The organism is Mesorhizobium escarrei, from assembly GCF_935825525.1.
Lineage (GTDB): Bacteria > Pseudomonadota > Alphaproteobacteria > Rhizobiales > Rhizobiaceae > Mesorhizobium > Mesorhizobium escarrei.
This window is the reverse complement of the sequence record NZ_CAKXZT010000144.1, coordinates 1-46,786: the sequence shown is the minus strand read 5'-3', so window position 1 is coordinate 46,786 and position 46,786 is coordinate 1. Positions and strand designations below refer to the sequence as shown.

Sequence of the window (46,786 nt, the reverse complement as noted above, 5' to 3'; positions counted from 1 at the left end):
GAAGATCGAGACGAAGCGTTGCAGACCGCCCGGCGATCGAAAACATTGAGGTGGGTGGCCTACCTTCTACTGACTGATTTTCGGCGGTATCGGCTGACCAGTGACACGGAGAGGCAGTACCGGATCGAGCTATCTTTAGCCTCTAGTACTTGATGACGGCCGTTTGGTTATCGTCCTCAGAATTGGGCGCGTTGCTGTTGCCACGACTCCGGCCACCACGCGTGCAACGCTGTGCTTGCCGCCGTCGGCTACAACTTGTATGGGGCGATGATTGTCAAGCTTGGTTCGTGGTTCGTTTCCTCATCTCCTGGTTCGGCCAACTGGCGACCCATCTCCTCGTCCCGACCTGCTTCGAACGGGCCGCCGCGCGCAGGGACGGTCAAGGGTGGGCCGCAGGCCCATCGCGCAGCGACTTGTCCTTGACGGTCACGAGCACCGGCGGCAGGCTTTGTCGGGGTCGGGTGAGCCCCCTTTCTTGCAGGGGGCCAAAAAGCCGACGATGGATTCCGAGGCGAGCTCGCCGAGCCAGGCGCGGAGGTCGCGCGGCAGACTTGTATGCGGTAGATCCCCCGTGGATCTGAACCATGATGCAGCATGCGCATCGGTGGCGAAGCTCCGGGGCGGCGGGCCCATTCTTCAGCACGGCCTGTCAAACACCATGTTGTAGCGCGGGTCACCGCCACCTCGGATCGTCATCGGCAGACCTTGCTAGATGCCCGCCAATAGGATTGTGCCTTGTTCTCCTCTTCCCATGTGGCTGTCACGCCGTACGCAGACTGACGCCCTGCGGCACCTCGCCGGTGGTGACGAGACACCACAGCGCGATCAAGAGCTTGCGCGCCAGCGCCACGATCATCGTCTTGCGCGTGGTCTTGCGGCCGTCGGCCGTGCGCGCCTGGAACCATCGGGTGAGGTCGCTGTCCTTCTGGAAGCTCAGAAACCGCCACGCCAGTTGGATCATGCCGCGCCGCACGCGGGCATTGCCGGAGCGTGCCAGCCCCTTCTCGCGCCGGCGTTGGCCGCTCTCGTCCGGCGACCCCGTCAGCCCGGCATAGCGCGCCACGGCGCGGCGATCGCGCAAGCCGCGCGACAGGATCTCGTGGACCAGCATGTCCGCCGTCTCGACGCCGATGCCGATGATCCGCGCGATGAGGCGAACCATCGCATACGGGCCGTTTTCCGCCGCCGGGACGGCCGAGAGCTTGCGCTCCCTTTCCTGTTCGATCGCGCGGATCTGCTGGCGCACCAGGTTGAGCCGCTCGAGGAAGCGGTGGACCTCGGCGCGGGTGTTGTGCGGCAGCGCCGTCCCTTCAGCCGTGCGGATATTCTCGAGCCTATCCGCCGCGCAGCGCAGGCTCAGCCGGAAGCTGTGGATGCCGAAGCGGGCGAGCACCGCCTTGATGCGGTTGATAAGCCGCGTCTGCTCGCCGACCAGGCTCTCCCGCTCGCGGCTCGGCCGTCGCGCGTCCTCCTCTTCGATGGTCGGGATCGCAGCCATGGAGCAATGACGTTTCTCGCCGCGCAGCCAGCCAAGAAAGGCACGCATCAACAGCTCGGTGTCGAGGCGATCGGTCTTGGCGCGGCGGTGCTCGCGCGACACCGCAACGCTGGCGGGATGGATGGCGTAGGCCTCGATGCCGTGCGCCCGCAAAAAGCGCGCCAACCAGAAGCCGTCGCCGGCCGCCTCATAGGCGACGGCGATCCGCTTGATCGCGTGCCCGGCCTGGCCGGCTTCGTCGCGCCAGCGCTGCAGCAGCTTCAACAGTGCTGGCGCGTCGGCATCGAGCTTCTTGAGCGGCTGGCGCTTGAGGCCCGGAACAAGCGCGGCAACCAGCCACTTCGCCTTGCTCATTTCGATGATGGTGATGATCGTGTTATTCTGCTCAAGAGCGGTAAGGGACCGGCTCGCGTCAAAAGATTGCGACATGGGGACGCTCCTTCTGCTGGATGTTCTTGGAGCGCCGAAGGATGCCACACCCTCGCCGCTCGCCCCATATCATCTTCAGCCTTCAGCCTCCTGCTCAACTGGCTGAGGCTTTTGTGTGCCTTCTTCCTGGCGCTGTTCGCCATCCCCGCAGCGACGATCCAGCCACGAACAGCCTAATCACCGCTCGGGACGATCCGACGGGCGGAGGCCTTTTTGCCAGCCCCGTCTTTCCGGCCCTGATCGCGACCGCCGTCAGCGAAATCGACGTTCTTCACAGCCGACTAATGAGAGAAGGAACTCAAGCACGCCATAAAAAGTACCAACGAGCGAGGGCGTACCCTGCCAAGCCCAACATTGAGAGCACATACAGAACCAGGGAAAACGGAACTACGGACGGTTGGCTGTCGAGGGCGGCGTCAGCTTTTTCCCATTCCTCAACCAGATTGCGATCCCGCCTGGCCTCCGTGACCGCCAAACTGTCCGCCCTAATTTTACCGTCGGTCTCTCTCGAAATTCTTTTCGCGATATCGGCTCGGATCACTGGATCGTCGGGCAGGTTGCCCGGAAACCCCTCAGGAAGATTGTCGCCATCGTTCTTGTCCATGGCGCCAACAATGGTTTCTGCCTCACTTATGTTCCAAGTTTCTAATGGAAAATTTGATCAAGACCCCGATCCCAAAGGCGCGGGAAGGGAAAGCGCGGCTGCCGGGGAACAACACAATCAACCTTCAACCAGCCACCCAGACCAGCAGTGCGACGCCGGTGGGCTTAAGGAACCAGAACAACCGCCACCGCGACCCAAAAGCCTGGATCTGCCAAAGCATTTCGCTGAGAAGTTGCTTCATGCCGGCGAAACGCGCACTTGCGCCCCTGGTGTTCCGTGCGAGTAATAAAGCCCGCGCCTCTGGCGGAGAGCGCGGGCCCGATCGGTGCATCTCCGATCTGCAGCCCATCGTTGGGAGGGAAACAAGATTGCTGCACTTCCCGAACTTTCATCTCAAGCACGTGTTCCAGAGAAAGCGAAAAATGCCTGGATACTTTTGAGCCATTGATCGCAACAAAAACCTTCCGCCGGCGTTCCGGTTCATTCCAAGGGCTGAAAAGGCTCACCATGGGCGAGGAAGAAAAGTCCGACCGCGACCGAATGACGGATTTCCAGGCGCAGTTCCTCGCCAAGGAAGCCGGAATAACTGAAGCTCAAGCGCGCGAGCTGATCGAGTTGATCGGGACCGATCGGGCATCACTACTTCGGGAAGCTCGGCTACTGAAAAGCCGGCTGAAGCCGCCTGACGCCTAGGAGCATTCCCATGCAATCCACATGGGTCAGTTTTGATTTAGAAGCCGCTCGATTGAATGAGAGTCGCGCGCGAGCAGATATCGATGATCTTCGCCAGACGATAAACGATACCCGCCGCCTAATACTGGCATCCCGTAAGCTGTTGGATCGCATTGCCGCAGACGATACGCTGAGCAAGTAATCAAGCGCCTAAAATCCCGCACCATATTCCACGCTCGACCTTTGCACATCGGCCGTCGAAATTGAACCCGGCGCGGCCTGCGGAGAGGACCGCATTTGATTGGAGGGGTGCTAGGAGCTACGACTTCTTGGTCTTCCAATTCCTGTTCGGTTTCGGTGCCGATGCAGTAGGAAGAGCAGTTTCGCCCTTCAGTCGTTGCTCCCGCAGCCGAGCTGTCTTTGCTTCTCGTGCCGCGCGCTCAATGTCTGTTAATGCCCGTGCAGCATCCGACGTGCGCTCCTGTCTGTCGTGCTTTTCTTTATCAGTTAAACCTTGCCTTTCCTGCATTGTTTATCCTCGATCTGACGGTACGGCGACTTTTGTTGGCGCCCGAACGATTGTCGCCAGATCGTGTTCCCCCCAGACAACAAAAAAGCCCGCCGCACCTTTCGGCACGGCGGGCGATCAGTCGTTTGCACAGGGTGGGCGGGGATCGTAAGAAAATCCTACGCGCGCCGGCTGCGCTGCGTCCACCAACCGGCAGTTGGAATGTTTCAACAGCTTGCCGTCATCCCGCATCGTTGCCGGCCGCAACCTGACGGTACTGGAAGTGATTGCGGATGTGCTCGCGGCAGCGGGCACGGTCTTCCGGGTCTCTCTTTTCTACGCCGGCAACGAACTTCAACCTTCCAATCACTTCGACCGCTTGGGCTAGGCGCTGTTGAATAGCCAATCGACCCTCATACATAGGCGATCAGAGCTATCCGAGTTCAGCAGGAAGCGCCGCGATGCTGATGATCGCGAGTTTGGCCTTGGTGGATTGGCCTTTTGCAGCCGGAGCGGGAATGTTCTTGTTCGCCCCACGTTTCGGCGCGGTCGAGATCTGGTGCAGGCGTTGATCACGAACCGCCAGTTCTTTGCCCGGGACGCCTGGGTTGTCGCTCGCGATATGATTGGCGCAACGCTTCTTGTGCACGGCGTGGGCGGGATCGTCGTCGAAACGGAAGCCTATCGCGCCGATGACCCAGCCTCACACAGTTTTGGTGGTCGGACTTCGCGAAACAGCGCAATGTTCGGCGCCCCAGGGAGCGCATACGTCTATCGCTGCTATGGTCTGCATTGGTGCCTGAATGCCGTCTGCCTTCCCGGTAGTGCTGTCCTTGTGCGCGCGATCGAACCGCAATCAAAGCTCGACGTGATGCGGGCCAATCGCGGCGTTGATGACCTTCGATTTCTTTGTTCGGGACCCGGTCGCCTTTGCCAGGCGCTTGCTGTCGATGCATCTTATGACGGGCTGCCATTGGACGAGATTCCGTTCCAGTTCAAGCTGCCGTCAGGAGCCCGAACCAGCTCCATCTTAACGGGACACCGGGTCGGCATCTCCAAGGCTGTCGATCTCGAGTGGCGGTTCGGACTGGCAGGCTCGTCGTACTTGAGCCGCAAGTTTTGAGTTGCCTCTGCACGAGTAATCGCCTGGGGGTGAGTTCGGTAATTAGCGATGTGCCGGCACCCCTACGCGATACCAGGTTGGCCCGCGATTTCGCCCAGCTTCGTGTGAATACCTTCATGCGCAGTCTCCGTCCTGCTCAGGTTCGGCGGATGGCAAGCGCGACATCGGCGGAGAACGGTGGCAAATCAAGGCTTCAGCCAGCCGTCCGAATTCGCTTGCCATTCCACCGTTTGCCTGCCGGCCGCCGTATCCTGGGCGATGACCGGTGCGGGGCGCAACACAAGCCGAGCGGGAGGAACCGACGACCATCCTAATTGAAACGGGGGCGTGACCGCACGGCGCCTCGATCAAGCGGAACGATACTAGCGACCGCGAGCGCGGCTAATTATGTTACTCAGCTGACTGGAGAAGGTTGGATATCAGGTCCTCTCCCTCTACCACTCAAATCTCCCACAATATTCTCCGCGGAGAGTTGGCAGCCTAGAAACCCCGCAGAACCGTGGGCTTTTGGCCGAAAGCTGTGGACCGCCAATGGTCGTGAATTGGCCTTGTTTGCTATCTGTCGGCCGGTATTCTCCAAAGCTAGGGAGTGCGCCTTTTTACTCCCCAGCTTCCTAGTATTGAAAAGACGACGTTTTTTCGACTCGAAGCTGGGGGCCGTTTGCAGCGAGGCAGCTAGGCGGAGAATACACAAAAACGCACCTGTGGCACCCGGCTCACAAGCGCGGTTAGTTAGTTCCGGTTCGCGCTAAGAGAGAACGCTACGCACCGATGTGCCGAACGTCTTGATTGCCCGGGTCGGGCGGGAACAGCCGGTCGAGTTGCTGCTCGCACCAGGCTCATGCCGGCCGACCCGCGGCAGGCCGCGCGCAGTGTTCGAACGTCGCGACCTGGTCGGGCTTGGTCAGTTGTCGGCTAGCCTCAGCCTCAGGTGTGAGCAAGCAAGTCTTCGATGTGTACCGGCAACTCGCGTACGCGAACGCCGGTAGCATGGTAAACGGCCGAGGTGATGGCCGAAGCGATACCAGCGTGGCCAATCTCACCAATACCCCGTGCCCCAAATTCGTTGAGCACCAGATCAGGGTAGTCAAGAAAGGTTACGTCAATCTCCGGAGAATCGGCGTGGGTCGCAACAATGTAATCCGCCAGGTTACTGTTGATCGGGGCCCCTTGCCGCGGGTCGTATGTCGTTTTTTCGAACAAGGCCATACCGACGCCCATGACTACGGATCCCTCGATCTGGTTGCGGGCGGGACGGCTATTCATAATACGTCCAGCGTCGATCACGGTCACGACGCGATTCACCCGCAACCTTGCAATCTCCGGCTGCCATGTCACCTCGGCGAACTGCGCGCCAAAGGAGTGCGTGGAGTATTTTCGGGGTGCCGTGCTGCCGAAAGTGCCTTCCGATTTGCCGCTGCCTGAAGCCGCATTGATATTGCTCTGCTTCAGAATGTCATGAAAGGCAACGCCCGTCTCCCCTCCCTTTTCTTTCAGGTAGACCTGTCCATTTTCAAAGTTAAGGGCATCGGTCTCCTGGCCGGAGAAGGGTGAGTTTTTCCCTTTTGTGGCAGCCGTCAAAACGACCTGCATTGCATTCTGCGCAGCCTGAGAGACCGCGGGAATCACCGAGGCGGTCGCCCAGGAACCACCCGATATGGGCCCGGGCGGCAAAGCCGTATCGCCGAGCACAACCTCTATTTTGTCGAGGGGAAGCCCGGTTTTCTCACTAACGATCTGCGCGAGAATGGTATAAGTGCCGGTGCCAATGTCCTGCGTTGCACAAGAAACGCGGGCCGTTCCATCGTTCCTGAGGTCCACGGTTGCTTCGGTGGAGACCCGTTCCGCTATCCAGGAGCAAGATGCCATGCCCCATCCGAGAGTAAGACCGTCCTTTTTCATGGATCCGACCTCAGGTGTTCTTTGCGACCACCCGAATTTTCGGGCGCCTATCGTGAGGCACTCGGACAAGTGACGTGAAGAGAACGGTAGATCGTTGCCTTCATCCTTCTCAGGTTCGTTGAGCAATCGCAATTCCACGGGATCCATTTTGAGCTTGATCGCCAACTCGTCCATCGCGGATTCGGTTGCGAATAAGCCTGGAACCGCGCCTGGGCCGCGCATGGAGGTGGGAGTGCCGATGTTGCGGCGGACGAGACCTGACGTGACCCTCAGGTTCGGGGTGCCGTACAGGTACGTCGTCGCTTCTCCGCAATTTTCCTTGTAGTCGTCAAGGATCGACGTGTGATTCAGATAGTCATGCTGGAGAGATGTGAGTCTGCCCTCGGCTGTCGCGCTCAAGCGCACACGCTGTTGCGTACGGGGCCGGTGGCCGACGTTTTGAAACATCATCTGACGGCTGACGACAAGCTTCACCGGCCGGTTGAGGTTGCGAGAAGCGGCTGCCGCTAATGCGGAATGCGGCCAGGGAAACAACTTGCCCCCAAAGCCGGAACCCAGAAAGCGCGAGATGACCCGAACATTTTCCTGGGGAACTCCGAGCATCTGCGCCAGCACTTCACGGTGATTGACGACGCCTTGGGACGTTTCATAGAGCGTGAAGGACTGGCCATCCCAAACCGCGACGCTTGCATGCAGCTCGATAGGATTGTGGGTTTCAACGGGCGTCCCGTAGGTTTCATCGTGCTTGATGGAGGCGCTGGCGAAGACCTCGTCCGGGGTCCCGCGGGAACTATCGACGCTCGGCTTCCCATCCGGATCGAGATGCGTTCTGGCGTCCGGCTTCTCCTCGGTGTAGACGACCTTGACGGCGGACGCAGCTGCCACTGCCTGCTCAAAGGTCTGGGCAATTACGACGGCGACATACTGACCGTAGTAACGAATGACATCATCTTCGAGAGGAGGCCTTCTTTCGTCCAGATAGGCCGAAAGCCCCGAGGCTGGAGCGCTTCGGAATAGCGGCCCGATATTTCCCTGATGATAGACCGCCTGGATACCCGGCATTTCCACGGCGACCGAGCTATCGAGACTGGCGATTCTGCCCTTCGCAATAGTGCTGCAGACGGGCACGGCATACAGCATGCCAGGAAAGTGGTGGTCTGAAGTATACATCGCGGCGCCGCTGACTTTGAGCGGTCCGTCGATGCGCGGCAGTGATCCTCCGACGGTTGCAGGAACGGTATTCCGGATGGTCGCCATCAATGTACTCCAAAGCTCCTACGCGGTTTCAGTCGCAAGCGTCAGCGCGTGGGCAAGACAGCGCTGGGCGAGCTCGATCTTGAACCCGTTTTCGCTTTGAGGACGGGCTTCACTTAGCGCCGCGACAGCAGCCTCGCGGAAGACCGATTGGTCTACTGTTCGACCTTCAAGCGCCTGCTCGGCTTCGCGTGAGCGCCAGGGCTTCGTGCCGACTCCACCCAGCGCAATGCGCACGCGGTTGAACTTGTTGTCGACGACATCCGCCACCACGGCTGCTGACGCCAGCGCAAACTCATAGGACGCGCGATCCCGCAGCTTGAGGTAGGCGTATTTCGTTCCATGCCTGGATGGGGGAAGCGTTACGTGCGTGATCAAGTCGCCTGGCTCGAGCACATTCTCACGTTGTGGCGTGCTGCCGGGGACAACGAAAAAGTCGTCGATCGGGATGTCGCGCTGGCCGTTTTTGTCCTGAACATGGATCGTAGCCTCAAGAGCGGTCAACGCGACATTCATGTCGGAAGGGTTTGTCGCAATGCAGTTCGAGCTCGTGCCCAGTATCGCAAGCGTACGGTTGTCTCCTTCGATAGCCGAGCAGCCGGAGCCCGGCTCACGCTTGTTGCAGGCCATCGCGGTATTGCGGAAGTAAACGCAACGAGTGCGTTGCAGCAGATTGCCGGCCGTCGTCGCCATATTGCGCAGCTGCGCCGAGGCTCCAGCAAGCAACGCCTGGGAGAGCACAGAATACTCGTTCTGGACTATTTCATGATGAGCCAGGTCGAAGTTGCGAACGAGCGCCCCGATCTTCAGCCGTCCGTCCGGCAGCTTTTCGACGTTATCAAGAGGCAGATGATTGATGTCGATCACCTGACTAGGGCGCTCGACGCTGAGCTTCATGAGATCGATCAAGGTCGTGCCGCCGGCAACAAATCGAACCTCGGCTCCTTGTTGCGCCGTGTTTGATTGTGATGCTGCTTGAATGGCATGCGATACGTCGCGTGCCTTGATAAATGCAAACGTGTCCATGACATGAACTCCGATCCAGAGCATGATCCGAAAAGTTGCAGACTTTTCGGACGAGATCATGCTTAAAATCAATAAGTTAGAGCCCCATTCCGATTCCAACGGAATGGAACGGGCTCTAGGCTCTCGGACGTATTTGTTGGATAGCCGCGACAATGTTTGGATAGGCTCCGCAACGGCAAATATTGCCACTCATCAGCTCTTTGACGTCGTCGTTGGTGGGACCGCAAGGTTCCTTCAACAGGGCCACTGCCGACATGATTTGCCCAGACGTGCAGTAACCGCATTGATAGCCATCGTGCTCCACGAATGAAGCTTGCATCGGATGAAGATTTCCGGGCTGTCCCAGCCCCTCTATGGTGGTAATTTCATCGTTCTCATGCATGGCGGCAAAGCTCAGGCAGGAGTTCACGCGCCGACCGTTGACGTGGACCGTACACGCTCCGCACTGGCCGTGGTCACAACCCTTCTTTGTGCCTGTCAGCAGCGCCGTTTCGCGCAGGCAATCCAGCAAGGTCGTGCGGGGATCGACCTGCAAGCTGAGCAACTTGCCGTTCACGCGCAATCTGACAGGAATGGTATCCGCAACCATCGCTTCATCCGTGTCCGAACTCTTCTCTGCGGACAAAGTCTCTGCCGAGGATATGAGGGGATACGTAGTTGCAGCGACCCCGCCCGCGCCTAACTGCAACAGGGCAGTACGGCGGCTCACGCGACCTGTGAAATGAGATTCTTTTTCATCTGCATCCAACTTCTTCTCATCAGCCATGGGATACCTCTAGCGATCTCTCCGTCTCTGGCGTTTGGCGACCGGCAGCCTCGTATTCAAATGCCGTTCGCCTCGTCTCGAGACTGTTGTTTTCCGGTTGTTCATGCCATGCGGGGGCTCATCAACGCAGCGAGGCTACTTGTAGAAGTGAGGCAGACGCTTTGCCGATCTTGCGGTGATTGGTGCTAATTTGCGCTAGTCGATGGCACTGGAGCGACTCAGTTCAGCCGCTCGAGCCAGCTGCCACATCTCAATCATGCGGGGGCGTGTTCGGAGATGGGCTCAGGGACGCTCCCGCGGTCCTCGCGATCTCGGTGTCGTTTTCACTGTTCGAGCCGGCGACGCCAACCGCGCCCACGACCTCGCCATCCACGACCACTGGCGTGCCGCCGCGCAGTGCCATGATCTTGGCGGTGACGCGAGGATAGAAGTGTCATCCTCGACGATGAAGACGATCGGCTCGTCGTCGCCGGCGACCCCCTCCTGTGTCGGCTCGCGCAGAGTCACGACCGGGCCTCTTGGTGCGACTGCAAGGCGAACTGAAACGTCGCACCCAGCCAGTGACGTAGCGTTTGCAGCCCGGCCATACGCCATTCGGCGATGGCGCTTCGGGCGTGATCTAGGCCGAAGAATAGGCTCTCGTTCAACAGCGCATCGTGCATCCGGCCGTTGAAGGATTCGACATAGCCGTTCTGCATCGGCTTGCCCGGCGCGATGTAGTGCCATTCGACGCGATGATCCTTCGACCAGGCGAGGATCGCGTTCGAGGTGAACTCCGTGCCGTGGTCGGAAGCGCCAGGAGCGGTCTTTCATGGTCCAGCCAATGAGTGTCCGCATCACCCTCGCAGGTGGCGCGGCGGCTTCCCGGTCTAGCGGCACACCGCGCGGTAAATCACTGGAAATCGAAGGGAGGCTTTGCGTTTCGCCGCCTATACGGCCTGATCGCGAAATTGGCATAGCTGGAGCAAGCTTTTACGTGTAGAATTTGTAGGGCGTTGAAGGGACTAGACGCTGCAATCTTCCCCAGCGCCTCTCGCGCGCTGCCTGGCAAAGGGAGGAAGTCGCCATGAGATCAATCGCCAAGGAGTTTTTGCTTGCAGCGGCGGTAGTGATTGGTGTCACGCTCGCGGCGGGCGCGCAGCAGAAGAGCCTTTATGAGCGCCTAGGCGGACAGCCGGCGATTACCGCAGTCGTGGACAGGTTCGTCGCTAATCTCGCCGCTGACAAGCGCATCAACACCTTTTTCGCCAACTCCGATATTCCGGCCTTCAAGAGCAAGCTGGTCGATCAAGTCTGTCAGGCCTCGGGCGGACCCTGCACTTACACCGGCAAGGACATGAAAGCCGCTCACCAAGGCTTGGGGATTACGGAGGCGGACTTTAACGCCCTGGTTGAAGACCTCACCGCGGCGCTCGATCACTTCAAGGTGCCAAAGCAGGAAAAAGACGAGTTGCTCGGTCTTTTGGCTCCGATGAAAAGCGACATTGTCGAGGGGTAGGACTTATCCGCTACACGCTGCCGGATGGGTCAGGTCTTCCCGTACGACGCCTTCGATGGAAGGGTCCGCAAGGGGTCGACTCCGGTGGTTACGCGAAAGTCTGCTTTGGTGAAGGTTTTTCGATGCGGGCCGCGGCACGAGGGTTGGGGCTGGATCGACATCGGCCCGCGTTGAAAAACCTTCACCTTCTCGGACCTTCTGCCGAAGAAATCAAAGGCCAAGTCCTGACCCGCAAACCAGAACTTTATGCCCCGCGGTATTGCTGCGCGTGAAGGCGTCGACGTGCCCCGGGGGCGTCAGGCCGCTGGGCGGATGTTCTGGTTCACCCGGAACAGGTTGCTCGGGTCGTATTTCTTCTTCAGCTTGCCGAGGCGTTTGTAATTGCCGCCGTAGGTCGCCTTGAGGCGTGTCTCACCTTCGTCGTCCATCATGAAGTTCGGGTAAGCGCCGCCGAGATCGAACGGGTGAACCGCCTCCCAATAGTTCTTTGCCCATTTCTTCAGAGCCGGCGCCTGGCTCGGATCGGAGCCGACTCCAGCGATCACCATCGACCAGGTGGCATCGCGGCAGTTCCATGCCGTTTCGTCTCCCGCCCTGCGATGAACGGCGCCATCGATCGGATAGAGATGCATGCAGGAAGCTTCGCTGGGCACCATCGCAGCCTGCTGGATGTGGGTCTCGATCGCGGCGTCGGGCAGCGTCTTCACGAAGTCGCCCTTCCAGTACCACTGCAAGCCTTTCGGATACAGCCCGTCGAACATGCCCTGCAGCGCCATGTAAGGGATCGGGCCCGCAAAATCGATGATCGGCTTGGGAAGTGCCGCGCGGACTGTGTTGACAGCCTTCTCGCCCTCCGCCCCCGCTCCGTTGTGCGACACGACGAGGACGCAGATCTTCTTGCCCCAATGGCCCTTCGGGAACGGATCGCCGGACGGAACCGTTTGCAGCCCGAGGAAGACGTAGAACTCATCCGGCGCGGTTGCCTGAAAGTCACGGTACCACCGCATGATCCTGGCCGCGTCTTCCAGCTCCCAGAAGATCGGCCCGCCATAGACCGTGCTTGCGGGGTGCGCCTCAAAAAGGAAACTGGTGACGACGCCAAAATTTCCACCGCCGCCGCGCAGTCCCCATAGGAGATCCGGGCTGTTCGTCTTGTTCGCGATAACAAACGTGCCGTCCGGCAGAACCACATCAGCCTCGATCAGATTATCGATGGCGAGCCCGTATTGGCGGCTAAGATAGCCATGGCCGCCGCTGAGAGTGAGGCCGGCAACCCCCGTTGTCGAGACAATGCCGAAAGGGATTGCAAGACCGAAGGCATGGGTGGCGTGGTCAACTTCACCCGTCACGCAGCCGGCCCCTACACGCACGGTCCGGTTTGCCGGATCGACGCGCACGCCCTTCATCATCGACAGATCGATGACGAGGCCGTCGTCGACGCTGCCGAATCCGGGTCCGTTATGGCCGCCGCCGCGGATGGCGATGGCAAGATTGCTGTCGCGGCCGAAGTTAACGGCTGCAATCACATCGCCGACATCTACACAGCGTGCGATCAACAGCGGCCGCTTGTCGATCATACCATTGTAAAGCTTGCGGACTTCATCGTAGTCGACATGATCGCGAGCAATTAGGGTACCACGGAGACTCTGCGCGAACTTCCCGATTTCCTCGTCATTCATCGCACCCTCCCGAGAAGCACGGCCTGAGGAAATCCGAGTTTCGGACCAATCAGGCGTGTTCCAGCTTCGTCTCCCAATCCGCTATCAGCCAAAATCTTGGCCGCACTGGTGGCCTTCGAATTGCTCTCATCTTGCTCCGAAAATGCGCCCGGTCCAAGTGCAATTTGATTGTGCAGCACCTGCGTTGACGCGGACCCTCCCAGGCTGATGCTACCTTGATGAGTTGAGAAATGGGCCCGACTCGGATCGCACCGCGCTTCCGATCTGCAACATGGTGCGGCGACGATGTTGGCGCTATTATCAGAATTGCAATGCGGGTCACCACGCGCCATGCAGACGATTGAGGATTGGCTGAGCCAGCTCGGCCTTGGCAAATACACGGAGACGTTCGTCCGGAACGACGTCGACTTTCGAGCGCTTCCGCATATCACGCAAGCCGACCTGCAGGAACTTGGTGTCTCGCTTGGGCACCGGAAAATCATGTTGGCCGCAATCAACGGACTTGCGCAGCCTAATCTCCATGGACCCCCTCAGGTTTCGCCTCCACTCGAGGAGTCCGAGACTCAGACCACCGAAGCCCCGCAGGAACCGACTGCTGACCGCCGGCTTCTCAGTGTGCTCTTCTGTGACTTAGTCGGCTCGACGGCACTATCGGCGCGGCTCGATCCGGAAGACATGCACGAACTGACGCGCCGTTATCAGGATAGCGTCGCGGGCGCGATCACGCGCTTTGGCGGCTATGTCGCCAAGTACCTCGGAGACGGCGTGCTTGCGTATTTCGGATGGCCCATGGCCTACGAGGATCATGCCGAGCGTTCCATTCGGGCAGGCCTCCAGGCGCTCGCTGCAGTCGAGGCCTTTCAGTCGCCGGACGGCGAGCAACTAAAGGCGCGTATCGGCATCGCATCGGGGCACGTGGTCGTCGGCGATATTGCCGGCAGCAGCGCGAACGAACGCGCCTCGATCGCAGGGGACACTCCCAATCTCGCAGCTCGCCTGCAGGGCACTGCCGAACCTGGCCAGATCGTGGTGGCTGACAGCACCCGCCGGCTCGCCGGGCAGTCCTTCGAAATTGAGAGCCTCGGTACGCAGGAGTTGAAAGGCTTCAAATCACCCGTTGCCCTGTTCGCGGTCCGAGGCGAACGAGAGGTGGAAAGCCGTTTCGATGCCGCGCACGCCAGCGCGCTGTCGAAATTCGTCGGCCGAACCAGCGAAATCGGCATACTGCTCGAGCGCTGGGAACTGGCAAAGAGCGGCCAGGGCCAAGCGGTCTTCGTGTCGGGAGAGGCGGGGATCGGAAAATCGCGCCTCGTCGATACGCTCGAGGAACGGCTGCATGAGAACCAGTATGAACTTATCCGGTTGCAGTGTTCGCCCTATCACACCACCTCGGCCTTCTATCCTATCATCCAGCGCCTAAGCCGGCTCGCGGGCTTTTCCCCGGCCGACGATCAAGCCATGCGCGCCGAGAAATTCCGCACGATTCTTCAGCGCTACGGGGAAAATCCCTCGGATGTCGGATCGATCTATGCCGAGCTCCTCTCGCTCGACGTCGGCGACGAATACCAGTCGCTCGACCTCTCCGCCCCGCAGCGCAAGGAACTCATCGTCCGCACGTTGGCGAACCGGTTGCTGCTCGCGGCGAAGATCGCGCCGGTGCTCTTTGTCGTTGAGGATGCGCACTGGATCGATCCGTCGACCAGTGAAGTGCTGCAAGAGGTTGTGAGCCGCGTGCATGGCGCGGCCATACTTGTCGTTGTGACGCACCGGCCGGAATGGACCGCGAGCTGGGCAACTGGACTGGCGCAAGTGACGACGCTCGCTATCGGGCGTCTGACGAAGCAGCAGATGCGCGAGCTGATCGAATCGATGCTCGCCGATGTGCCGGATCAGCTTGCCGATAAGATCGCGGATCGAACGGACGGCGTGCCGCTGTTCGTGGAAGAGCTCACGCGCTCGATCCTGGAGAGCGGAAAGGTGGCTTCGCTCAACGTCGAGATCCCGGATAGTCTGCAGGGCTCCCTCATGGCCCGGCTCGATCGTTTGACAGCCGCAGCCAAGGAGGTGGCGCAAATTGCCTCTGTGATCGGCAGGGAATTCGATCGTGGCCTTCTTTCGAAGGTCACCGGTCTCGACGACCGGGCTCTCGACGACGCGCTGCACCAACTCATGTCCACCCAGCTCGTCGTGGTCGGCGGCGTGGTACGGGACGCGCTCGTTTTTCGCCATGCGCTCATCCAGGATACGGCGTATCAGTCGCTCCTCAGCCGGCGCCGCCGGCATTATCACGAAGCCATAGCCAAGACCCTCGTCGACGCATACCCCGATCTCGCCGTTACACAGCCCGAGCTCATCGCCCAGCACTACGTCATGGCACAGCAAAACGAGCTTGCATTCCCCTACTGGATGAAGGCCGGCGAACGCGCGCTTGGACGATCAGCCAACTACGAGGCGGTCGATCATTTTGAGAACGCTCTCGCTTTCGCGGAGCACCTGCCGGAAGGTCCAGCCCGGCAAAAGGAACTGCTCGAGGCGACTCTAAAGCTTGGCGAGGCACTGAGCGCTGCAGGCCGCTTGTCGGAGGCAGTAGCAAAATACAAGCTGACCGCGCAATTGGCCCGCGAAGCCGGCGATACAAAAGCCTTCATCCGCTGTGCGCTCGGTTTTGACGGCGCCCAGTTCCTTTCCGCGAAGCCGCTAGGCGAATCGCTCCAGCTTCTCACGGAAGCAATGGGCAAGATCGATCCCAACGATCAGAGGACGCGGTGCCAGCTTCTCTGCCGGCTTGCCCGCGCATATTTGTTCCTCGGCGACAGTAAGCACAGCGCCAAATGCCATAAGGAAGGTGTCAATCTGGCCCGGCGGCTTGGTGACAAGGCTTCACTTTTCGATCTTTTTGTCCTGCCATTCGTGACTCCCACGACAGTTAGGTCTGCTGCGGAGGTGAACGATCGGACTACTCGCTTGGATGAACTAACGCGCCTCTCAGGCGGCATCAACGACGACGACCTGCGAGGCCGAGCCCTTGCAATCGACGTCTACGTCTCCACCGAGCTGGGCAATCGCGCGCGTGCCGATCGAGCGGTTGACGGGTTGGAGGAACTTGGGATGCTACGCCAGCGTCTCAACATCTCGTGGCTCGCCAGGCATGCCCAGGCTATGATGGCCATTCTCGATGGACGATTCACTACCGCGGAGACACTTGCTAGAGAGGCGCTTAACTTGGGCAGACAGACGCATGGCGCTGAAGTCGATGGCGTCTATGGCATGCAGATGTTCGCAATCCGGCGCGAGCAGAGCCGCCTCTCGGAAGTCGCACCGGTCATGAAGCATCTCATCGAAGAGAATCCCGACGAAACCACCTGGTTGCCAGGTTTTGCTTTGATCGCGGCCGATTTGGGCTATCGGGATGCAGCGCAGCGCAGATTAAATGAGCTGGCGCGCAATGGTTTCGAAATGCCTCTGGATGCGAAACGCAGCGCATCCCTCTCGTTCCTATCGGAAGTCGCAATCAGTCTTGGCGATACAAAGGCGGCACAAAGGATCTACGACCTAATGCTCGCCTACAAGGACATGACCATCACGGCAGGTGTCGCAACCGTCTGCTTTGGCGCGGCGAGCCGCTATCTGGGAATGTTGTCTGGCGAGCTGGGCGACTTTGAAAGGGCCGCGGAGCATTTTGAGCACGCGCTTGAGATGAACGCAGCAAGCGGGGCACGACCTTGGCTCGCGCATACACAAGCTGTATATGCAGATATGCTCCTGAAAGTTGGTAGCAAAAAAGCCATCGAGAGAGCAATGTCGCTGTCGGAGCAAGCCTCGGCAATTGCGGCCGAACTCGATATGGTCCGCTTGAAGAAAAAAATGCAGCAGACCCTGCATTAGGCCTAGCTCATGCTTTGCGGCGTCAAAATAATTGGGAGGAGCCTCTCATGCCACGCTACGTTATCGAACGAACTTTTGCAGAACGGCTCGACCTCACGAAGGAGGGAATTGAAAACGTCAATCTGATCAATGATCAGGAAGGCGTCCAGTGGATCTTCTCCTTTCTCAGCGCCGATAAGAAAAAGACCTATTGCCTTTACGAGGCGCCTAATCCGGAAGCTATTCGGGCCGCGGCGCGAAGAAACAATATCCCCGCTGATGTGATCATTGAAATTAGCGGGGAGATCGGGCCGAATATGTTCGCGTAGTCATTCGTCGGCCCAGCGAAATGCTGTATTCCCAGATTTCTCCGCACTCCGGCGCACGCTGGAGAACGTGGTTGCTCGCAACGTAGACGTGCGCCAAGCTCGCCTGTTTCGTGCGCCTGGCACCGAAGCTGCGCGCTTACTGTCTGATCTGCGACGCTGCCGACATCAGCTCCGGCGCGGTCGGTGCGCCGAACACATAGCGGCCGCCGCTTTCGAGGTTCTCAGTGAAGGTCCAGCGCACGGCGCTGCCGACGGGCTGCGCCCGTGATCACCTCGTCCGCTGATAGTCCTTCGACATAAGCCTATCCTGAAGGAAATCTTGAGTCTTTCCGCCGACGCCAGGTGTCCGGTCAAAATAGCGGGCAGTTCACCGTCACACCGAGGAGACGCGGCCGTTGTTCCGGCCGGGCGTCAGCTTTTTTAGACAAGGGCTGCCATTCTCCCAGCTAGGGCTGAAGGTCAACTTCTGGCGCTACTTGCCCGTTCCAGAGCACAAGCCCGCCTCTTCTGCGCCAGCGTACCTGATCCTTCTCCGGCTCTGTGCCCTCAAGAGCCGTACTTATCGTGCCATCAAGCCGCTTTGGGAACGGCCGCACGATAGCGGCCGTAACCCACCTTCACGAGCAACCCTTCCTCACATATGCGGGCGAGGTAGCAACGAGGAACGCCGATGTCCGTCAGGTCCTTTGTCCTGACTTCGCCCTTCTCAAGAGCGAGCCGGACGGCGCGTTCCCTCAATGTCGGCTTCGGACCACCGTCTAATCGGATGCGCTCGGCACGCTCGCGGTCGCGCTTGCGAATCTTGAAAGTGGGCTGTGGCGTAGTTTCGAAGGGGATCGGCAGCTCGTAGTTCGCAGTTTCGTTCAGCCCGGGGAGCCAACGCCCTAATCCACGCCAGGGCGCGATATTGCGCGCAAGCGTGCGATTTTTTCCCTGCGCTTCGATCCGCTTCACTTCTGTTGGAATGGCCGGCAAAACAGCGGAGAGGCCGATCGAGGTCAGCGGTAAGTTAGCCTAGCGCCCTGCCCTCGCCTAGGCCCGCAAGGCTCTCATCGTAGATTCGGCGGCGGCATCGTGAAAAGACATGCACACGGCGGGATTGCGCGAAACGAGCCACTACAAAGATTCGGCCGGCGAAACCTTCCAGCTCGAGAACCGGAAGAATTGACCCCTTGCGGACATTGAGCAGGAACGAACAATGACTGCTTTCAGCACGGGCGGTCGTCAATGACTGACCGGCCGGACGACTGGAAGCCAATCACAGCTATGCCATTCAGCCAAGTGGTGGCGGGTCGAGGTAGATTGGCTGTTCATTGGAGAGGCTTCGCTTAACCTCTTTGGTGAAATCATCAGCAAGCACCTCTTCCTTGTTAGCCTCAAGGCCGATCAAGGCGGCTTCCGCAGCCTGCTGCGGACTGATTTTCTTCATGTCGAATCCATGGGTCATGTCCGTATCCATGAAGCTCAAATGCAGACCGAGCACTGCCGTCTTCTGGCCGCGGAGTTCGATACGCAAGGCGTTTGTGAAGCTCCAGGCCGCGGATTTCGAAGCCGAATATGCGGCAAGCATCGGCCGGGCATACCAGGTCGCGTCGGACAACACATTGATGATCGCTCCGCCGCCGTTCCTGGCAAGGATCGGAGCAAACGCCTGGCTGACGGCGATCGTTCCGAAATAGTTTGTCTCGATGATCTCCCGCGCTGCCTCGATCATACTCGGGTCAAGAGTGCTGCTGGTCAGGCGGGCAATGCCAGCGTTGTTGATCAGCAAGGTTGTATCGCCGCATTGGTTCGCGGCTTCGGCTATTGAGGCGTGATCGGTTACATCCAGTCCGACCTGTATAATGCCCGGCCTGCTCTCATCAGTGGGTTTGCGCACACCGGCATAGATCTTTCTTGCGCCGCGTTGAAAGGCTTGCTCAGCAAAGGCCAAACCCAGCCCGCGATTTGCGCCCGTTATGAACAGTACGGAGTCTTGGATAATCATATTCGTCCTCTCTGGCGGGCTAGTTCCAATCGGCCAAAAGCCGTTCAAAGTCCGGCGTAACTGGGAAGTAGTTCTCTTCTTCGTGTCCATTGCCAGCGGCGCCCATAGGCCGATCAATGACCGTCGGCTTCGACGACAGCTTTGGCGAAGGCTTGGGGAGCTTCCTGCGGTAAATTGTGCCCGATGCCGCCGTCGATCGTCCGGTGCTCATACTTGCCGGAGAATTTCATGGCGTAGGCGCTCGGATCCGGATGTGGCGCGCCGTTGGCATCACCCTCAAGCGTGATGGTAGGCACGGTGATGACGGGAAACTCGGCAAGCCGCTTTTCGAGATCGTCATACTTCGGCTCGCCTTCGGCCAAGCCGAGCCTCCAGCGATAGTTGTGGATCACGATCGCGACATGATCCGGATTGTCGAAGGCCGCCGCGCTGCGGTCAAAAGTCGCGTTGTCGAAAGCCCATTTCGGCGAAGCGATCTGCCAGATGAGTCTTGCGAAATCGCGCGTGTATTTCTCGTAGCCGGCCTGGCCGCGCTCGGTAGCGAAATAGTACTGGTACCACCATTGCAGTTCCGCCTTCGGCGGCAGCGGCATCTTGCTGGCCTCCTGGCTACCGATCAGATAGCCGCTCACAGAAACCAGAGCCTTACAGCGCTCCGGCCACAGCGCCGCGACAATGCAGGCTGTTCGAGCGCCCCAGTCGCAACCGCCGATGGTAGCCTTGTCGATCTTGAGAGCATCCATCAAGGCGATAATGTCGAGCGCGATCGCCGACTGCTGGCCGTTTCGGACCGCGCTTGAAAGAAAGCGCGTCGTGCCATAACCGCGCAGATACGGCACGATCACGCGGTATCCCTTCGACGCAAGCAAGGGCGCGACATCGACATAGGTGTGGATGTCGTATGGCCATCCGTGCAGCAGGATAACCGGGGGGCCGCCGGCAGGTCCTATATCGGCGTAGCCGACGCTCAGCACGCCGGCGTCGATCTGATTCAATGGCCCGAAAGATGTTGCTGGCTCTTTGGTTGCCTGTGCTGCTGCCGGAGCGATCAGCCCGAGCCGGGTGGCTGCGACAGCCATCGCGGCGGTGCCTAAGAACCGGCGGCGATCTTGGTCGATCTCATCCGGGATTTTGAGCGAATGCATTTGGGAAACCTCTATCGTTGCGCAGGCGATCAGCCGAACGTGAATGCGAAGACCTCCACATCCGAGTCGAGAAACTCGATCTCGAACTGGCGATCGACGATGGGTTTCGGTTGGCGGATCAGTTGGTACAGGCGCTGCTCAGTCACTACGCCTTCGCCTTTTTCGTCCACGTCGATTCCGTGAACGGTGGCTGGCGGCTTTCCGTCGATCAGCACTCGAAATCTCACGGAAGTTCCCGTCGCTGCCGGCCCCATGACGAGATGAAGATCGCGGGCGTGAAATCGATACGCGATGCGGCCATTGGGCTTGTTCAGTACGGCGGTTTCCTTCCTTGCCGTCCAACTGCCAGACAGCCCCCACTCGTTCAGGCTCAATCGAGCTGGCACTTCGTAGATGCGCGGCTCGCCCAAGACCAGTTTCCCGCCGGACGCAAGGTTCTGGGTGCGATCATACCCAAGATAATTTTCTGGAGACTTGAGGCTGTCCCAATCGGCCGCCACTTCTATGCCGCGAGCGTGCACCGACACCAACTCACGGTCGAACCCGACGGCTCCAGCCTCGGCGAGCAATTCCTGGATGATCTTTTCCGATTGTTCGTATGATCCCTCGCCAAAATGATGATGTCGAACATGCCCTTGTGAATCGATGAAATACAGCGCTGGCCAATACTGGTTGTTAAAGGCCCGCCATATGGCATGATCGCTGTCGACGGCGATCGGATAATCGACTCCCAAATCCTTCGCGGCGCGACGTACGTTGTTCAGGTCTTTCTCAAACGAGAACTCCGGTGAATGGACGCCGATCACCACCAAACCTTGATCGCGGTACTTCTCTTCCCAGGCTCGGACATAGGGCAGTGTGCGCAGCCAGTTGATGCAGGTATAGGTCCAGAAATCGATAAGGACGACCTTGCCGCGCAAAGCCGATGCCGTCAGGGGCGGTGAATTGATCCACTCGTCCGCACGCTCGAGAGAAGCAAGCTCGGAATGACCCGCAACAGCCCCGGCGGAAAGCCCGTGAAGGAACGGTACCTTTGCCTGTGAGGTTATCGGCGCCGTCATATTCGTATCTCCTAGAACGCCTGCAATCGATGCGCCGATTGCTGTCGCGAGTGCCGCGGCTACCAACAGCCTGTTCGTTTTCATCATGACCCTCTGGGTATGATCGAAATTGGCGCGCGCACAGGAGCGGGCACAACGCGCGCCGAATTTCTCAAAGTGGCAGCGGCTTGTCGGTTTGCTCCGCTACCATGTACTCGGCGTACCAGGCGGGCCAGTTCTCGTCGCGCTGGCCGCCGTTGCGCTTCTCGTGCTCGCCGTGGGCTAACGCCGCACGCCACATTGCGGCCGCAAGGTCCGGCGCGGATGTGTAGATCGTCGTGTTGGCATCGACCCGGCCGGGAAGCCGGGTGGTGACCTCCTGCAGCAGCCACTCGTTGCCGTCTGGATCCTTGAAGGTCGCGTAGGAGGAATAGCTCTGCCGCTCCGGATGCCTGCCGCTGACCGCCGGCTTGCCCGGACCGGCGCGGTGGAACACTTCGCTCACCTCGACGCCGTGGCCAATGAGTTCGGCGCGCGCGGCGTCAATGTCCGACACGACGAGGAAAAGCCCGCTTGCGGAGCCGGGTGCGGCCGGCGTGATGCCGGTGCCGAAATGGATCGAGGCCGGCGAGCCCGGAGGCGTGAACTGCATCGCCCGGAACGTGTCGCCGACGACGAAGTCGGCGTCGAGCCTCCAGCCCAGGCCTTCGTAGAACTGCTTGGAGCGTGCGGCGTCCGAAACGGGGATGACGACGGCCTCGAGCTTCATGTCGAGGGGGCGGGATTTCCGAGTCTCGCCTTCGGTTTTGCTGTGAGTATCGGCGATGTTCATGTCTATCTCCTCTGGTTGAATCTTCTGCGAGTTGAACGCATCCGCGCGTCAGAAATCTTGTCGGAGCGGTCGGAACGCTGCACGCAACTCGGCGGAAAACAGTTCGGGCTGCTCCCAGGCGGCGAAGTGGCCGCCCTTGTCGACCTCATGAAAGTAAATCAGGTTTGGATAGGCGCGCCGGGCCCATGTCTCCGGCGCGCGATAGCTCTCCCCCGGGAACACCGTGATGGCCACCGGCAGCGCGATGTCGTTGGTCTTCTCCGGCCCGGCGAAAGCAGGACTGCGTCCGCCTCCGTACTCCCAGTAAATTCGTCCCGATGAGGTGGCGGTGTCTGTCAGCCAGTACAGAGTGATGTCGTCCAGCACCTCGTCCGGGGATTTTTCGGGATCGCTGGCGTCGTATGTCCAGTTCGAGAAGCCAGGGTGCCCGAGCATCCACGCAGCAAGGCCGGCGGGGGAGTCATTGATGGCGTAACCGACCGTCTGCGGCCGCGTGCCCATCACCTGGGCGTAGGACCTGTTGCCCATTTTGGCGGCGGTGCTGAAGGCGTCGAATGCCGCGCGCTCTTGCTCGGTCAGCCCCGCCGGCGCTGGCCCGCCGGCAGCGAGCACCGCGGCAATTTCGGGCGGCACGATCGCCGGCAGGTTGACGTGGATGCCGAGCAGACCTGCCGGCGCCAGGCGGCCCATCGCGTTCGAGACAGGAGAACCCCAGTCGCCGCCTTGGGCGACGTAGCTTGTGTAGCCGAGGCGCTTCATCAGCTCCGCCCAGGTTCGCGCGATGCGGTCGGTGCCCCAGCCGGTGACCGTCGGCTTGCCGGAGAAGCCGAAGCCCGGCAACGACGGCAGGACGAGGTCGAAGGCGTCCTCTGCTGGTCCACCGTGAGCCGTGGGATCCGTAAGCGGACCGACGGTCTTGAGAAGCTCAAGCACCGAGCCGGGCCAGCCATGTGTCACGATCAGCGGCAGGGCGTTCGGGTGACGCGAGCGGACGTGAATGAAGTGAATGTCCACGCCATCGATCGTTGTCATGAATTGAGGCAGGGCGTTGAGCTTGGCCTCGGCCTTCCGCCAGTCGTAGCCAGCGCCCCAGTGTTCGATGAGCGGCCGGAGCTTGGCGAGCGGTATGCCCTGCGATTGGTCATCGACCGTCTCGCGATCCGGCCACCGTGTTTCCGCTATGCGCCGGCGAAGGTCGTCTAGCGCCGCTTGCCGGATGCTGACGGTGAAGGGGCGGATCGAGCGATCTTCGGCCGCATTGGCGTGGCTCAGGGCAGAAAAGATGCAAAGCCCGAATGCCAGTACGGTCGCCAACTTGTGGAGCTTCATGGCTGAATCTCCTTGCCCGGCGAGTGGAACGTCACCGTTTGCTTGGTGAAGACGTTACCTTCGGCGTCCACCACTTCGATCAGGACCTTGTGCTGACCGCGTGGCATGCCCACCAGGATGATGGTGTCGCTCTGACCGTAATCCGCCCACGCCCAGGGCAGGTCGTCGACGGTGAGGTGCAGGTGCCCGACCCGCGGAGACACGTTGCGCGCGGCCGGCCCACCGACAGGCAGGATGCGCAGGTTCTCCACCCGGTACGGGATGAACACCACGCCGCCGGCCAGCGGACCGGGAAGCGGCGGCTCCACGATCAGTCTGGGCGCGGGCTCGTTGTCGATGGGCACGACCGTGCTCTGGGCGAACGCACCCGTGGCGAACACGGTGCAAGCCGCGAGTGCGGTGAGCGTCTGGATGAGGAGGTTCATTGCATTCTCTCCTTTTGGAGATGCGCTACGGAGTAATCGCCAGGCGGAGAGTGACGCGCACGTCCGGCGCGGCATCCCCGCTCAACACTTCACGCCGTCCGCAACGTCTTGAACGATGCGCGCACGTCGTCGGTGAAGTACTTCGGCTGTTCCCATGCCGCGAAGTGGCAGCCCTTGGGCGGGTGGCCGTAATGCAGGAGCTTCGGGAACGCGCGTTCGGTCCAGCTCTTCGGCGCCGTGTAGATCTCGCTGGGGTTCGCGCTCACGCCGACGGGATTGGTGATGCCTTTGGCGTCGAAGAAGCCCGCCTTCGCCGTTTGCCGGTGTTCCCGACGAGATGGCCGTGTTGGTCAGCCAATAGAGCGTGATGTTGTCGAGGATGTCGTCGCGGGTAAGGCCCTCCGGCTCCCCATCGAAGGAGCGGGCGATCAGTGCATAACTGTCCGCGTCGTGATCGAGAATCCATGACGCCAGGCCGGCGGGTGAATCAACGAGCCCGGAAAGCGTCTGCGGACGAAGCGCCATCTCGTTGGCATAGCCCAGGCCGAACTTGTAGAAGAAAGCGACCTGCTCGTAGGCGCGGTTTTCGTCGGGCCCGAGATCGGCGGGAGGCGGACTGCCGGCGGCAAGCGCCTTCACAATTTCGGGCGGAATGGTCGCCGGCATGTTGGTGTGGATGGCAATCAGCTCGGGAGGCGCCATCAGAGCCATCTGTTCAGTGATGAGAGCCCCCCAGTCGCCGCCCTGTGCAACAAACCGGTTATAGCCGAGGCGCTTCATCAGCACGGTCCACGCTTTCGCTATGCGAATCGGATCCCAACCGGGTTCGGTCGGTTTGGCGACCGTGGCTGCGACTGCGTCGCCGGTTACCAGTCGCGCCTCGCGCTCGTGACGCTGGCCACGGACCGCTCCGAGAAGCCGCGTATAAAGGGTCGTTATCTCGTGAAGCAAAACCATAAGAACGAGACCGCTGGACAGAACTCCGAAGACGCGGACGGTATACCAGCCAAGGCTGAAGCGAGCCGGATCAGGGTAATAGCTTAAAGGCATCTCTATCGTGAATAAGAGCATCACGACCATCAACCAAAGATCGAGCATTGAGTGTCGCCGGATCCAGAGCACGACCATCGCGGCGATACTTAGCAATGCGACGGGAGCGCCCACATAGGGCCACACCGGGCTAAGGCGAGTGGAATCGAGGGTCACGGGCGGCAATAACGCTTCGCCCGCTATGAAAAAATATGAGGCCAACAAGACCACAGCTGCGGTCAGGGCGACACTGAGGCTAATCTCCGCACGCGCGGTAGCCTGCCAAAATCGTTTGCTGGGGTTCGAGCCCTTTGAGAGGGCATAGCCTATGACGAACAGGGGAAAGCCAGCGTGCTGGAAAAAGTAGATCCATGACGTACTCTGCATGCCGCCCACCAGGCCGCCCTTAGGGGTGAACAGACCCGGAAATGCCAGGACAAACGGGATCAGCATGAGCGCCGTAAAGAGATATCCGCTTGCAATCAGGAGCGTGGCACGTGAGCGCAGGATGGAAAACTGAGTGTACAGGAGGATTGCGGTGATCGAATCGTTCACGAACATCGCTGTCGCGTAGGCCGGGACGAAGGCGTCGACCCGGCTCAGATGGATGCCCGAGAGCGGACCAACAGTGATCAACACGTAGACGGCCAACAGGCCAAGCACAAAAACAAGAGCGAGCTGCTTTTGCGCCCGACTTGGCGGCAAGCTCGAGAGGACGAAAAAATCGTCCTCTGGGACTGTCACGGCTGTCCTCTCCATAAAATACTCATCGCAGCGGCTGCAGCGCGCGGCACGAAAGTCATGACGCTCGAATATGAAAAAGCTATTTTGCCTGAACTCATCGTCATTCTACCACCCGGGTTGCCAAGTAACAACGAACGAGGAAGGCGCGTCAGCGGAGATCGCACTTTCCTGCCAACGAACCAATCTCGAAACTGCATCTTCCCAGCTCGGCGATTGGCCGTGGCCCGTCAAAACCGAGCAGCGGCGGGCCGCCCTGCTGCTGGTTCGGCTTTGTGCCCTGATTCAACTCGAGTCCGTAGGCTCGCGCGCCCAAAGCTTCGTCAGCACGTGCCAATGACAACAATGGGTCCCGCTCCGGCCGCTCGGACTTGATCGCCTAACGACTGCTTCTGGCGCTACTTGCCCGTTCCAGAGCACAAGCTCCGCCTTTTCTCCGCCGGCGTACCTAATCCTACTCCGGTTCTCGTCAGCATCTTGTGCCCCTCAAGAGCCGTTCGTATTGTGCCATCAAGCCGCGTTAGGAACGGCCGCACGATAGCGGCCGTAACCCACCTTCACGAGCAACCCTTCCTCGCATATGCGGGCGAGGTAGCAGCGAGGAACGCCGATGTCGGTCAGGTCTTTTGTCCGGACTTCACCCTTCTCAAGAGCGAGCCGGACGGCGCGTTCTCTCAATGTGGCCTTCGGACCACCGGCAAGCCGAATCCGCTCCGCACGATCGCGGTCGCGCTTTCGAATCTTGATAGTGGGCTGTGGCGTAGTTTCGAGGGGAATCGGCAGCACGTAGTTCGCATCTTCGTCGACCCCGGGGAGCCACCGCCTTTTCTACGCCAGGGCGCGATATTGCGTGCCAACGTGCGACTTTTTTCCCTACGCATCGATCCGATTCGTTCTGCGGGAATGGCTCGCAAACAGCAGAGATACCGATCGAAGTCAGTTGTAAGCTAGCGTAGCGCCCTCCCCTCGCCTAGGCCTGCAAAGCTCTCATCGGAGAGTCGGCGGCAACATCGTGAAAAGACCTCCACCCGGCGCCATTGCGCCGAAACGAGCCGCTACAAAGATTCGGCGGGCGAAACCTTCCAGCTCGAGAACCGGAAGAATTGACCCCAAGGCGACCACTGTCAGGCTGCCGCTGGACGACTGCATTGCGCCCATACCGGTCGTTGAGATCAGCGCTGCTATTCACTGAAAGGAGACATCGTTTTAGCGATCTCCAGAGGGCGCGTGTCCTCTGAGATCAAACGACACCAAAGATCTGCGCTAGGCTTTATCTGGCAACCTCGCCCGCCCCGAAAGCGTTGTCTAGTCGTTCTCGACGGGAGGAATCCGTGAAAAATGGCAACGGCAATGCGCGGCAGAAGGCTCCAAAGCCTCGCAGGGGCTGCGGCTGGATGAAAATCCGGTGGCAGGTCAGGTGTCAGGTGTTTATCCAGACCGTCCCACAAAAGGCTTGGAACAGCTATAATGGCTTTTCCATCTTCGTTTGGCCTCAGCGCGCGGCATCTTTGCATAGCACCGATGACGTTACCTGCCATTGTCGCGGCCAAATTCAACTTGGCGTCCGGCATCCGAGCCATGAAGTTAATGTTTTGCTGCAATCCCTGTCCGGCTGAAGCAGCCGAAGATAGGACGCAAACTGCCGCGCCGAGGGTAATCAAAATGCGGTTCAAAAGTTGCCTCCCTCACTACCTGGCCATCTCGACCCAAGCATCGCCCGTTCCTACAAAGCGAGGTTGAAATAATTGACTTCGAAAAGCAAATTGGCGTTACGCGACATTGCGTGGATCACCTCGCCCCATGCCTCGCCACCGCGTGTTCGGGAGCAGCGAGCATCTTGGCCCTCCTTAGCGGGCAGCCTCGAAGGCACTGCGGATTTCCTTAGGGTCAACCTCCTCGCCACCTAAGGCTTGAAGGCAGAGGGCCGACGCACTTTGCCACTTGGGTCCCCTTTTAGGCCACTTCAGGAGCTGCTCGGATGCACCTCGGACATTGTTGCAGGCATAGCTGACACCGACCAGCTCGGTCTTCACGAACACTGTGCCATGGAGGGTAACTTAGAGCGGCAAGAGGCCGCTGATAAGGGAACGATGTGGGCCCGCGCGGGTTTAGAATTGCGGCGGTCGATTCTCCGTGGAATACAGCCGCTGTGGGGTCCGTCGCCCGCTCCCTCTCAACGGCGGCGGGCTCTCCTGATCAACCGGCTGACCAATAATCATCAGAGGATCATTCGCGTTGGTCGAAGGCTACCGCGCGCCCAAATGCCGGAGCCGCTTCCACGATAAACTCGATCAGATCACAGTCGGTCACTTCCCAATGGGGGCCATCTTCGCGCACTACTGCTATGGTGGCCTTAACGGAGACGATTCCGCCGTATGGGGCTGCCTCGATGACCTCCATAACAAGGTCCTCGACTGTGCGCCCGTTGGTCGTCTTAACGTTCACCCGAGGGTTCCCCGAGCCACTGCCCCAAGTAACTACTTGTTGCACTTTCCCGGAAAAAATCAACTTACGATCTCGTGTGAAAAGGGGTCGGAATGTTTGGTAGAAATTTCTGAGCGGGTGATCGGATAACTGGCTCGCGCGAAGCCCCCCCTGCCCCCCTCGGTTCCATCACACGCCACCCTCAGGAACGCTTAGGCAGCCTCGTTTCACCCCACGGTTGACGCGCCAGAGCTCGTCTCGCGGTAGCGCCAATGCTGTTTCGTGGGGTCGTCGAGCAATGGGATGACTGCGAGCTTCAGGTAACGGCGGTGGTTGCCGTTGCGGTCAACATCGGATCGCCCAGGCAGGTAATGCGGTCGCCTTGACGGAGCGGCCGAAGTGGATCGTCAGGCTTGGGCGGAGGGCGTTTGTGGTCGACGAGCGGGTGCCTGAGGGGTTGCCTTTGCGTCGGTGATCTCCTCAGGCAGCGTCGGGGAGGACTAGGAGGAGGCACGGCCGAAGGTCGCTGAACGGGCGCTGAAGATGGCGCTCTGGGTCGGCTAGACCTTCGGGGTTCCGTGACGGTAAATGAGCAGCGGGGACCGGGTGGGGGGCTTGGGGTTAGTCCCCGCTGCTTTGAGCTGCCTTCGCAGGGTGCAGTGGCAGCACAACTAAATAGTGACTGAGCGATGACGGGACCCAGACAGCGGAGCCTTGGGCACCCTGTCAGTCTTACACCGGCTAGTGCCGCCCCCAAGGCCACCCGGGCGGGTGTCTCAAGCGTGCGGCCGGGGACGGACCTTCAAAGATTGCGACTTCCGTACCCCAGCCTACACACCCGGCCTGACGCGCGTGCCCACCCAATGACGAGTGCCCACCCAATTGACCCCAGCGTCAAGCGACAGGTCATTAATAGCCGATATAGATCGCCCGCAAATCGGCCGCTTGAGCTAGCTCGGATAGACAATTCGGGTGAGCGGTTCAACGGGGTCAAAAGGAGGGGTCGGAACATCCGGGCCAAATTTTCTTACGACCCATCGGATAACTGGCTCGCGCGACGACCCCCCGTGCCCCTTCATTTCCTCCACAGGCGGACCCGAGCACGCGGAGGTCTTTACCGCTAGCCAGACTAGGGGGAACGGCTCGATGCTCATCCACATCAAGTGTGGTCAGACCGTATTAGGGCGCAAGGCACCCGGGCCGAGCCCTCGACCATGCCGGCGGCAGGGATGTCAACAAAGGTAAACCTTGGTGAACATGCCGCTTGACATGTGCACTATTCGTCCACTATATGTCGTTCACAAACTCTCTTAGAAGAAAATGGACATCATGATTATCGGATATGCCCGCGTTAGCTCGACCGGACAGGACCTCGACACCCAGCTCGCGAAGCTCAAGGCGGCCGAGGCTGAGAAGGTCTTCAGTGAGAAGAGGTCCGGCCTGGACGAGGCGAGACCAGAGTTGGCCAAGGCTCTGGAGTTTGCCCGCGAAGGCGACGTATTCACGGTTTCCAAGGTCGATAGACTGGCCCGTTCGGCGGCGCACCTCCACCAGATCGTCAAGGACCTCGACAAGAAGGGTGTCGGGTTCAAGGTGCTGGACGATGCCTGGCTTGATACGACCACCCGGACGGGGAAGCTCGTGTTTGGCATCCTTGCCAGCATTGCCGAGTTTGAGACCGCTCTCAGGAAGGAACGGCAGATGGAAGGGATCGCCAAGGCCAAAGCCAAGGCGGAAGCCAAGGGCGAGCCGTGGAAGACCGGCAGGCCCGTGGTGCTGGACCATGACCTGATCAAGAAGTTGAAGGCCGAGGGGCTGTCAGTCAGGCAGGTTGCCAAGGTGGCCGGATGTTCACCTTCGGCGGTCCAGAAGGTTCTCGCTGCGGCGGCGTGAGGGGCGCTGCTAAGGCCTTACCCACACCAAGGGCGAGGCGTCGGCGGACAGCTCGTCGAACCGAAGATGATTTTCCGTGCTATGATGGGTTTGCAACGCGCGTTATCTCGACCTCGGCAATATGATGGCAGGGGCCGAAGCCTATCTGCCCTGGGCCGCAGGAAAGTTTTGCGCCCGCCTAGCACGGGCTCAACCCCAAAGTATGTCGTGCTGCCTTTTCTTGACTGATCCGGGGCGAGGAGGTTGTCCATGTCCACGAGTAGTATCGACCGCCCGCTGCAGCCCGGCGACCAGCCACCGAATATTGTGCTCGACGCGATCTCGCGCGAAGGCAAGATCGCGCTCGACGATTTTCGAGGCCGTAGCCCGTTACTGGTCGGTTTGTTTCGAGGCCTGCACTGTCCATTCTGCCGGCGCCATGTCGCGGCGATGGCGCAGCTCAAGCCGGCCCTGCATGAGAAAGGCATCGAATGCCTGGCGGTGGTCAAGACGCCGGTCGAACGTGCGCGGCTCTACTTCCGTTACCATCCGCTACCCGATCTTCTTAGCGCATCCGACCCGGAGGGCGCTTCACACCGCGCCTTCAGGTTACCCATCGTCGAGTTCACGGAGAATGAAACCGAATGGCCGCACAAGCTCGGAATGGACGCGGTCATGACAATGCGGATCGATCTGCCGGGGGAGCTGCCTGAGCCAATGAACCCGGCTGCGGCGGGCGACTTTCTTGAGAAAAAGGACGGGTACGAAATTACGAAGGCCGACCGGCAGATTATGATCGCCGGTCACATGCCACTTATCGGCGAGTTCCTGCTCGATCGGGAAGGCATTGTGCGCTGGAGCTTCACGGAAGCTGAAGAGGAAGGCCAAAATGTATGCCGGGCGCCGAATCTCGCGGAATTGATGTCAGCAGCTTCCCAAGTCGCACATTAATAAGCTGCTGAAATAGGCTGCTGGAAACTCGCGCGACGACCACCGTCCTGTGGTGAATCTGTGGATTTTGCCATCATTGAGATGCTCGGGCGCAGAGGGCTAACGTCTGCCCGTAGGCTTCGTAGCGATTTCGATTCAACAGCCCGCGGACGCGGGGCGACGTCCGCTCCCGGGTCAGCCGGATGAGGTGATAGCACCCAGCGATTTGGCGGCAGAGTGGAACGTCTCAGTTGGACTTGGCCCTTAGCGCGTCCGGGGCCAATTCCACCGACAACACTACTACCCGACCATCACCGACTATCTGAACCTATTGGCTAAGCAAGGCTTCGGCGTTAATCTATGCTGGCCGGCCGCACACAATAGGAGTGTAGCCATGAAACTGCTCTTTTATCTCGCGTCGGTAACGTTAGCGTTCTCAGCCTCCAGCGTCGCCGCTGAACTCACGGCTGAGGTTCCCAAGGGAGATCCCGAGTTCACCGCAAAAGCGATGTCCGCTGCCCCAGCGGATATCGGGAAGGATGCCACAATCACTCGGATAGGTGACGGCTTCAAGCTGGCCACCATCAAGCCCGGAACAAACGGATGGACCTGCGCCGTCGGACCAGACGGCGTGCCGTGGTGTGCCGATGCCGCTGGGCTTGAATGGTTCAAGGCGATTTCCACCAAGGCCGAGCCGCCTGACAAGACCGGCTTCATCTACATGCTCGCCGGAGACTTGGGCACCAGCAATCATGATCCCTATGCGACTGACAAGTCGCACTGGGTTCAAACGGGTCCGCACGTCATGATAGTCGGGAAGGCGGCGCACGAGATGGCGGCCAGTTATCCGAACAGCTTGGACGCCGATCCAAAGCATCCTTACGTGATGTTTCCGGGGACCAAGTACCAGCACCTGATGTTCCCTGCCGGCGTGGCAGGCCACAGCTAGTAGCAGCCTCCACCGCCGCGTCTTGGCGGTCGCGGCGGAATTCATCGCTCTGGAAGAGACTTGCGAGCCCGTTTCCCGGACCGGTCATAATCGCCGGCACCTGAGTTCGACGCGGCGGACCCCTAGACGGCCTAGCATCGCCGTAACGCTTCTCATGACGCTTGACTGGAGATACACCGCCGCTACCCCTTGAGATACACTAAGGCGGTCGACGCTTTGGGGAAGCGGTCACACCAACTGCCTGGCAATAAATGCTTTTCTGGCATTTTTGCCCCCGGTTCGATTTCTCGAATTTGTCCGGCCCGGGGAGCCATTTCAGTACAAAACTGCGAACGTCGTGCCCCGCCGTATGCACTCCGGGGTTTCCTCTTGACGCGACAAGTGTCTGCAGGAGCGTAGCCTTTGATCCCTTAATAAGAATCCGGTCGGCTCCAACCTCAACCCGCTGCACCAGCGTTTGCAGATGGTGACGCCTAAAGCTTCCGTCCTGAGCCCGCAGTCGCTGCCTGACCCCTTCTGCGAACCGCGCAACAGCCTCTTGGGTAATTTCGATCGCGTGGCTGTCTCGGTGCTCCGCACGCCCAGCGTCGGCGTTGGCCGCATCCCGAATTCTTTTCAATTCGGCGATTCGTCCCTTGAGGTTGCTATCGGCTAAATCAGCCAGACCGTTCTCGATCGCTTCGTAGAGTCGGGTGCAGCGCTCGAACCGTCGTGGCGCACTTTTCCATCGGACTGACGGAGCATCGTCACAGGCAATCGAGCGCGGTCCGGACGTCTGTCGATCGGCGCGGCCGCAGGCAGGATAACGTGCGTTCCGTCGTTCCTGGTCTGCATCGGTCCTCTTCCGCCGCGGGCGGATCTCCTTGTTCAGATCGCGTCCGTCAGCGTGCCGGCGCCATGCGTTTCATTTGCCGCCGAGCCGCTCATCGATGCGCTCCCAGCAGCTTGCGGTCCTTGACATGGGCGCGCCGCGCGGTGTCGCCCTCACTCGCCGCCGGATCGCCGACGTAGAACGTGCCGTCGCTCCAGATCGCGTGCATGATCACCGCCAGCCAGCGACACAGGCCTTGCGCTGGCAAGAGCGTTTGGCGATCTCCCGGCCCCAGCTCTTGACCCTGTCCCTGCCCTTGAAGCGCGTCATCAAACCGGACTCCGCCTCGTAGAGCGCGCGCCGCACATCCGCGTCGCCGGCCTTCGAGATGCGGCCCTGAACGTCGATCGAGGTGCCCGACTGCCAGCGCCGCGAGGTCAGCCCGAAGTAGACCGCGACGTCGCGCGAGCGGCGGAAGCGTGTGGGATCGTCGATCGCGGTCATGAACGAAAGCGCCGTCACCGGACCGACGCCGGGGATCGCCATGAAGCGCCGGCACGGCTCGCTGCGCCCGACGATCTTCACGACGAGATCGTGCAGCCGGCAATACTGCCTCCACAGCGCCGCGCGCACAGACAGCATGGCGTCCATCAGTTCACTAGATGACGGATCGTCCGCCACAGCCTGGCGCATCGCTTGCTCGAACGCCCCGCGACCGACCTCGCCAAAGCGAATGCCAAACGACTTCAACGAGTGGCGGATGGCGTTCTCCAGGTCGAGGATCTTTGCCTTCAGATTGCGCCGGTGGGTCAGCAGAAGCCGTGTTCGGTAGCAGATTTGCGACTTGATGTAGGCCTGGCGGAACCATCCGGTGCGCATGGTGTGGGCGATGCCGAGCGCATCGGCCTTGTCGGTCTTGTTGCGCTACCGGGTGAAGAAGGAGGCTGGGAAGCCAGTAATCACCTTCAAGCTTCCTGCCCGACTGGATGGTATTCCCGATTGGGTCGATATTCATCCGACACCGCAAGCCCGAGTCTACGCAGCCTTTGCCGAAAAAGAGTGCCGGCTGATCTCGGAACGAACCCGCGCAGAACTCTCTTCCCTGAAGGAAAATGGCACCAGCTCGGCAACCCGACCAACACAGCCGAGGCGCAGCCAAGGGCGGTTCGCCGCGACCGTGCTGCCGATCCGGCGCTCCTGCGTCACCAGCCTGCGCGGCATTGCCAACGCCCTCGACAACCGTGGCGCGCGAACCGCGCGGGGGCGGCACATGGCCTTGTGCGGCGGGCGGCGGCAGAAGTGGTTTTATAGTCGGAACGCGTGCCTCAAGCACTGAACCTTTCTTCTCGCCGTTCGCCTGCGATCGCCGCTTCTTGCTTGGAGTTATTTTCTAGGAGGCCAAAGGCGTGACATCAGCGTTTCAGACAGCAGTTTGTCGACCGGATTGATCGTGGCTGGCCCGAAATGTCCCGCCCGCCGTTTAAGATGGGCCGAAGCCAACCTTTTTTCTGGGCGTAAGTACTCGCGGATTGTGGTTCAGGCAGTGGATCGCACTTTTTGTCGAAGAGCGGGTTTTCGTCGAACATGCCGGCGAAAGCCGGATCGGTCAGGTAGTTGGGGCGTTTGGCGATGACGGCCTCGTCGCCGGCGATCTGGAGCAGCATCTCCTCCTGTTCGAGGTCAAGCATCTGCGGCCCAGAGATGAAACCGAGCAGTTCTGCCATGGAGCGCGCGGCGTTCATGTTGTTGGCCCCGAAGGCCTGGACAACGCGGCAGTTGTTGACCATCGTCTCCCAGTCGTGGCGGTATAGGAGTTTGAGCTGACTTGTGTCCCTGCCAAAAGCTCCAAGTCTGGAGGCCGTAGCCGCGCAGCAGCGTGATCGCCTGGCGAAGTTCGGAAAGCTCCCCAAGCTGGGCCGCCTCGTCCAGTACGAACAGCGTCGGTCGCGCAGGTCGGCTTCGCCGTCGCATCACCGCCGTAAGGAGTGTTCCAATCCATAGCCGCAACAGTCGGCTGTGGCTTTCGAGCATATGAGGCGGCAAAACCAGATAGATTGACAGCGGACTGCCGCGGGTCACCGCATCGAAGGCGAAGCTGGAGCGAATTGTCACATCCTGCACCGCTGGCCCTCGAATGAAGTCGACCCCTTCTTGCGCGAAAGAGATGATGCTGCCCAAGGTCTCGTTTGCTCCAATGGCGAGATTGCCGTGGATCAATCGCACTTCGGGGTGACGAGAGTGCTTGAGCGTCTCGGCAAAGAAGCCGACATTCCCCGCCATTAGATTCACGATCTCCCGCACCGTTGCAAGATTCCGCCGCTCGACGGGCAGGTCGGTAACGACATGGAGCAGGATGCCGGTCAGCAATTGATGCGCTCGGCTCCACCAATACTGGTTACGATCGCCTGACAGGGCTCGGGGAGCAGCGTTCCCACCAGCGCCGCCGCATCGTCAACGCCCGTCGCCCTTTCCGCATCGATGAGATCAAGGGGATTGAGTGAGCCGCCCATTTCGCCGGTCAGGTTCATGGGGTCGAGGACCACGACCTCGTCACCCATTTCGCGCCGCCGCCGTGACGTCACGGCAGCGTTCTCGCCCTTCGGGTCGACGACGATTACCGGACCAACGTGACGAAGCAGTGCCGGTATGATGCAGCCAACCCCCTTACCAGCTCCAGTCGGGGCGATCGTAATGAGATGACCCTCGCCGTTCATCAGAATCGGATCGACCACACCATCGCCCTTATGGCTCAACGTGTTCCCAATCGTGAATCCGATCGGTCGCCTGGCGTGGCTTTGCTCCATCGACCATCCGACCAGCAATCCGTCGGCATCGATGCTGCCAGGGAGGCGCAATTCGCTGACCGCCGAGGCCGCTGCAGACTGAAACGGAAGGTTATTGCTTATAGGCTAGCCTCTTCCGAAGCGGCCGGAGCGCTGAGTAACGCGCAGTCCCGGCAAACCCGATCTGCGGCACGCGGCGAACGTTCTCGCCGACCAACTCGTCACCGAGCATCTCGATTACGCCGTGCGTGTAGATGCAAAACCGCACTCGGAAGAGCTGGTGGCCATAAAGCAGACAGGCATCGTAAAGGAAGCTGCCCGCTCCCCCGTCCTGAGCTTCGTGAGCTCGCAACGGTCCGACGATCTCCTCAAACTCCTTGAACGCGTCGGGCGGCCGGACTGCCGTTGCGTCAAAGCCGTCAGGATCCTCCTGGACTTCGAAGGGCCCGTCTGCACCGCGGACGAAAAAGCAAAAGAAGCGAAGAAAAGCTTTGCGGCGGTCATCAGTGTCGATGGCGATGCCGTGCAGCTCTCGATGTTCATGCACGGGCTTTGACGCACCATCGAGCGGCGTGAACCCATCGGGGCCATAGAGATACGACTGGATGTGCCGGGGGATCGTGCCGTCGAACGGCGGCGGCAGACACCAAGCCACCGCGCCGTATTCCTGTGCCAGTCTCATTGGCGCCACCCAATCGCACGCTCTGCGAAGTAAAGCCAATCAACAGCGCCAGATCAATGCCATTTTTAGCGGTGCGGACCCGCGCTCAACTGTCGGCAAGCCGAATTGACGATCCGCTTCATCTTTCTACTGCTTGCCAGCCTGTTCCGCCCTTGCCATACTGTTTGAAAGTGGAGGAGAGTGCGGACACGATGGGCCTTCGACGAGAGACCATGCCGCACGCGCATTCTCGTCGGCCGGTCTGCAGCCGCGCGCACCTTCCATGCGTTTGGGTGCCATTCTATCAGCGACCGAAAAAAGTGACGGCCGGTTGAGCGCATGTCCGTCCGCCCCCTGCTCATCCCCCGGGACGCTTCGCGAAAGATACGCCCGCCTACCTACGAGGCCCTGTTCAAGGGACACCGCGGCGCGGTCAAGGGTGTGTTTGTGGTGCCAGACGGCAGGCTCCTGTCGTGGAGCAGCGATGGCACCTTGCGCTTCTGGCACGGCGATGGGACTTCTGACGGAAAAGCTCTCGTCGGGCACACGAGAGCGGTCGAAGGGGCACTTCTGTTGCCCGATGGAAGGATCCTATCCTGGAGCGCAGATCATACCTTGAGGCTGTGGAACCCGGATGGCTCGCCTTATGGCGATCCGCTTTCCGGTCATCGAGATGGGGTTAACGGGGCGCGGCTGCTGGCAGACGGCCGCATCCTCTCCTGGAGCGCCGACGCGACGCTTCGGCTGTGGCGCCCAGACGGTCTCTCGGACGGCGCCCCTCTCGCAGGACATCGTGAAAACGTCTGCGGCACAGTCCTGCTAGAGGACGAGAGCATCCTGTCATGGAGTTGGGATGGTACGCTGCGGCGGTGGCAGCCAAACGGAGATCCAAGTGCGAAGCCACTCGTAGGACACAAGAGCTGGGTGAACGGCGCACTGCCGTTGCCGGGCGGACAGCATCTCCTTTCCTGGAGCGACGATGCAACGCTTCGCGTGTGGCGACTCGACAGCGGCGAAGAAGCGACAAGGCTTCTTGGTAACCAGTTTAGCGTCAAGGAGGCCCTCCTCTTGGCCGACGGTCGCATCCTCTCGTGCGGTAACGACTGGGCAATGGGTGTATGGCGTGCCGACGGTAGCGCCGACGGAGAGCCACTCACCGGCCACAGGGGCTGCGTAAACGGGGCCATTCAACTTGAGGACGGCCGCGTCGTTTCTTGGAGCGATGATTGCACGCTGAAGATATGGGACCTGCAAAAGCGAGAGGCAGCAACGCTCTCTGGGCATTCGAAGCTTGTCACCGGGGCCCGCGTCCTACGGGATGGGCGAATTTTGTCATGGAGCTGGGATTGCACCTTGCGGATCTGGGATCCGGATGCCAAAGCGCAAGTAGGCGTGCTTGCCGGGCACGAAAACCGGATCATAGGGGCTGTCCAGACCACGGATGGAGACATCGTTTCATGGAGCTCCGACGCCACGCTCCGCCGTTGGTCCTCAGACGCGAGCAACCACAGCCCGGCCCTTGAAACGCTTGAGAAGCCAATCATCGGCGCGCTCGTGCTCCCAGATGGCAGGGTGCTCTCCTGGAGCATGGACCATCACCTGAGAATATGGTCTCCGGACGGCAGACTCAGCGGCTCGCTCGGTGGCCACGAGGCGGCAGTGGGCGGAGCCTTGATCCTATCCGATGGCCGCCTCCTTTCATGGAGCGCCGACGCTACCTTGCGGATCCGACGGCCCGAGGCCAGTGACCAGGGGCGCCAGTGCATCGGCCATGAGGGTCCAGTCTTTGGCGCGCTCGCGCTTCCCGACGGGGGCTTTCTATCCTGGAGTCGCGATTCCACTTTGCGTCGGTGGAGCAAGGATGGGACACTGATCGGCACCCCATTTGCTGGCCACGAAGAGGATGTTTACGGTGCAACTCTGTTGCCGAACGGCCTTGTTGCCTCGTGGGGCAAGGACAAGAGCCTGCGGCTGTGGGACCAAACCGGCGCACCTGTGTCGGTTCACTATGGACACGAGGGAACCTATGACGGTGTCGTCATGATCCCCGATGGTCGCCTGCTTTCCTGGAGCGCCGATGAGACCCTCCGCCTATCCGACCAAACGGACTATGCCGACTTTATTCGGTTCAGAGGTCACCAGAGTTGGGTCAGTGGCGCTCTGCCCCTCGCCGACGGACGCATACTGTCGTGGAGCCGCGATATGACCCTGCGGTTCTGGAACCTGGACGGCACAACCGCTGGCGATCCTCTAACTGGTCACGAGGCCTCGGTACTAGGCGCAATTGTGCTGCCGGATCGGCGCGTCCTGTCGTGGAGCAACGACAGCACCATACGGTTGTGGCGGTGGGATGGAATGCCTTTGTCGGTCGTCCGACTTTCGTCGCCGCCCTTCGAAGTTCGCGCAACCGGCGGCAACCAATTTTCGGTTGTTGCCGAATGCAACAATACTATTGTCGTCCATGATGCTGATTTGAACTCAATCGCATAAGGGAATCGAAGTTCTCAGCCGAACCGCTTGTCGGACGCGTGGCCCGCAGGACATGGCGAATAGAGATGTGGTGCAGGACCTAGCGTTGAGGGCCGTACGATGACCGACGACGAACTCCCGCCTTGGCTCTCCGACCTACGCAGCTTCTCATTGCAGATGCCGCTGTTCGTGGCGTGGCCGGTCAAGGAGCTGGTCGACGATTTTTCCGGTTCGGAGCGCGGCGCGCGGCTGGCATTGCTGGAACTCTGTGAGGTTGTCGAGGCGCTGACCAAGACGCTCGCTGCGGCAGCCGGCGCCGATCTGGCCTCCGAAGGCACGCCCCACTGGCTCGCCAGCATAGTTGCTACGCATCTGTCGATGCCGACATTCGGGCGCTGGTGGCGGCTCCTCGACTTGATCGCCAAGAAGGGCGGTACGCCGATGCTGCCGGAGCTGCCTGCGGCGGTCCAACAGATGCGGACGCTGCTGTTCGCCAGCCCCTCTACGGACCAGCGACCGGAATGGAGCAACATCCTAGACGTGCGCAATCCGCTCGCCCATGGCGCGGGCATCGATGCGAAGCTTGCGCAAAAGCTGCTTGCGCACTGGGGACCGAGAGTTTCAGAGGCGGCACATGCCGCTGCCTTCCTTGGCGGGATCGACTGCTGGGTGCACGATCCCGACGGTTTCAGGCGCCTCAATGGCGCTGAAATCAATCCGGCTCTGGAAGTTCCGCCTGACATCGTGCGTAAGGTGCTCAGCGTGGGCGATGTGGCCCTGGTCCGCAGCGGCAGGGTCGTCATATTATCTCCTCTCGGACGACGCGCCTCGCTAAATATCGGCGAAAGGGTGCTGTCACAACTCTACGTACGACAGGGCGAGGTCGGGCTGGTCTACGGTCTGTTCGGTTCTGAAGATGCGTTGCAGACGGAGAGCGAAGCTGGCCTTCGAGACCGATTCGAAGCTCTGTTTGACATCACCTCGATCCGGCGGCGCCATGCCGAGCGCGGCTTCATCGAACGTGGCTACGAATCCGAGTTCGAGTCCGACGCACGCGGCTTTGTCGGCCGAGCAGACGCTGTCGAGACGCTCTGGCGGGCGGTAGAGAGCAGAGGGCAAGGTGTGGTCTTCGTCTCGGGTCCCGCGGGCATCGGCAAGTCGCGGCTCGTTGCCCGGGTCATATTTGACCTCGTGGCGGAGCTGGCCGAACGGACACGGCGCGGCGTCAGTCGCGAGACTATATTCGCCTATCGCTTCACCGACCGTGATCGCGGCTGTGCGCCCTTGCCGTTCTTACGCTGGCTGGTCGAGCGGCTTGGCCGGATAACCGAGAAGGAGACTAGCCTCAGCTCCGACCATACGCTTGAGGCTCTGCTCGATATTGCGGCCAACCTGGTGGCGTCTTCCCCCCTCGACCGCATCGTGCTGATCCTGGACGGCCTGGACGAGCTTGCGCGCGGCTTTCCTCGCTTTGCATCCGACATCGTGCTGCGACTTGGGCCTAGCGACAGATTGATCCTGCTGGTGGCAAGCCGTCCGGAAGCCGGAATCCCGGATGCGATGGCGGCGGCCAACGCCTTCCTGCCTTGGCCCGACGGTTTGCCGCCAATGAGCGGCGTGGAACTGCGGGAGATGCTGGTGACACTCCTGCCGCGCGCCGCGAAGTTGTTCGTCCGTGAAGACAAAGTTGAAGGCGACAGAGTCCGGAACAGGTTCATTGATGTGATGGTCGAGAGGGCTGCCGGGCTTCCGCTCTACGTCACCCTGCTGGTGCAGGCCGCGCATGAACCTGGCTTTGATCCCGAACAGCTCGCGCGCCCGGGCTGGCTCCCACGCAGGGTGACCAGCTTCTTCGACCGGCTCGTCGAAAGGGGCGTTCTAAGCGGCGACAAAGGATACTACACCCAGCTGGTCGGGGCCCTGCTGGCGCTCGCCCGCGAGCCGCTCTCGCTTCACGAGATCTCTGCGGTCTTGTCAGGCGGAATGACCCTAGCGCAGCGCGCGGACATTTACCGTCGCTACGGGATCGACCCATCAGCACGCAATGGGGTCCTGGCCGAAGAGATCCTTCGTGACCTGGGCGGACTGTTGCGGGTCGCTGTCGATGAAAGCAGCACCCGGCGCTACCGGCTGTTGCACGACGATCTGACGACGTTCATCCGGGCATCACCCGCCTTCGGGGTTATCTGCACGACTGTGCGAACCTGGCTTGCCGAACAGTCGAGGGCGCCAGACGGCGACGCAGCGCGATACCTCTTTGCCAACGGAATTGCCCACCTGCTGGACGGGGAAACCGACGACGGCAATGCCGTCGAACTGGCCGGAGCCTGCCTCGCAGATATGGACTACCAGCTTGGTCGCCTCTCATTGCTGGCGCGTTCCGGCGGGGACGGCGGCATACGCGACGACTGGAACTTGGTACTCGATCGGGGCGTCCTGAGGCAGGGGTCGCATCGCGCCTGGCGGCACTTCTGGACTACGGAGGGCTCTCACCTGGCGATAGGACCGGCGCGCGATGGCGCGCGCGAATTCCTAGAGATTGCACTGCAGTATGCGCCTGACACAGTGGTCGGCGCGGCCGCCACGCCATTCTTGCCGACGGACAGTTAGGCGATGAGAATGAACGCGCACGACGAAACAGACCAACGCCCTGACCATGCTGTTCGAAATAGGCTAGAGCTATGGACGGTGACATGGATGCGATGTTTGTTCCGTCAGGGGATGCGTTGACAAAATGACACGCGTCGTCCTGTCGATCGACGGCGGAGGGGTGCGTGGCTACCTGCCGGCGCGCTTGCTGGAATACCTGCTCGGCGAGGCGAACAACATTCGCAAGCAGCATGCGCATCCTGGTCTGTTCTTCGACTTGATCGCCGGGACCTCAACCGGCGGCATAGTCGCAGCGGCTATGGCCTCCCGCCAGGGGGATGGTACAACGTTGATAAGTTTTGCAGAGCTCAAGAATCTCTACAAAAATGCAACGCCGAAGATATTCAGAAGCAGCATCTTGTCGCAGATTCGATCGGCAACGAGGCCGTTGTTCGATAATCGTCTGCTTTCAGAAAATCTTGTGAAGATCTGCAGGGCTGCACGATTCTCCGACGTTGTTACTAATATTATGATACCAGCTTTTGATGTTATGAACCAAAGAACCCATATTTTTCGAGCGGGGCCTGGTTGGCGGGATGGAGAGGAATCGCAGTTTCTTCTTAGTGACGTGCTCCTCAGCACTACCGCTGCGCCCGTTATCTTCTCCTCTGTCGTCGTTGCGCCGGTTGGAACCTCACGACGCAGGCAGCATGTCGACGGTGGTATTGTGCTCAACAACCCCTCGCTACGTGCCCTAACAGAGGCGCGCCGTCTTTTCCCGGCCGATGCAGATGACATCGTTCTTTTGTCGTTGGGCACAGGAACCAGCCAGACCTATGAAGAGCGACCGTCGGTAGAGGAATGGGGTGCGCTGCAATGGCTCAATCCGATGCGCCGTTTGCCCCTGTTGACTCTGCTGATGGACGCACAGGCGGCCGAAGTCGACGACCATGTGTCGACGCTTCTTTGGGACAGCAAACGCTTCATCAGATTACAGCCACACTTTTCCGGAGTTGTTCCGGGCATGGACGATGCCAGTGAGGCTGCTTTCGCAAGCATGGACACCGCGCTCGACCGCCTGCTTGAGACCGATCGCGATCGCATAGACTTCGTCATCCGCCTGCTGGCCCAGACGGCCCAAGAGTGAAGCCTGCGTCGCGGAGTCTTATTCGGGAAAGGCGTTCGTCCCACCACTTGATGGCTAGCATGATCAATACACCGAGGACGCTGAACACTGCAAAACCCAAAAGACCAGCCCAGTGCACATTTTCCTGGCTCGGCGGCCACCGGGCGGTGGCCGCGAAGGCAAAGCTGAACAGGCCGCCAGCCAGCACGATCGGAAAGCCGAAATAGGTCAGGAAGGCGATCCGCCGGTTTGTGACTAGCTCGCTATGCGCCGTTAGGATAGCCTTGGCTTCCTCAAGGTCTCGATACAACATATCCAGCCTGCCTTCGATCCCCCAACCCGAGATGATAGCCTTGCTAAACTCTTGCGATGGTCGGTCGGTGGTGCGCGTGTCCAGCCTATGGCGCAATTCGACGATCGTGAGTTGCAACGAGCAGACTTCATTGTAGATCAGGAGATGGCTATCTAAACGGGGGACATGCTCGCCTGCCATATGGTGACGAACCGCGCTCATCAGTTCAGAGACACGCGCCGTGTTGCGGTCGATCCAATCCATCGCCTCGGCAGCCACCTCGAAGACAGCTCGCATTTCGGCAACTTTCAGTTCGGCCCCCAGATCATTTGCCAGTACGAAGGCACCATCCTCCGAAACGACCGCGATCCCACCACGGAAGGCCAGATGGCTATGCGCTGGCGCATCCAGGACGTCGGCAAGCTTGACTGCACGAATACCTCCTGCCCCTCTTTTAAGACAGGTAGCCAGATAACGTCCCAGGGTTGGCGACCATCGTAAGGCAGGAACAGCGTTGGTGGGACGGTGCCACCGGCCACACTTCAGGACGCGACGCGACGACAGTTGAAAAGTCTCGTTTGGGCAGGCCTCGATTGTGCAGAGTTCTTCGTCGATCGCCGCGCGGCTCAGCGACATGTTGCCGGCGGTCGCGACGATCTGGATGCTGCGGAACGGGTTACAGAGCGCCCAGACCTCGTCCAACACCTCGTCCCAGCTGAGCTTCGAGCCTAGCTCGCCGCTGGCCAGCCTTTTTGGGGCGCCGACTAGCGTAAAGTCGGGGGAGTGAAACCAGGGTGCGTTGGGAGACCGCTTGTCGGTTGCCCGACCTTCGGCGTCAGTCCTCAAACCGCCCGGATAGGCGGCCAATCTCGGATCCGGCTTATCGTTTGGTCGATCCGGTCCCCACCTGTTGTCCTCCTCGGTCTCCAACGCCCTCCATAGTTCCTCAAGTGACAGGCCTGACGATGGATCGAGCGATACGGTGATGTCGTTGCCTGTGCCGACAGCGTCCGGCCGATGCAGCGCACCAAAGGTGTAGCCGCGGCCGAGGAACGAATGCTCGCGATCGGCTCGGAGATCGACCTTGTGCGACCCCATGAGCACCCGTTCCTCGGAAATGACCGCATCGACCAGCATGCGCCTGCTGGACTCCGCGGCAAGAGGCACCTCAAGTTGCAGCGTCGGGAGAGCGTTCCGAATATTCTCGTACGTTGTTCGCTCGTAGCGGATGTTGGCGGCAGCGCGCGCGATCGCTGTATCATCTGCCTCGACGTCGATGGCCTGTGGATTCAGGTCACGCCACAGACACGCGACGAGCAGGGCCAATCCGTCGAGCCAGGCGGCCCGGATGTCGGTCCTGACTTTGGTGTGTACGAGCGCGTTGTGGAGGGAGCCGTAGGCGATCGGAACGGGTTCGCGCGCCGTATGTCCGCGCTCCCAAGCATCTACATGCGCGATCCAGCGTTCGGGAATAACCGCTCGTTCCACACCGCTCACCACCGCCAAGAAGGTGAGGAGGCCGAAGCAGCTGTCTGGAGACGCGTCCTCGACGCACAGGCTGAGGCCGGACAGGAACGTCTGTCTCCCTGATGTGCCGCCTAGCCCCCGTCGCCATATGGCGAGGACCGGTTCAGGCGCCTGTTGCACGAACAGCGTGACCGAACTGACACCACCGTGATTCCAATGATTTCCCCATGGTGCTTTGTTGTTGAGCGCGATAGGAAACTCATCCGGCTCGTCCTTATTGTCCAACTCGCTTTGCCGGCCAACGCCTATCGAGATTAGGCATGATGCCGTCGATGTGGCAGGGAAACGCACAACGGAGAAATGGTCGGGGCGGTGGCGAAGTTCTTTCAGTTCGGCTGCGATACCGCCCAAGAACTGATGAAAATCCATCGTACCCCTCCCGATAGTCGCAAACTACTGTCGCATCCAGCCTCGTTGAAGGCAATCCTCCCGTGGACCCACACCAGCCGAACTAGATTTCCTTCAGCCATCCCTGCCGTTGCGCCAGTCTAATCTCACCTCATCAGTTGCATATGGGTCCGCGTTTTCGACGGCATGTTTCAGTATATCGATAGCCGCTCTGAGATCAGACTCTGCCCCCACTAGCCGCTGACATTCTCCAGCACGATATAACTGTTGGACAGCGCCTTGGCGAGATCGCTGCGCAGCCTGACTGGCCACTGCCCCTGCGGCTCAAGCTCCGCCCGCAGCGCCTGTCGCATGTCGATCGCCGAGGCTTGCACTCCGTGAGGGCGCGGGCGGTCGGGTCCCGAAGGGCTGTGTCCTGCGCCTTGAGGTCATTCGCGCGATGGTATGCTCAAGAGCCGCACTCTCCCAACCTGAGGTGGGAACAGCTACAACGCGTTCGCGACATGTGGCCTGGCAAGCTCATTCTCAAGGGAATACTCGACCCTAAACAGATGATGTGATAGCAGTTCAAGCTGGCCACTGGGCGAGCAGACTGGATTTGCAGCTGGCTTGATTGGGGGAAACACATGCAGGATCAGTTGCCTGCAGATCTGAAGCTTAAGATCTACGAACTTCGCGACGAATGCGAGCGAAACCGACGCACACATGGTCAGTTTCTCGCAAAGGCCAGTGAATTCCTGCAACTGGCCGGCTTGACAGAAGAGGTAAGAGATATAGCTCAAAACTTCATCGCTGATCTCGCCAGAAACAGCGCCGGCATACTTCCCGATTTCGCGAACCTTTCTAAGCTTAACGAAGCCGCGCGACCAGCCGCTCGATCTCCCGAGATCGTTCTCCAAGCCGTCGGGGTGATGAAGTCATATAAGGACGCAGTCTTCTGAGTGCGCTGCTCACTGCTGAGCCTCAGGCTACGGGCACCTCTTCCCGCGTGGCAACGACGTCAACAATGCTCTCCGCAAACCGCGGTTTGGCAAAGATCTGATCATACCGCCTCGCGATCTGTGGCGCGATAGATTCCACAGCCAACCTTGATGAGCAGCCCCTCGTCGCACATGCGGGCCAGATAGCAACGCGGAATCCCGATCTCAGTCAGCTCGCGCGTTCGCACTTCACCCTTTTCACGGGCAAATGCGACAGCGCGGTCTCGGAGGGACGGCTTAGGCCCGCCGGCCAATTGGATGCGCTCCGTGCGCTCGCGGTCACGCTTGCGAATTTTGACGGACGGTTCTGGCGTAATTTCGAGGGGGATCGGCAGCTCGTAGTTCGCGGTTTCATTCGGCCCGGGGAGCCACCGCCCTTTCTACGCCAGGACGCGAAATTGCGCGCCGACGTGCAATTTTCCCAAATTCGATCCGATTCATTCTGCTGGAATGGCTCGCAAACAGCAGAGATGCCGATCGAAGTCAGTGGTAAGCTAGCGTAGCGCCCTGCCCTCGCCTAGGCCTGCAAAGCCCTCATCGTTGAATCGGCGGCGACATCGTGAAAAGACCTGCACCCGGCGCGATTGCGCCGAAACGAGCCGTTACATAGATTCGACCGGCGAACCTTCCAGCTTAAGAACCGGAAGAATTGACCCTAAGGCGACCACTCAGGCTGCCGCTCGACGACTGCTTTGGCCCATGTCGGCCGTTGAGGTGATCTTCGCTGTTGCCCGATAGCGGACGTTGCCGGCGACCACCTTGGACATCGTTGTTGCGCCATCTCCAGACCTTCTCGAACACCGCCTTGAACGTCGCGATTCAACACAGTTCGTGACATTGATATCATGCCCGCAAGCAAGAAACTTGGCTCTTGACGCGAAACAGGCAGGCAGGTGCTGGTCGGGCATCCCTTCTACGGACTTCACGCCAAATGCCCGTTCTGGAGGGAGGTGGCGGGAGCTCTTGCTAGGTGCGATATCTGAGCGCATCGAGGTAAGGAAAGGCCGGCGAGTGGCTGCCATAGGTGGGCGCGAAGATTGATGCAGTTGTGGCCGGTCAAGTCCTGAGGCGTCCGCGGCTTCTTGTGGTAGTAGGAGGCGCGCCGACGACCGCGATGCGCAGGTCAGGACCTACGCGCACCGCGATCATGTCCTTGGCCACCAACTCGCCCGGACGAATGCCAGCATCATATTGTTCCGCGACGATATTGCTGAGGCCGTAGTCGATCACGACCTCTATCCTGATATTAGGATAGTTCGGAAGAACCTTCGCCAGGCCGGGAGCAGGATCGCGTCGGCCGCATGCTCGGTCGCGGTGAACCGCCCGATCATCCTGGTCGCCTGCG

38 protein-coding genes and 8 pseudogenes are annotated in these 46,786 nt (G+C 60.2%); 18 read left to right on the top strand and 28 right to left on the bottom strand.

What is annotated here, in order from left to right; translation table 11 throughout:
• Window positions 1-760: 760 nt before the first annotated feature.
• Together NMG80_RS24405 and NMG80_RS24400 are read right to left on the bottom strand one after the other, a co-directional pair.
• Window positions 761-1,927, bottom strand: coding sequence for an IS110 family RNA-guided transposase (locus NMG80_RS24405; protein ID WP_254020469.1), 1,167 nt, complete (start codon window positions 1,925-1,927; stop codon window positions 761-763).
• A gap of 298 nt (window positions 1,928-2,225) precedes the next feature.
• A complete protein-coding gene (locus NMG80_RS24400; RefSeq protein WP_254020468.1) occupies window positions 2,226-2,531 on the bottom strand; it encodes a hypothetical protein in 306 nt (101 codons plus the stop codon).
• 44 nt (window positions 2,532-2,575) lie between these two features.
• Here NMG80_RS24400 and NMG80_RS24395 point away from each other — a divergent pair, with 44 nt between their 5' ends.
• From NMG80_RS24395 to NMG80_RS24380, 4 genes are all read left to right on the top strand, one after another.
• Complete coding sequence (locus tag NMG80_RS24395) at window positions 2,576-2,971, top strand: hypothetical protein (protein ID WP_254020467.1); 396 nt, start codon at window positions 2,576-2,578, stop codon at window positions 2,969-2,971.
• Window positions 2,972-3,038: 67 nt separating this feature from the next.
• Complete coding sequence (locus tag NMG80_RS24390) at window positions 3,039-3,224, top strand: hypothetical protein (RefSeq protein WP_095486901.1); 186 nt, start codon at window positions 3,039-3,041, stop codon at window positions 3,222-3,224.
• A 722-nt stretch (window positions 3,225-3,946) separates the two neighbouring features.
• Complete coding sequence (locus NMG80_RS24385) at window positions 3,947-4,099, top strand: hypothetical protein (protein ID WP_254020466.1); 153 nt, start codon at window positions 3,947-3,949, stop codon at window positions 4,097-4,099.
• A gap of 171 nt (window positions 4,100-4,270) precedes the next feature.
• Window positions 4,271-4,834, top strand: coding sequence for a DNA-3-methyladenine glycosylase (locus NMG80_RS24380; RefSeq protein WP_254020465.1), 564 nt, complete (start codon window positions 4,271-4,273; stop codon window positions 4,832-4,834).
• A gap of 927 nt (window positions 4,835-5,761) precedes the next feature.
• Here NMG80_RS24380 and NMG80_RS24375 read toward each other — a convergent pair.
• From NMG80_RS24375 to NMG80_RS24355, 5 genes and pseudogenes are all read right to left on the bottom strand, one after another.
• Window positions 5,762-7,993 carry a xanthine dehydrogenase family protein molybdopterin-binding subunit gene (locus NMG80_RS24375; protein ID WP_254020464.1) on the bottom strand — a complete coding sequence of 744 codons (2,232 nt, stop codon included), beginning with the start codon at window positions 7,991-7,993 and terminating at the stop codon, window positions 5,762-5,764.
• 18 nt (window positions 7,994-8,011) lie between these two features.
• Window positions 8,012-9,016, bottom strand: coding sequence for an FAD binding domain-containing protein (locus NMG80_RS24370; protein WP_254020463.1), 1,005 nt, complete (start codon window positions 9,014-9,016; stop codon window positions 8,012-8,014).
• A gap of 115 nt (window positions 9,017-9,131) precedes the next feature.
• On the bottom strand, window positions 9,132-9,782 hold the full coding sequence (locus NMG80_RS24365) for a (2Fe-2S)-binding protein (protein WP_254020462.1): 651 nt from the start codon (window positions 9,780-9,782) through the stop codon (window positions 9,132-9,134).
• Between the two features lie 250 nt (window positions 9,783-10,032).
• The gene (locus NMG80_RS37425) at window positions 10,033-10,185 is read right to left on the bottom strand and encodes a heme-binding protein (protein ID WP_254020461.1); all 153 of its coding nucleotides are present in this window, start codon (window positions 10,183-10,185) and stop codon (window positions 10,033-10,035) included.
• A 187-nt stretch (window positions 10,186-10,372) separates the two neighbouring features.
• Window positions 10,373-10,573: pseudogene (locus NMG80_RS24355) on the bottom strand (integrase core domain-containing protein); the annotation flags it as partial.
• 275 nt (window positions 10,574-10,848) lie between these two features.
• Here NMG80_RS24355 and NMG80_RS24350 point away from each other — a divergent pair.
• Entirely contained in the window at window positions 10,849-11,280 is a 432-nt protein-coding gene (locus NMG80_RS24350; protein ID WP_254020460.1) for a group I truncated hemoglobin, read from the top strand.
• Window positions 11,281-11,576: 296 nt separating this feature from the next.
• On the opposite strand, the gene NMG80_RS24345 is transcribed toward NMG80_RS24350, so the two are convergent.
• Window positions 11,577-12,959 (bottom strand): FAD-binding oxidoreductase, encoded by a 1,383-nt coding sequence (locus NMG80_RS24345; protein WP_254020459.1) that lies wholly within the window; start codon window positions 12,957-12,959, stop codon window positions 11,577-11,579.
• Between the two features lie 330 nt (window positions 12,960-13,289).
• On the opposite strand from NMG80_RS24345, the gene NMG80_RS24340 reads away from it, so the two are divergent.
• Complete coding sequence (locus NMG80_RS24340; RefSeq protein WP_254020458.1) at window positions 13,290-16,844, top strand: adenylate/guanylate cyclase domain-containing protein; 3,555 nt, start codon at window positions 13,290-13,292, stop codon at window positions 16,842-16,844.
• A gap of 47 nt (window positions 16,845-16,891) precedes the next feature.
• Window positions 16,892-17,152, top strand: coding sequence for a DUF4242 domain-containing protein (locus tag NMG80_RS24335; protein WP_254020457.1), 261 nt, complete (start codon window positions 16,892-16,894; stop codon window positions 17,150-17,152).
• A 570-nt stretch (window positions 17,153-17,722) separates the two neighbouring features.
• On the opposite strand, the gene NMG80_RS24330 is transcribed toward NMG80_RS24335, so the two are convergent.
• The 10 genes and pseudogenes from NMG80_RS24330 to NMG80_RS37975 all read right to left on the bottom strand — a co-directional run bounded on the left by NMG80_RS24330 (window position 17,723) and on the right by NMG80_RS37975 (window position 26,466).
• Window positions 17,723-18,106: a type IV toxin-antitoxin system AbiEi family antitoxin domain-containing protein gene (locus tag NMG80_RS24330; RefSeq protein ID WP_254020456.1), complete on the bottom strand. Its 384-nt coding sequence runs from the start codon at window positions 18,104-18,106 to the stop codon at window positions 17,723-17,725.
• A 319-nt stretch (window positions 18,107-18,425) separates the two neighbouring features.
• Entirely contained in the window at window positions 18,426-19,139 is a 714-nt protein-coding gene (locus NMG80_RS24325; protein WP_254020455.1) for an SDR family oxidoreductase, read from the bottom strand.
• A gap of 113 nt (window positions 19,140-19,252) precedes the next feature.
• Window positions 19,253-20,284 (bottom strand): alpha/beta fold hydrolase, encoded by a 1,032-nt coding sequence (locus NMG80_RS24320; protein ID WP_436798671.1) that lies wholly within the window; start codon window positions 20,282-20,284, stop codon window positions 19,253-19,255.
• Between the two features lie 29 nt (window positions 20,285-20,313).
• The gene (locus tag NMG80_RS24315; protein ID WP_254020454.1) at window positions 20,314-21,432 is read right to left on the bottom strand and encodes a thioredoxin family protein; all 1,119 of its coding nucleotides are present in this window, start codon (window positions 21,430-21,432) and stop codon (window positions 20,314-20,316) included.
• A 64-nt stretch (window positions 21,433-21,496) separates the two neighbouring features.
• Complete coding sequence (locus tag NMG80_RS24310; protein ID WP_254020453.1) at window positions 21,497-22,156, bottom strand: VOC family protein; 660 nt, start codon at window positions 22,154-22,156, stop codon at window positions 21,497-21,499.
• 48 nt (window positions 22,157-22,204) lie between these two features.
• Window positions 22,205-23,485 (bottom strand): epoxide hydrolase family protein, encoded by a 1,281-nt coding sequence (locus tag NMG80_RS24305; protein ID WP_254020452.1) that lies wholly within the window; start codon window positions 23,483-23,485, stop codon window positions 22,205-22,207.
• Window positions 23,482-23,910 carry a DUF6130 family protein gene (locus NMG80_RS24300; protein ID WP_254020451.1) on the bottom strand — a complete coding sequence of 143 codons (429 nt, stop codon included), beginning with the start codon at window positions 23,908-23,910 and terminating at the stop codon, window positions 23,482-23,484. Before NMG80_RS24300 ends, NMG80_RS24305 begins: the two co-directional genes overlap by 4 nt.
• An 89-nt stretch (window positions 23,911-23,999) precedes the next feature.
• Window positions 24,000-24,747 (bottom strand): annotated as a pseudogene (locus NMG80_RS24295) (epoxide hydrolase); the annotation flags it as partial.
• 99 nt (window positions 24,748-24,846) lie between these two features.
• Window positions 24,847-25,698, bottom strand: a pseudogene (locus tag NMG80_RS24290) (MASE4 domain-containing protein); the annotation flags it as partial.
• Between the two features lie 492 nt (window positions 25,699-26,190).
• A complete protein-coding gene (locus tag NMG80_RS37975) occupies window positions 26,191-26,466 on the bottom strand; it encodes a type IV toxin-antitoxin system AbiEi family antitoxin domain-containing protein (RefSeq protein WP_436798670.1) in 276 nt (91 codons plus the stop codon).
• A 545-nt stretch (window positions 26,467-27,011) separates the two neighbouring features.
• Here NMG80_RS37975 and NMG80_RS24285 point away from each other — a divergent pair.
• Window positions 27,012-27,296: a hypothetical protein gene (locus NMG80_RS24285; protein WP_254020450.1), complete on the top strand. Its 285-nt coding sequence runs from the start codon at window positions 27,012-27,014 to the stop codon at window positions 27,294-27,296.
• A 610-nt stretch (window positions 27,297-27,906) separates the two neighbouring features.
• Here NMG80_RS24285 and NMG80_RS24280 read toward each other — a convergent pair.
• Entirely contained in the window at window positions 27,907-28,080 is a 174-nt protein-coding gene (locus NMG80_RS24280; RefSeq protein WP_254020449.1) for a hypothetical protein, read from the bottom strand.
• 1,344 nt (window positions 28,081-29,424) lie between these two features.
• On the opposite strand from NMG80_RS24280, the gene NMG80_RS24275 reads away from it, so the two are divergent.
• From NMG80_RS24275 to NMG80_RS24265, 3 genes are all read left to right on the top strand, one after another.
• Window positions 29,425-29,997 carry a recombinase family protein gene (locus tag NMG80_RS24275; protein WP_254020448.1) on the top strand — a complete coding sequence of 191 codons (573 nt, stop codon included), beginning with the start codon at window positions 29,425-29,427 and terminating at the stop codon, window positions 29,995-29,997.
• Between the two features lie 249 nt (window positions 29,998-30,246).
• The gene (locus tag NMG80_RS24270) at window positions 30,247-30,927 is read left to right on the top strand and encodes a redoxin domain-containing protein (protein ID WP_254020471.1); all 681 of its coding nucleotides are present in this window, start codon (window positions 30,247-30,249) and stop codon (window positions 30,925-30,927) included.
• 373 nt (window positions 30,928-31,300) lie between these two features.
• A complete protein-coding gene (locus NMG80_RS24265) occupies window positions 31,301-31,855 on the top strand; it encodes a hypothetical protein (protein ID WP_254020447.1) in 555 nt (184 codons plus the stop codon).
• Window positions 31,856-32,778: 923 nt separating this feature from the next.
• Here the strand turns inward: NMG80_RS24265 and NMG80_RS24260 are convergent.
• A pseudogene (locus NMG80_RS24260) lies at window positions 32,779-33,590 on the bottom strand (IS110 family RNA-guided transposase); the annotation flags it as partial.
• On the opposite strand from NMG80_RS24260, the gene NMG80_RS24255 reads away from it, so the two are divergent.
• The gene (locus NMG80_RS24255; RefSeq protein ID WP_436798669.1) at window positions 33,556-34,002 is read left to right on the top strand and encodes a hypothetical protein; all 447 of its coding nucleotides are present in this window, start codon (window positions 33,556-33,558) and stop codon (window positions 34,000-34,002) included. The pseudogene NMG80_RS24260 and the gene NMG80_RS24255 sit on opposite strands and share 35 nt — an antisense overlap.
• A gap of 76 nt (window positions 34,003-34,078) precedes the next feature.
• Here the strand turns inward: NMG80_RS24255 and NMG80_RS24250 are convergent, their stop codons facing one another.
• The 5 genes and pseudogenes from NMG80_RS24250 to NMG80_RS24235 form a co-directional block, all read right to left on the bottom strand.
• Window positions 34,079-34,390 (bottom strand): hypothetical protein, encoded by a 312-nt coding sequence (locus NMG80_RS24250; RefSeq protein ID WP_254020445.1) that lies wholly within the window; start codon window positions 34,388-34,390, stop codon window positions 34,079-34,081.
• Between the two features lie 42 nt (window positions 34,391-34,432).
• A pseudogene (locus NMG80_RS37415) lies at window positions 34,433-34,576 on the bottom strand (hypothetical protein); the annotation flags it as partial.
• Window positions 34,536-35,033, bottom strand: a pseudogene (locus NMG80_RS24245) (type IV secretory system conjugative DNA transfer family protein); the annotation flags it as partial. The pseudogenes NMG80_RS37415 and NMG80_RS24245, both read right to left, overlap by 41 nt.
• Window positions 35,027-35,470 (bottom strand): type IV secretory system conjugative DNA transfer family protein, encoded by a 444-nt coding sequence (locus NMG80_RS24240; protein WP_254020443.1) that lies wholly within the window; start codon window positions 35,468-35,470, stop codon window positions 35,027-35,029. The gene NMG80_RS24240 and the pseudogene NMG80_RS24245, both read right to left, overlap by 7 nt.
• Window positions 35,471-35,561: 91 nt before the next feature.
• Window positions 35,562-36,131 (bottom strand): hypothetical protein, encoded by a 570-nt coding sequence (locus NMG80_RS24235; protein ID WP_254020442.1) that lies wholly within the window; start codon window positions 36,129-36,131, stop codon window positions 35,562-35,564.
• Window positions 36,132-36,449: 318 nt separating this feature from the next.
• Between NMG80_RS24235 and NMG80_RS37410 the strand changes: the two are divergent.
• The 4 genes and pseudogenes from NMG80_RS37410 to NMG80_RS24220 all read left to right on the top strand — a co-directional run.
• Window positions 36,450-36,602: pseudogene (locus tag NMG80_RS37410) on the top strand (WD40 repeat domain-containing protein); the annotation flags it as partial.
• A 432-nt stretch (window positions 36,603-37,034) separates the two neighbouring features.
• Complete coding sequence (locus NMG80_RS24230) at window positions 37,035-38,600, top strand: WD40 repeat domain-containing protein (protein ID WP_254020441.1); 1,566 nt, start codon at window positions 37,035-37,037, stop codon at window positions 38,598-38,600.
• Between the two features lie 99 nt (window positions 38,601-38,699).
• Complete coding sequence (locus tag NMG80_RS24225; protein ID WP_254020440.1) at window positions 38,700-41,189, top strand: AAA family ATPase; 2,490 nt, start codon at window positions 38,700-38,702, stop codon at window positions 41,187-41,189.
• 124 nt (window positions 41,190-41,313) lie between these two features.
• On the top strand, window positions 41,314-42,315 hold the full coding sequence (locus NMG80_RS24220) for a patatin-like phospholipase family protein (RefSeq protein ID WP_254020439.1): 1,002 nt from the start codon (window positions 41,314-41,316) through the stop codon (window positions 42,313-42,315).
• On the opposite strand, the gene NMG80_RS24215 is transcribed toward NMG80_RS24220, so the two are convergent.
• Window positions 42,281-44,482 (bottom strand): hypothetical protein, encoded by a 2,202-nt coding sequence (locus tag NMG80_RS24215; protein ID WP_254020438.1) that lies wholly within the window; start codon window positions 44,480-44,482, stop codon window positions 42,281-42,283. The genes NMG80_RS24220 and NMG80_RS24215 overlap by 35 nt on opposite strands.
• Window positions 44,483-44,838: 356 nt before the next feature.
• Between NMG80_RS24215 and NMG80_RS37405 the strand changes: the two genes are divergently transcribed.
• Together NMG80_RS37405 and NMG80_RS24210 are read left to right on the top strand one after the other, a co-directional pair.
• Window positions 44,839-45,021 (top strand): alpha-hydroxy-acid oxidizing protein, encoded by a 183-nt coding sequence (locus NMG80_RS37405; protein WP_367186000.1) that lies wholly within the window; start codon window positions 44,839-44,841, stop codon window positions 45,019-45,021.
• 66 nt (window positions 45,022-45,087) lie between these two features.
• Window positions 45,088-45,402 carry a hypothetical protein gene (locus NMG80_RS24210; protein WP_254020437.1) on the top strand — a complete coding sequence of 105 codons (315 nt, stop codon included), beginning with the start codon at window positions 45,088-45,090 and terminating at the stop codon, window positions 45,400-45,402.
• Window positions 45,403-45,503: 101 nt separating this feature from the next.
• Here NMG80_RS24210 and NMG80_RS24205 read toward each other — a convergent pair whose 3' ends face one another.
• Window positions 45,504-45,695 (bottom strand): type IV toxin-antitoxin system AbiEi family antitoxin domain-containing protein, encoded by a 192-nt coding sequence (locus tag NMG80_RS24205; RefSeq protein WP_301943384.1) that lies wholly within the window; start codon window positions 45,693-45,695, stop codon window positions 45,504-45,506.
• 760 nt (window positions 45,696-46,455) lie between these two features.
• Window positions 46,456-46,786: pseudogene (locus NMG80_RS24200) on the bottom strand (LysR substrate-binding domain-containing protein); the annotation flags it as partial.

Excerpts from the sequence above, each read along its gene's own strand:
- NMG80_RS24375 (WP_254020464.1), bottom strand. The coding sequence starts at position 7,993 with ATGGCGACCATCCGGAATACCGTTCCTGCAACCGTCGGAGGATCACTG.
- NMG80_RS24250 (WP_254020445.1), bottom strand. The coding sequence starts at position 34,390 with ATGGCAGAACTGCTCGGTTTCATCTCTGGGCCGCAGATGCTTGACCTC.
- NMG80_RS24240 (WP_254020443.1), bottom strand. The coding sequence starts at position 35,470 with ATGGAGCAAAGCCACGCCAGGCGACCGATCGGATTCACGATTGGGAAC.
- NMG80_RS24370 (WP_254020463.1), bottom strand. The coding sequence starts at position 9,016 with ATGGACACGTTTGCATTTATCAAGGCACGCGACGTATCGCATGCCATT.
- NMG80_RS24345 (WP_254020459.1), bottom strand. The coding sequence starts at position 12,959 with ATGAATGACGAGGAAATCGGGAAGTTCGCGCAGAGTCTCCGTGGTACC.
- NMG80_RS24265 (WP_254020447.1), top strand. The coding sequence starts at position 31,301 with ATGAAACTGCTCTTTTATCTCGCGTCGGTAACGTTAGCGTTCTCAGCC.
- NMG80_RS24220 (WP_254020439.1), top strand. The coding sequence starts at position 41,314 with ATGACACGCGTCGTCCTGTCGATCGACGGCGGAGGGGTGCGTGGCTAC.
- NMG80_RS24395 (WP_254020467.1), top strand. The coding sequence starts at position 2,576 with ATGGAAAATTTGATCAAGACCCCGATCCCAAAGGCGCGGGAAGGGAAA.
- NMG80_RS24255 (WP_436798669.1), top strand. The coding sequence starts at position 33,556 with ATGCCGAGCGCATCGGCCTTGTCGGTCTTGTTGCGCTACCGGGTGAAG.
- NMG80_RS24225 (WP_254020440.1), top strand. The coding sequence starts at position 38,700 with ATGACCGACGACGAACTCCCGCCTTGGCTCTCCGACCTACGCAGCTTC.
- NMG80_RS24390 (WP_095486901.1), top strand. The coding sequence starts at position 3,039 with ATGGGCGAGGAAGAAAAGTCCGACCGCGACCGAATGACGGATTTCCAG.
- NMG80_RS24270 (WP_254020471.1), top strand. The coding sequence starts at position 30,247 with ATGTCCACGAGTAGTATCGACCGCCCGCTGCAGCCCGGCGACCAGCCA.
- NMG80_RS24235 (WP_254020442.1), bottom strand. The coding sequence starts at position 36,131 with ATGAGACTGGCACAGGAATACGGCGCGGTGGCTTGGTGTCTGCCGCCG.
- NMG80_RS24335 (WP_254020457.1), top strand. The coding sequence starts at position 16,892 with ATGCCACGCTACGTTATCGAACGAACTTTTGCAGAACGGCTCGACCTC.
- NMG80_RS24315 (WP_254020454.1), bottom strand. The coding sequence starts at position 21,432 with ATGATGAAAACGAACAGGCTGTTGGTAGCCGCGGCACTCGCGACAGCA.
- NMG80_RS24280 (WP_254020449.1), bottom strand. The coding sequence starts at position 28,080 with ATGGAGGTCATCGAGGCAGCCCCATACGGCGGAATCGTCTCCGTTAAG.
- NMG80_RS24340 (WP_254020458.1), top strand. The coding sequence starts at position 13,290 with ATGCAGACGATTGAGGATTGGCTGAGCCAGCTCGGCCTTGGCAAATAC.
- NMG80_RS24320 (WP_436798671.1), bottom strand. The coding sequence starts at position 20,284 with ATGCATTCGCTCAAAATCCCGGATGAGATCGACCAAGATCGCCGCCGG.
- NMG80_RS24210 (WP_254020437.1), top strand. The coding sequence starts at position 45,088 with ATGCAGGATCAGTTGCCTGCAGATCTGAAGCTTAAGATCTACGAACTT.
- NMG80_RS24310 (WP_254020453.1), bottom strand. The coding sequence starts at position 22,156 with ATGAACATCGCCGATACTCACAGCAAAACCGAAGGCGAGACTCGGAAA.
- NMG80_RS24275 (WP_254020448.1), top strand. The coding sequence starts at position 29,425 with ATGGACATCATGATTATCGGATATGCCCGCGTTAGCTCGACCGGACAG.
- NMG80_RS24300 (WP_254020451.1), bottom strand. The coding sequence starts at position 23,910 with ATGAACCTCCTCATCCAGACGCTCACCGCACTCGCGGCTTGCACCGTG.
- NMG80_RS24400 (WP_254020468.1), bottom strand. The coding sequence starts at position 2,531 with ATGGACAAGAACGATGGCGACAATCTTCCTGAGGGGTTTCCGGGCAAC.
- NMG80_RS24405 (WP_254020469.1), bottom strand. The coding sequence starts at position 1,927 with ATGTCGCAATCTTTTGACGCGAGCCGGTCCCTTACCGCTCTTGAGCAG.
- NMG80_RS37425 (WP_254020461.1), bottom strand. The coding sequence starts at position 10,185 with ATGGCACTGCGCGGCGGCACGCCAGTGGTCGTGGATGGCGAGGTCGTG.
- NMG80_RS24305 (WP_254020452.1), bottom strand. The coding sequence starts at position 23,485 with ATGAAGCTCCACAAGTTGGCGACCGTACTGGCATTCGGGCTTTGCATC.
- NMG80_RS24350 (WP_254020460.1), top strand. The coding sequence starts at position 10,849 with ATGAGATCAATCGCCAAGGAGTTTTTGCTTGCAGCGGCGGTAGTGATT.
- NMG80_RS24325 (WP_254020455.1), bottom strand. The coding sequence starts at position 19,139 with ATGATTATCCAAGACTCCGTACTGTTCATAACGGGCGCAAATCGCGGG.
- NMG80_RS24365 (WP_254020462.1), bottom strand. The coding sequence starts at position 9,782 with ATGGCTGATGAGAAGAAGTTGGATGCAGATGAAAAAGAATCTCATTTC.
- NMG80_RS24215 (WP_254020438.1), bottom strand. The coding sequence starts at position 44,482 with ATGGATTTTCATCAGTTCTTGGGCGGTATCGCAGCCGAACTGAAAGAA.